This window comes from Portibacter lacus, from assembly GCF_021533215.1.
GTDB classification, from domain to species: Bacteria; Bacteroidota; Bacteroidia; order Chitinophagales; family Saprospiraceae; genus Portibacter; species Portibacter lacus.
Genome location: NZ_JAJNKA010000013.1, coordinates 173014 through 216962 on the forward strand (window position 1 = coordinate 173014; position 43949 = coordinate 216962).

The following is a 43949-nucleotide window of genomic DNA, read 5'->3' on the forward strand; positions in this document are numbered from 1 at the left end:
GCGAGTGAAACATAAAAGAAAGGAAGATCAGGTTGATTCCATTTTTCTCTCCAGTCACTAATCAATGTTCGGAGCAAAAATCTATAATCATAAGCGGTTTGAATTGAACCAGCATTTGATTCTCCTTGATACCAGATCACACCTTTTACAGGAAAATCAATAATAGGACTGATCATCGCATTATAAATTAAAGTAGGTGTACTATTTGATAATTGAGTAACTTTTATAGCTGCAAATCGTATCTTCCAATCAAAATCACTCAATGGTTTATTGCCAATCCTTGTGTCAAATTCAGTAGTGTAAAAACCTCCACCTCCTGTGTTATCTTCTACTCGTACCATCAAAATATTCTTTCCCTTTTTGATAACATCAGCAGGAACAGTGTATACTCGTTCTACATTATATCCTTTAGTCTCCCCAACCAATACACCATTAACCCAAGTTTTATCATTGTCATCCAATGCTCCAAGTTTCAACACTGTTTCTCCACTTGCTTCGAATTCAGTTCTATACCAAGCAACTCCATCCACATTTTCAAAGCCTTGGTCTTCCCACCTTATATTCGTTTTGATCGTTTTCCATTTAGATAAATCTATGTTTTCTCCTCCCCAGATTGGTTTCCCATTGACAACAGAATTATCCTTATCCGTTAGGTCTGGAAACATTTTTTTAATTTTATCTTTGGTGGACTCATTCATGTTATTTTTCTTGCGGTAAGTGCTATAACTTTCTTGAGTATGATGCTCTATAAGCATCTCTTCGCTGATCCAAGGTTGGATTCTGCTTCCACCCCAAGAAGAATTCAATAAACCGATCGGAATATTTTGCGAAGCTCTTAACTCTTTAGCGAAATAGTATCCTACTGCAGTAAAATCACCTGCTGTTTCAGGACTATTCACCACCCATTCACCACCGGGAATCATTTCTTCAGGTGTTTCAGAATTAGCATGAGGTATTTTAAAATGTCTAATTAACCCATCATTTGCGTCATTTATCTCAGCTTCTGCATTGTCCGTATTTTTTAAGACCCATTCCATATTAGACTGACCAGAACATAACCATACATCTCCGAAATAAATGTCATTATATGTTAATCCGTTATTCGCTGTTTTTATTTCTATGACATAAGGTCCCCCTGCAGGAGTTGGAGGTAAATTAACAACCCAGCGACCATCCAGATCTGCTTTGCCTTGTATTTCTTTTTTGTTAAATATTACTTTAACAGATTCGCCTGGAGCGCCCCATCCTTTAATCGGAATTTCTACATTTCTTTGTAAAATCGCATGATCCCCAATGGTTTTTTTAGTTCTAAACTGACCATTTAAAGATGACGAAATAACGAAGAATAAAAGAATGATGAATAGTGTGTTTTTCATGTTTTGTTTGTTTCAGTGAATTAAGATAGTAAAAAAAATCAAACGAAGGTTTTTGACTTTAATTCAAAATTTGTTTCTTACGGATCACTAAAGTAATGGACTCTTGATAAAAAAATATTCATTTGATATTTTTAAGCCGAAATGGCCAAAATGGAAGATAAGTTTGGCGGATACACTGCTTAAAATTCTACCGCTTGGTGTTGCGAAGGCCAATAAAATGATTAAGAAGCATGGTAACTTAAAAGATCATGAATTTATTAATGAAGTTATCAATGATCTAGGTCACGAACTTGATGTTGTTGGTGTGGATAATATTCCAGCTTCGGGTCCTGTAACACTAGTTGCTAATCATCCAGGAGGAGCCGATGTCGTTGCAACCATTAGCGCAATCGCTAAGAAGCGATCCGATTTTGTCATTCTTGCTAATGAATTGATATGTGTAGAACCAGTGGTAGGCATAGTACTTCCAGTGAATACAATGTCCAAGTCGAATAAGTTGGACATGAGTGCTGTTCATCAAGCGTATAAAGATGGGAAAGTGGTCGTGTTTTATGCTGCAGGAAAGAATTCAAGGTATAATGAAGATGGAGAATTAAAAGATAGAAAGTGGCGACCAACCTTCATTGATTTTGCTGTTCAATACCATACGCCGATCTCGGTTCTTAAAATTGGTGGATCGAATGCAGACATTTTTTACAAGGTTTCTCGTTTTAGAGAGAATAACAAAAGATTTAAGAAAATTCCATTGGAGAATATTTTCCAATTAAGAGAATTGGTTAGGCCAAAACCTTACCCGATTAAACTTCAGTTTTCGGAAGCATTGTCACCCGAATTGATTAAGGAGAAACTAAAAGGAGGTGAGTTAAAAGACAAAAGGGCATTAGCCGATGAGTTGTATGAATTTTTATATCAAATGGACGATGACCATTTTAAATTTCAAGGATGAAGAAGGTATTAGAAGCTAAACCATTGGAAGTAGATCCGATGGATTATTTTGATGAAAAGAAAAAGGTATTTAGCAATATTCCTGTTTTTCCTTTAATCACAGAAGAGGAAATCGAGAAAGCGATTCTTGAATCCATTGACAAAGAAAAATTTGCTCAAGAAATAGAAGGAATTCTAGCTTATTCCAAGAAGAAAAAAAGTTTTGTCAAAGATACCGCCTACATTATTTGCCTGATCAATTGGGATCGATGTCCAGAATTGAGTCAGCTGCTTACCATCATGAGAGAATGGGCCTTTAGAAATGAAGGTGGTGGAGTAGGAGAGAATGACTATGATAATTTTGACGAGTTGGATAAAATGGAACAATTGATCATTTTAGACACAGAAGCAGAATCAGTCATCGGAACCATCATCGGTGGATATAGGTATATGGTTCATGATAAAGACTCTTATCATACTGGACCTATGGGAGATCACTTCGTATTTTCAGAGACTTGGAAAAACGAGAAATGGATAGAACTTGGCAGATCATTTATTAATCCATGGTACCAAAAAAGACACCAGAGATTATCTTTTGATTTAGTGCTACATGGATTAGGCTACATCTATGCGAAAAACATGGATGCGCTTGGCTACTTTGGGAAAATAACATTATATAACGTGTATGAACGCCAAGGAGCGGATAAGTTCTTCCTTGCAGTAGGAAAAGAATATTTTAGACAAAGTGATGATGTGACTGTCGTGCCATCAGAAAGAATTGCAGAAGGCGAACTATCAGCAGATCAGAGAGAAATGCTGGAGCGCGACATCTTTAAAGGCTTGTTTTACATGTTACGAAAAGATTACCAGATTAATATGGTGCCGATTATGGCAGTCTATAATCGAATGACAGATCTAGAAAAGATGTACTACTTCGGAGCGTTTAAGCACTACTCGTTTGGTGATTCTATCGAAATGGGAATTGCCATTGCATTTAATGATATCTATGAGACCATTATTGAGAAATTCGCCCGCCCTTACATGACTTAGATGAAAAGGGGAATTGCGGTACTGCTTATTATTTTTTGGTCCACTTTTATATATGGCCAAAACGTTATTTTAGGCACTAACGGATTCATTACTAAGAACCCTTTCGCTGAGGAATCAGGATTTGGGATATACAATCGAATGGGTATAGAAGTCTTCGAATTAGAACTGGGCATCAAATCATTTTACGGAAAGTTATCGAGCCTTGAGGCCTATGGAATATCATTTTATACCTTTATTCCTATTTATCAATATAAGAAATGGATCGTTTTAGGGCATGTGGAAGGTGGATTATCTCTTGTCTATAATGATTTCTTTGGTTCAGAACGTGCACTCCAGATGGGGCTCGGACCTGGTATTAAGTATGCATTAAATGATTATTTTAGTTTTGAATTCATTCTAGAATATGCAATCTTTGCTAATGTGACCACATCAAGTCCACTTTATACTCACGTATTTATTCCAACTTTAGGTTGGTCCGTAAGAATTTAATTTCTAATTACATTTCCATGAAAGCAACATTTCTTTTTTTATCTTTTTTTCTTTTAGGTCAATGTCAAAGTCAACAGACGCTGGAAGAGCTGCCCACTAATGATTCAGAAGTGGTGATTGCTTTCGGATCTTGTAACAAGCAATATGAAACCCAGATTTTATGGGACGATATTATGAAGAACAATCCTGATGCATGGATCTGGTTAGGAGATAATATATACGGAGATTCACCTGATTCGACAGTTATGAAAGAGAAGTATGATGCTCAGAAAAACAATGTTGAATATAAAAAGCTAAGAACGAATACTGCAATCTATGGTATATGGGATGATCATGACTACGGCTTAAATGATGGTGGTAAAAACTTCGAACCGAAAAAAACAATGCGTAATCTGATGTTTGATTTTTTAGATGTTTCGGAGACAAATGAAGCTTGGTCAAGAGATGGAGGTTATCAATCGTATGACCTTAATTTGAAAAATATAGCTGTAAAATTAATCCTTCTAGATAGTCGATATTTTCGAGATGATCCCATCAGAAATGGCAATGGATATGATCCTAATATGACTGGAACTATTTTAGGCGAAGCCCAGTGGGAATGGTTAGAAAAGGAGATCGTGAATACAACGGCTGATGTACTTCTTATCGGAAATGGCATCCAAGTGATTCCTGAAGAGCATCGTTTCGAAAAATGGGCTAATTTTCCGAATGAACGGAAAAGATTGATTGACCTGATCGCAAGTAGAAGTGAGGTCCAGACCATTTTGCTAAGTGGCGACAGGCACATAACGGAAGTTTCTAAATTGGATATCGGTCGCCAGCAACTCTATGAAATTACTTGTTCAGGGATGACTCATACTTACACAGGTATTAGCGGAGAAGCAAATAAGCATAGGGTCTCAGACGTAATTAAAAAGAAAAATTATGGCGTACTAAGGTTGAAAGAAGTCGGTAGTGAAATAGAAGCAGTTTTTGAATCAAGAGGCAATGATAGTGAGATTTATCAACGCATAACTTTAGATTAAATTCTAATTTCTATTGGTATCCTGCAGCCTGGAGTTCGAATAATTCTGAATAAAGCCCATCCATATCCATTAATTCTTCATGGGTTCCCATGCTCGATATTTTACCATCTTCCAGAACGATAATTCTGTCCGCCATCCGAACAGTACTGAATCGGTGAGAAATGATAATGCTGGTCTTTCCCTTTGTAAGGTTTATAAAACGTTCGAAAACATCAAACTCCGCCCTCGCGTCTAGTGCACTTGTCGGTTCATCTAAAATTAAAACATTGGCATCCTTCATATACGCTCTAGCCAATGCTACTTTCTGCCATTGACCGCCAGACAATTCTTGTCCTTTGACGAATCTTCGACCTAACTGTTGGTCATATCCATCGGGCATTTCGCTGATTACTTGGTCAGCAAGACTTAATGCAGCAGCTCTTTCTATCCGATCCTGGTCATCTAACTCATCAATATTTCCAACCGCAATGTTCTCTTTGATCGTGAATTCGTATCTGAAGAAATCTTGGAAAATAACTCCAAACATTGCTTGATATTTTATCGGATCGAATTGATTGATATTGATACCATCTAGATATATCGCACCTTCAGTAGGCTCATAAAAACCGAGAATCAATTTAATAAGTGTTGTTTTTCCCGCACCATTTTGGCCTACAAATGCCATCTTCTCTCCCGCCTTTATTTTAAAATTGACACCTTTTAAAACTTCGTCTTCACTTCCTGGATATCTGAAATGTAAATTGTCAATGACGAATCCTTCCTTAATATCTGCTGGAATGTCAGCATACTTCTTACTTGGTTTGTCAATTTTTAGGTCTATAAAATCAAAGTAATCTTTTAAATACAAGGCACTTTCAGAAATCCTTGTGAAAAGAGAGAAGAATTGTTGTAGGTTGTTTCTAAGTCTATTAAACGAACCTGAAAGGAATGTCAATTCACCTATCGTTAATACTCCAGAAAGAACACGGAAAATGATGAAAACATAGGCACCATAATAGGAGAGTACTCCTAATATATTAAATAGTGTACCATAGGCGGTTCTCTTAACAACGATGTTTTTATTCAGCTCGTAATACTTGTCTGATAAATTTCGAAACCGGTCAGCAACGAATTTAGTCAAGCCGAAAAGCTTTATTTCTTTAGCAGTATTAGAGTTTGCTCCTATATACCTTAGGTAATCTAGTTCTCTTCGCTCAGATGTCCATGACCTTGCTAGTGAATAACGCTGATTGCTAAACTTGATTTCATTAAAGAATGATGGAATGATACTTAGGACTAAAAGAATAATAAGCAAGGGTTCGAAGTAGATTAAACCAGCTATTAAACTCAGAATCGAAATGATGCTTTGCAACTGATTTAGGGTGTTAGACATGAGATTAACCCTGCTACTTGTCTGTGTTCGCGCTCGTTCTAATTTGTCGTAGAAATCGGGATCTTCTAGCTGAGCAATAGATAACTCCTTTGTTTTATTTATGATTGTTACGGATGAACTATTAGAATATAGATCACCCATTAATCCGTCCGTGAGATTAATCAGCCGATTGATCACATCCGAAATAATCACGACTGTAAGCTCTAGTGCTACAAACTTCCATAGTGTTGAAAAATCTTGCTCAGCTCCACTAAGGCTAGTCTGTTTTATGATCTCATCAATGATGATTTTCCCTATCCATAGAATGATAATGGGAGAAAATGCATTGAATAATCTAAGCAAAGCATTTGTCAAAAACATCTTAGGATTAATTTGCCAAATTTCTTTGAAAAACCTTGGGATATATCTTAATGCCTTAAAGGATTGTTTGAGGTCAGTTTTGTTCTGAGATTTTTTTATTGATGTAAATTGTCTAGCCACTTATTAATTTATTGGAATATAAACCGCTAGATAGTAGATTTTGTTCCATTATTTGAAAATGAGTTTATTAATCTTAGTCCACATATCATCTTGGAAGGTTGTAGGAACTAAGGAATTATCTGGATCTGATCCCATTCGAATGACGATTAAATTCTCAGACGGCACGATGTTGATGAGTTGACTATTTTTTCCCATGGCTGCATACATGTCATCAGGTGCAGTCTGTGATAATGGCATATTTAAGGTTAATGGAATAGATGGGAGAACGAGTTGATCCTTCCCATTTAACCACCAAAGATATCCATATGCAGGATTTAATTCTTGTGAGGTAGAGACACTTGCTTCTATATATTCCATATCATCGAGAATAACTTGATCCTTCCAGATTCCTTTATTCAGCATTAATAATCCAAATCTAGCCATGGATCTCGGCGTACTAGAGTAGACATGGTTATAATCTTGGTCAAACCAAAATCCATCCATGCCAATTGGGTCTCGTAATTTTGATTCGAAGTAATCGTCGAAAGACTGATTCGTTGCATTTTCTATGACTTGATCCAATATTGTGTATGGGGCATTGTGGTAATACCACCGTTCTCCTGGTGGTACCATATAATTTAGACACTCTTTATCTGTGCAGAAAATATCACCTTCCGTATCTAATCCTGTGGTCATGGTCAGGTGATGTCTTACTGTAATAGCTTTTTCTTGTTCTTCAGTCAATGTAGACCATCCACTTCCTAAATATTCTGATGAAGATTTAGTAATATCTAAATAACCATCTTCTTGAGCTTGACCGATTAAAAACGAAGTAAGTGTTTTACCAGCTGACGCCCAGTACCAATTTGAACTTTGTGTGAATTCTTGATTGAGTATTCCTTTGTTCCAGTACTTTTCTATTACAATTTTGCCATCCTTTAAAATGAGGAAGCCTCTGGTTCCATTTGATTCTAGGAAGTCATATAAATCTGCTGTAGCCTCCTCATTCCAGTCTAACTCAGCAATGGAATAAGTGTCCCATTCATCTGAATTATTAGGTGGGAAGTATAGTTCGGTATCATTTTCTTCCTCTTCTTCTATGATAGGGTCAGTGGTTTTATCGCATTGAACGAAAATGAATAGTAGTAATAAATTGATGATGAAGATTCTCAAAATTCTTGATTTTCTTTTTGGACAATGAATTAAAGCAAAGGTTTAAATATTTGCATCGCTCCATATGACATTTAAAGATCAAATTTACAAGATCAGATCCAATTAGCAGGATTAAAATCAATTTATGTAAGCATTTGATTAATGCTATTTCGTCTTATGTTCCAAACAATTTCGTCTCAATTAGAGGACAAATTCCACAAGCTTTTATGCCATCTTGAAAGAACCATCTACAACTTTTCCTTAACGGACAATTTTCAAATTGACTTTCATCTTCAATAGGAGTTAAGAAAAAATTCATTTGATCTGGAACAGTACATTTATCCCCACTCCAGTTTCCACATCCTTTAGAAACACAAGGCATTGTAGTACGGACGTTCTCTCTTTTTACAGTATCAAGCATTTCAGAATCAATAGTGATGATCTCATCATAATATTCCAATTTGCCATCGATAAATTTCCCAAAAACTGAGTACCCCTTTTTTAAAGGGGCACTCGGACACATTTTCTTGTTATCCATATCTTTGCTTTACATCTACAAGATTTCTTTCAAATGCCTTTCTGTTGATTGGAAAAAATCCTGGGAATGGTGGAAAAGGAAATGGAACTCTTGGGCCGAATATCGGGCCCCATGGACCAGGCCAAGGAATAGGCCAAGGGTATGGATCATCTGGATTAGGTTTATAAAAAACAGCATCTGAAAGATATTCTTTACCTGCTTTAAATGAACCTAGAAACTCGGATGTGGTTTTTGCCAACATTTGTTCGAGTTCTCTAGTCTGATCTTGGCTTAGATCTAATCCTTGAAGATTAACTTGAAACATTGCACTAGTTTTCATACAGTTATGGTTTAGTGGTTAAGAGAATGTATAAAAAAGAAGGGCGTTAGGCAGTCTATAATTAAGAGTAATTTGCGTTGAAAATTGTTACCTTAAATCAAATAAAATTATAATCACTTAAGAATTTAGTTGTATAACTAAAAAATTAGTTATACATTTGGAGTATGGACAAACTAACAAAAGCAGAAGAAGAGGTAATGCAATTGTTCTGGGAACATGGCCCTAGTACAGTTAGCCAATTAATAGAGCAGATGCCGGATCCGAAGCCACCGCATTCTACCGTTTCTACCTTTGTACGAATTCTTGAGAAGAAGAAGTTTTTAGATCATAAAGCTTATGGTCGTACTTATGAATATTTTCCTTTGATCGCAAAATCGGATTATTCTAAATTTTCACTGAAGAAGTTGGTTGGGAATTATTTCGATGGTTCTATGAATTCATTAGTATCTTTTCTTGTGAAAGAAGAGAATTTGAGCCTGAAAGACTTAAGCAATATTATCAATGACCTAAAAGACGAAGAACAATGATTGCATTCATACTTAAAGTTTCCCTGTGCTGGCTCTTTTTTTATGGAGTCTATGAATTGTTCTTAAAGAATAAGACCTTTTTTAATGCGAACAGGACTTATTTACTAGTTACACTAGCGGCTGGGATTATATTGCCTTTGTTGGAATTTGTTCCGTGGAAAAATGAGTCTAATGTAGCTCATGTTATCTATCCGATGTTGATGGAAATCGACGACTTGCAGGCAGTTGTGGCCAGAAAAGAAGTTGATACATTTAACTGGATGAATATTTTATACTTCATCTACGCGGTCGGATTTATCGTAAGTTTTGTTCGATTTTCCATGGGTATTAAGAGAGTGCTGGAATTGTTCTGGGCATCTGAAAAAACAGTTAAAAATGGTTACACATTAGTGATGACTGAAGAGAAACATCTTCCATTTTCATTTTTCAATTGGGTATTCTTTAGTAAGAAAATGTCGATGGGGAATGAAATTGATGGAATTCTTCACCATGAAATAGAGCATATCAAAGGCAGGCATAGTATAGATGTCTTGGTTACAGAATTATTGAAGGTTATCTTTTGGTGTAGTCCGATGATCTACTTGTATAAAAATGCTCTAAAAGAAATTCATGAATACTTGGCAGATCAAGTAGTCATCAAAAACACAGATAAAAAGACTTATAAACAGTTATTGCTGACGCAAACGAATAATAGTTTGCAAATGGCACTAACGCATCAATTTTTCAATTCACATTTAAAAAACAGATTAAAAATGATCAATCAAAAACGCTCAGGACGTCCGACCTTAGTTATGTATGCGCTAGGCATCCCAGTGTTATTGTTGTTATTATTTGCATTTACATTTGCTATTCAAGGTCCCAATGCTACCAATGAAAATGTTCCAGAACTTATACAAAATATAGGTAAGTACTATATGGAGGAGGACCCTCAAAAGGCTCCGTATTTTCAGATCGATGGAAAAGATATAGAATTGCCACTTTTTAACCACATTTCTTTGTATGGAAATATAGGAAACGCTGTTGTTTTGTTGCCAGAAGATGCGATAAGGAAATTCGGAGAACGAGCTAAGTTGGGATATATAAATTTTGAAAGACCAATTTTAAAGCAAAAGGAACTATTAGTAGACGGTTATAATCCAAGAAAATATAGATATGATGCCGAGTTGATTGTTTCTGGAATGGAAGTAAGGAAGAAATATTTTCCTAATAATGCAGTTAAGCTTGAAAAAACTATACCTAGTGCTGGAAAAAAGATGATGACTATTTTGATGGCTGGAATTTCAACTGATGTGACGGAGAAGAATATTGGGCCTAGAACATTTAATGAAGAACTAGAAACCGATTATGAGAGTATTGCTAGGTTTCCTGCTTGTGAAGATAAAGGAATGAAAGACAGGGATTTGTTACGTTGTTCTTATAAAGAAATGCTAGACTATGTTTATTCAAATTTAGAATACCCTGAGAAGGCTAGGAAGAATGGTGTTCATGGAAGTGCTAGTATAGATTTTGTAGTTACAAGTAAAGGGGAACTGGAAGATTTTAATATTTATAGAAATCTTGGAGGAGGTTGCGCATATGCTGCTTTAGATGCGGTTAAGAAGCTAAAAGATCTTGACCAAAAGTGGATTCCTGCAATGAAAGATGGAAAAGCGGTTAATATGAGATATGTTCTTCCAATTAGATTTGAACTAGATGAAGAAGGAAGAGATGCTTACGAAAGTCTAGAACTTAAGGTCGATACCATTCCTGCCCAAAGTACTAGAAATATTGAAACTACAAATGAAATCTTCAAGGTGGTAGAGCAAATGCCTAGATTCCCAGGATGTGAGAGCATAAGCGGCACGAATGCGGAGAAAGAAGATTGCGCGAAGCAAAAAATGCTTGAATATATCTATACAAATTTGAAATATCCTAAAGTAGCACGTGATGCAGGAATAGAAGGAATGGCTGTAGTTCAATTTGTAATTACAAGTGAAGGAAGAATTAAAGATGCTAAAGTGGTTAGGAGTTTAAGTCCAGAAACCGATGAAGAAACACTGAAGGTTGTAGAAAGTATGGATTTTATGGATTCGAACTGGACTCCAGGTTATCAGCGCGGAAATGCTGTTAACGTTCAGTATACTCTTCCTATACGATTTAAGTTAGAAGGTGACAAAGCAAAGGAAGGAGTATTGCCTTTGCAAGAAGTCGAAATTAAGAAAAATATTTCAGCCGATAATGCATCAAAACCTTCACCACTCATCTATGTAGATGGAGCATTATACGAAGGAGAAGTAAATGACATTGACAAAGAAAAAATCGCAAGTGTCAATGTAATTAAAGGAGAACCTGCAATTGCTCAGTATGGAGAGCAAGCGAAAGATGGAGTGATAAACATTACGACAAAAGAAAGTGTGGTTAAACCAACGACCAAAAATATCGTAGGTAAAGCTAAGCCGATCATTTATGTAGATGGAGCATTATACGAAGAAGAAGTAGATGACATTGACAATGAAGAAATCGCAACAATCAACATATATAAAGGTGAAAGTGCAATTGTTAAGTATGGAGAACAAGCGAAAGATGGAGTGATAAACATCACAACAAAAGCTGGTCAAGATAAAGGAGAAGTTGATAGTGAGAATGATGCAAATTTCAAAATTTATGAAAATAGACTTGCATCCACAAAATTTGGTAATGAAAGAAAAATTTATGCTTTTGGTAAGGTAATAAAAAATGGTCCTGTTTCTTTCATGAAACCAAGTTTAAATTTGTCTGATTATAGAAAAGAAAGAATGACTGAAATTAGAGCCATAGGTACAATTGAAGGTGCAGATTCAGAAAATGTAGAAGAGCCTTTTATTGTCGTTGATGGAGAAGAAAAGGATAATTCAGAATTTTCAATGGATGAAATTAAGCCAGATGATATTGCAAGCATCAATGTATTAAAAGGCGAAACTGCAATAGAAAAGTATGGTTATAAAGGTGTTAATGGCGTCATCGAAATTACGACCAAAAATGCTCAAGGGAAAGTAGAAAATTACAAGCCAGGACCTAATAATACTCCTGCTTATTTTCCTGGATGTGATGATGAAACCGATGCAGCAGCTAAGGACAAATGCTCAAAAACAAATTTAATCAACTACCTCTATAAAAACATTAAGTATCCTGCTGAAGCTAGGAAACAAGGTGTGGAAGGAATGGTAGTAACTTCATTCGTCATTGATCAGAATGGAAAGATGAAGAATTTTAACTTAAAGCGTAAAGTGGCAGGTTTAGATGATAGTGCATTGGCTATTATTGATAAAATGGCGAAAGAAATTGTTTGGACTCCTGCAATGAAGGATGGGAAAGCTGTGGCGATGGAATTCAATCTTCCGATAAGCTATAAGTTGCCGGCAGAAAAACAGGCTGATAAGGAGATCTTAGAGATTAGAGAAGGTGGTGAGTTATCGTTACAGCAAGTAGCAATCTTCCCTAATCCAGCGAAAGAAATGGTTAATATCAAATTCGAAGCGGAAGCAAAACCAGTAATTCTTGATTTGTTTAACATTGAAGGAAAGCAATTATATCAGAAAGTGTATTCTGATTTTAATGGAAGTTTTGATCAATCGATTAATCTGACACAATTCTCAGAAAAAGTCATTCTAATTAGAGTTAGTCAAGAAGGAAAAACCTTTACAAGGAAGCTTGTTGTGGAGTAAAATACATAACTAAGTCGGAAGACTTTGGGGTAGGGTGTGTTATGCAGCTTACCCCTTTTTTATTTAGTGGACAGATGATAATGGATAGAGGAAAGCTGACAGTTGATAGTTGTGATAGATGACAATAAAAACATTTTCCCGCAGATACCGCAAATTCCGCAGATTAAATTTCATTTAGACCTCGTATGCCAGTGTGAGGAATAACTGGGAAGGCGAGGATTGTGACCTGTCTTGCTATAGCGAGAAGCTGAATGATCTGAATAATGAATATAGGAAAATGGATAGGGGATAGGTGACAGCGAAAAAAAGATTTCCCGCAGATGCCACAGATGACGCAGATTAAATTTCATTTAGACCTCGTATGCCAGTGTGAAGAAAAACTGGAAAGGCTAGGATTGTGACCTGTCTTGCTTTAGCGAGAAGCTGAATGATCTGAATAATGGATAGAGGAAAATGGATAGGGGATAGGTGACAGCGAAAAAGATTTCCCGCAGATACCGCAGAGGACGCAGATTAAAAAAAAATAGTCTCGGAACAATGTAATACTTCTAGATAAGCCAAGAGGGAAGCTGAGAAGAGTAGTATTTATTGTAATCGTAGATTTCTACGCAAGATCTATCACTCTTGTCCGATTACCAGCGGATGCATCTCCTTGCATTTATCTTCCGAAAATTACACATCAAAGTGCTAACTCAGCAATTGGCTCCAACTTCAATTTCTCATCCAAAAAATCAATAACATCATCCTGGACACGCTCCCAATTCTCATTAAATAAAGGAGAAATGAAAACATGTTTCTTGCCATCTGGGTAAGCGATAAATTCTTTGAGGTCTTCAGGTGTTCCCAGAAGATGCTCCACTTCCTGAATCTTTTCAGTCGAAACAGTAAAATCCCGAGTCTGCTCATCTTTATAAAAATAACCAACAAAAATCGGCTGCTTGATTTCCCGAAAAACTTCAGCTTCCATGGTATCATCTATTAAAGACTGAAGTGCAATAACACCTTCTAACCTATACTTATGATTCCAAAAAGGCCGAGCCCTTGCAGGCGCATTCCACTGATGATAGTTTCCTCCCTTTATTCTTCTTGCTAAATTCAATCCCCATGGCTTCGTTAGTAATTTCGTCGTCTTGTCATGCAGTTCGAAGTTAGGCGAAAACATAATCTGAGCATAGATATCGGGGTCGTTCGCGGCTAGAAAGGCGCTCAAAGTACTGCCTGTAGAACATGAAATCACGATGACTTTTTCACCTATAGACTTGCCAATTTTAATCGCCTCCTTTGCATAATCTACAAGCAATTTCGGAGTTAAGTCCAAGAATGCCAAGCTATCATTCAAACCATGTCTTGGTAACCTACTTAAGTACAGATTAGCCCCATATCGGTCAGCGATGTTAGCATGAATAGGTGCACCTTCTTCATGACTTGCTGAAAATCCATGCAGATAGATGAATGCATATTCTGTTTTCTGAATACCATCAGCCCAGATAATCTTTTCTTCATTATCAGCCTTGATCCTCGGATTATTATTTCGATCTGTGATTATTTTTTCAACTTCTGAAATGGAATACTTACCATCGAGTGGTGTGTTATCAATTTTCTCATACTTCATAGTAGGACCTAACAGAAATGCAATTGCGATTAAGCCTAATATAAAGAGCAAGAACCAACCTATTTTTTTCAATATTTTCATTTACTGTCTGTTTGCTTGAAGAATAACAATTTAAAACATAAATTTAGAGCATGAGATATTTTAAGTTAGTTATTTCATTATTTCTGTTAATTGCCACTATCTATTTGCTGAGTAATCCTTTGAATGTTGGGGAGCGCTCGCTTCCTGCTATTGGGGATTTGATTAATCCGTTCAGTGGATTTTGGGCTAACGCAGAAAAAATTGAAAATGAAAGTGATGAATTTAAGGCTGAAGGTCTTAAAGGCAATACAAGCATTAAATACGATGATCGGCATGTGCCACACATTTTTGCTGAAAACTTGTCAGACTTAATGTTTGCGCAAGGATACGCTATTGCGAAAGAAAGACTGTGGCAGATGGATATTACAACCAGATCTATCGAAGGAAAAACAGCGGAGATTCTAGGAGAATCAGCTCTTAGTCAAGATATGACGTTACGCCAGAAAGGAATGGCGCGGTCAGCTCTTCTGGCTGTGGAAAGTTGGAAGAAAAATGAAAGAGGATATGCATTAGTAGAACGATTTAGCGATGGTATTAATTACTTCATTGATCAGCTAGATCCAGCAGATTATCCATTAGAATTTAAATTACTAGGCTATGAGCCTCAACAATGGGAACCCTACCGTACTGCTTTATTTATTAAAGCGATGGCAATAACTTTAAATTCTGCTAATAACGATATGGCAACTACGAATGCCTTAGAAGTCTTGGGGGAGGAAAAATTTTACGACTTATACCCAGATAGGAATAAAAAACAAAGCCCAATTATTGAAAAGGGGAACTGGCCTAGTCCAGCCGTTTCCATGAATGAAGTCATTACTAATCAAATTAATGAGCTATTCGAAAGTATTCAGAGAGATGATCACCACATTTTTGTGGGAAGTAATAATTTTGCTGTTGGTGGCGGAAAATCAGCGAGTGGGCACCCTGTTTTAGCGAATGATCCACACTTGAAATTGACCCTTCCTTCCATATGGATAGAAATGCATCTGGTATGCCCAGAACTAAATGCTTACGGTGTTTCTCTTCCAGGTGTACCGGGAATTGTTATTGGGTTCAATGAAGATATTAGTTGGGGCCAAACCAATGTAGGGCAGGACGTTTTGGATTTTTATAAAATGAAATGGGTCGATGATGAAAAGCGACAATATTACATCGATGGTGAAATCAAAGATGCTGAGATCGTGATTGAGAAATTTGATGTGAAAGGCGTCGGGGAAGTACTAGATACAGTCATCTACACAGAATGGGGTCCAGTTATGAAGGAAGAAGGAAGGCAAACGGACCTAGCACAGCGATGGGTTTCTCTGGATGCACCAGAGCCTGGTGAAGTGGATGTTTTTGTCAATATAAATCAGTCAAAAGATTTTGCTTCATTTAGAAATGCTTTACGGTCATTTACAGCACCTGCACAAAATTTTATATTTAGTTCTAAATCAGGAGATATAGCGCTTTCTGTAGTAGGGAAATTACCCATAAAATCTGATCAGCAAGGTCGATTTATTCAAGATGGAAGTTTATCCAGCAGTGCATGGAAAGGTTTTATCCCTTTTGATGAGTTGCCTATGGAACTGAACCCAGAACGTGACTTTGTTGCATCTGCTAACCAACATTCTACCGATAATGGATATCCTTATTATTATAATGGCGGATTCGAGGACTATAGGGGACGATATATCAATTCTAAATTAGAGGGAATGACGAAGGTGAGCAGTGCGGATCTTATGAATTTGCAATTAGACGCATATAATCTTAAGGCCGAAGAAGCGTTACCCATTTTACTTGAAGAATTAGAGCAAACAAAATTGAGTGCAAAGGAAAAAGAGGTAGTGGATCGGTTAGATGACTGGAATTATACTTATACTTCTAATTCGATAGGAGCATCTTATTTCGAGGAATGGTGGGATGTTTTTTACGATATGGTATTTGATGAAATCGTGGAATTGAGAAAAGAAATAAATGTTCCGTATCCTGAAGCTTTTAGACTGATTGAATTAATGGAAGAAGAACCAGACCATTGGGTTTTTGATGTGGAAGACACAGATGAAGTTGAAACCCTGCATTCCATTGTTAATCAATCCTTAAAGAAAGTAGGTTTTGATACATTAGAAGTGAAGGCGTGGAGTGAAAGTCGTAATACTGAAATCAATCATTTAGCAAATATTCCTGCATTTGCCAGCCAGAAAATTAGTTCTCCAGGCCATAGAAATACACCGAATGCAATAAGCAAGTATAATGGCCCAAGTTGGAGAATGGTTGTAGAGATGACCGATCCGGTGAAAGGTTACGGTATTTATCCAGGTGGAAATAGCGGGAATCCAGGAAGCCAATACTACGATAACTTTGTATTAGATTGGGCAGATGGTCAATATTATGAGCTGAATAGTTCGAGTGATCCTGACAAGATAAAATTAGCTTATGAATTAACTTTTAAACCTAAGAAATGAAGTATTGGACACATTTAATCATCATTATTGCGCTTGGATATTTTTTAGGTCAATGGTTACCTTGGTGGATGATCTCTATTGTTGCCATTATGAGTGCTTTTCTCTTGAAGCATAAGTTTGGACTTTCAGTGATGTTTGGATTTCTAGCAGGCTTTGTTCTCTGGGCAGGATTTTCATTGTACTTGGATGTAGAAAATCAAAGTATCTTAAGTCCAAAAATAGGCCTGCTTTTCGGAGGATTAAGTTCTACAGCAGTGATTGCGGTGACAGGATTAATCGGTGGACTCATTGTGGCAATGGGTTCAGCAGTAGGTGCTGCAATAAGAGAAGTCGTTCCGAATTATATTACCGAATAAATAGCCAGTTATCTTTCGTCGAATGATCTTCGCTGAGGTAGTAACCATCTATATCGAAACCTTTTAGATCATTTGGGTTATCGATGGAGTTGTTTACGATAAATTTCGACATCATACCTCTAGCTTTTTTGGCATTGAACGAAATGAATTTTATTTCACCATCGCGTTCTTCTTTGAAATTAATGGTAAGTAGATCTCCATCTAGTTTCTTGAGATTGATGGCTTTGAAATATTCATTCGAAGCAAGATTAACGATGGTTTTATGTTCGTGATTACTTAGGTCCTCATTTAATAAATCAGTAATCCTGTTCTTCCAAAATTGATAAAGATTCTTTCCTCGCGTTGTTTTTAGCGATGTGCCCATTTCTAATCGATAAGGTTGCATGAGGTCTAAAGGACGAAGCAATCCATATAATCCAGAAAGAATTCTCAGGTGGTCTTGAGCAAAGTCCATTTCCTCTTGGGTAAATTGATCAGCTTCGAGACCCAAGTAAACATCGCCTTTGAACGCTAATATCGCTGGCTTACTATTTTCACTATTAAATTCTGGGCTGAATTCCTGAAATCGTTCCACATTCAGGTCTGCAATATTTTTACTAATGCCCATCATTTTCTGAAGCTTTCCAGAGCTTTTCTTCTTTAATGTATCCACTAATTTCATCGAATGCTCTAGAAGTCGAGCTTCTGTGTGGCCGAATTTTCCATCTTCAGAATAGTCAAGTGTTTTAGCAGGAGAAATTAAAGTGATCATAATGGGTAAAAATATCTTTAGTAATAAATCAATGTGTGCAAAAATAATAATGATCTGAAATTGCATATAGATCAGATCGTCTAATTTATGTCACAATGATATAAATTAAAAAAGCCTTGAATTGTTTAATTCAAGGCTTTAATATTTTTTATTTGAGTAAGAATTATAATCCTCCGCTCAATGTACCTTTAGAAGCTGGTACGCTTTCTTCTTTCTCTTGTTCGAAAACTTCACCTTTTACATTAATAACATGTGGTTCAGTTCCTTCATTGGTAGTAATAGTAACTTTTTTACTAAACTTACCTAGTCTGTTTGTCGCATATCTGATTTCGATAATGCTTTCTTCTCCTGGCATAATTGGCTCCTTAGCGTAAGAAGGAACAGTACAACCACAAGAACCTCTTGCGTTAGTTATAACTAAAGGCTCAGTACCTTTATTTACAAATTTTAATTTCCTTAATGGTTCAGAATGCTGCTCGATTACTCCGTAATCTACTACCATTTCTTCGAAAACCATTTGCGGGCCTTCACCATTCTTTACTTTTTCAATTTTTTGTTCTATCGCTTGGGTTGTTGGCACTGTTTGAGCATTACCTACTGCAATAGCGCAAAACATGACTAAAACAAAAAGAATTGTATTTTTCATTTGTCTATTATTTTAATTATTTATATTACAAATCTACACTAATAACTGCAAAAAGGAAACCAAAGTTTCTAAATATACTGTTAATGTAGGGTTAAGGTATGGTATTTTGCAATTGAAAATTGATAATTACTTTATCCTTGTTTCCATTTTATAACCTTTTTTACATCAAAATTGTTAATTTTGCCTTGCTTTTTTATAGTGCTATGTCTCGATAAGCACTTAATTGTTTAAACACAAAACCTGACCTTGAATTTTATGCTTGACTTTCCTACAGAAGTAATAAGAACAGAATCAGAGCCACAGCCTCGGCAACATTTTATAGATGAAGTTCTCAAAGATTTCTGGACCTGTTTAGTCAGTAGGGAAGTTTCGCTGTTAGGTAGGAAGGAAGTCCTTTCAGGAAAAGGAAAGTTCGGAGTATTCGGTGATGGGAAAGAAGTTCCGCAAGTTGCCCTCTCCAGAGTTTTTAGAAAAGGTGATCATAGAGCGGGTTATTATAGAGACCAGACCATCATGTTCGCACTTGGAATTGCAAAGATCGAAGATTTCTTCGCTCAGATGTATACAGATGCTAGAAATGATCCTTTTTCAGCTGGGCGACAGATGAATGCTCACTTCGCCACTCCATACATCGATGAAGAAGGAGAGTTTACCAATCATATGGAGCTCTTTAACCAAACTTCAGATATTTCATGTACTGCAGGCCAGATGGCAAGGGCCGTCGGATTAGCATTAGCCTCTAATAAATATAAGGAGCTGAAATCCTTGTTTGGAAAGAAACACAAATTTTCACGAAAAGGTAAAGAAGTTTGTTTCTGTACAATCGGAGATGCAAGTTGTGCTGAAGGCCCGTTTTGGGAAGCTGTAAATGCAGCAGCAACCATTCAGATTCCTTTAGTCATTTCAGTATGGGATGATGGATATGGAATATCAGTACCAGTAGATAAACAAATAGCGAAGGCTAGCATTTCTGATGCTTTGCAAGGAATGCAAACTGAAAAATCTAAAAAAGGATTAGAAATTTATAAAGTCGAGGCTTGGAATTATCCTAAGCTGGTAGCAACTTATGAGAAAGCTATTAAAAAGGCTAGAAAGAATCAAAGTCCAGCTTTAATTCATGTAATTGAGTGTACACAACCTCAAGGGCATTCAACATCTGGTTCACACGAAAGATATAAATCCAAACAAAGGCTGAGTTGGGAAAGAGATTGGGATTGTATCGATCGCATGGAATCTTGGATGATAAGTAGTGGTATATGTGATAAAGAGACCACTAAGAAAATGAAGGCGAGGGCAAAGGAGTTCGTAAGAGAGAGAAAGACTTTTGCTTGGAAAAGATACATCACACCTATTAATGAGGAGCGTGAACTGGTAATTAATCTGATTTCTCGAATAGGTCAGCAGGCACATTTGAAAAAAGAAATCCTAGAAATCAAGAAAGAATTAGACAACTTAGTCGATCCGACCTATTCTGAAGTTGTTCAACTAGCAAAACGTGCGCTTTACTTAAGCATGTTTGAGAAGGTGGATGAAGTAGCGAAGTTAAAAGCATACATTGACGGAAAGGATGAGGCTGCAAATTTAACTTACCATACTAAATTATATTCTGATACACCTAAGGCTGCAGTAAAGGTTCCTGTAGTTGAGATGGAATTTGAGGGAGAAGAAGTGATGGCGCCAGGTTACAAGGTGATTAATACTTTCTTCGATAAAGCATTTGCTAAGCATAAAGAATTATTAGCTTTTGGTGAAGATGTAGGTAAGATCGGTGATGTGAATCAAGGAATGGCTGGCCTTCAAGAAAAATATGGAGAGGAGCGAGTTTTTGATGTTGGAATCCGTGAATGGACGATCGTAGGGCAGGCTATAGGTCTAGCAATGCGTGGGTTTAAGCCGATTATGGAAATTCAGTATTTAGATTATCTATATTATGGACTTGCTCCATTAGCAGATGATGTTGCCTCTTTAAGATATAGAAGTAATGGATTACAATCTGTACCATTAATTGTTAGGACAAGAGGGCATAGACTTGAGGGAATATGGCATTCAGGTTCACCTATTGGGATGATTATTAATTCTCTAAGAGGAATGTACTTGGCAGTTCCAAGAAACTTGACCCAAGCTGCTGGATTTTATAATACATTGATACAAGGAGATGATCCGGCGATAGTGATAGAAACATTGAACGGATATAGAAAAAGAGAAGTTGTACCGTCTAACATCGGAGAATATACAATTCCGTTGGGCGTGCCTGAAATATTATTAGAGGGGACAGATGTCACCGTTGTGAGTTATGGTGCTTGTATAGCAGAGATAGAAGAAGCGATTCCGTTATTGAATCAATATGACATCTCTATTGAATTAATAGATGTAAGAACTTTGCTGCCGTTTGACTTAGAAGGAGTTATTGTGAATTCCCTAAAGAAGACGTCTCGACTAATTGTAATTGATGAAGATGTTCCAGGAGGAGCTTCCGCATATATAGTAAATCAAGTTTTAGAAGAACAAGACGGGTATTATTCTTTGGATTCGAAACCGATCACTCTGACAGCACAGGCACATAGACCGCCTTATGGATCGGATGGAGACTATTACACAAAGCCTAATCCGGAACAAATTTTTGAAACCATTTACACCCTAATGACGGAGGTTGATCCAGACGCATATCCAATAGCCTTTTAAAATGTTATGAGAAATAATATCTTTGACGTTGTAACTAAAAAAAATTGGGGAAAAAACTCGTAATTATACCGACTTATAACGAAAAGGAAAACATTTCGAAAATGATTTCAGCTGTCTTGGAAGTTGGTCAGGATTATGATGTTTTAATTGTTGATGATGGTTCACCAGATGGAACCGCTGCAATTGTTAAAGAGCGTCAACAAGCTTTTCCGGATAGGATTCATTTAATAGAAAGGACAGGGAAGTTAGGTCTAGGAACGGCGTACATTGCAGGATTTAAGTATGGTATAAAGCATGGCTATGACTTTCTTTTTGAAATGGATGCTGACTTCAGTCATAATCCGAAAGATTTGCCTAGACTTCTAGCGCCGTTAGAAAATGGATTTGATTTTAGTATTGGTTCTCGATATGTGAAAGGAGGAGCAACTAAGAATTGGCCATTAGATCGAGAAATTTTATCAAGAGGAGCTTCTCTTTATGTTAGAATGATTACTTGGATGCCTATAAAAGACCCAACAGCAGGCTTTATTTGTTATAAAAGGGAAGTTCTAGAGACAATTGATTTAGATAAAATAAAATTTGTCGGTTACGCATTCCAGATAGAAATGAAGTTTTCGGCGAGATCATTAGGTTTTAAAAGCATAGAAGTGCCTATAACATTTGCTGATCGTATAGAAGGAACGTCGAAAATGAGCAATGGTATTATCTCTGAAGCGATCTGGGGTGTTCTGAAAATGAAAATTAAAAGTTTCACTAATTCATATAGAAGTACAGATTCGTAACATTTTAATTTTTAAGTCGTCTAGTTTTCGAAATCCAACTTGAAAATTATGCGTTCTATTCTTATCCTTTTTCTTTGCTCTTTTCAGCTTTTACACAGCCAGTCGACCTTTAACGATTCCTTAAATTTAGAATTGCAAGAAATTGCTGATCAGAAAATGCTTCCTGGTTTTAGTGTTGCGGTCATTAAAGATGGCGCCATTAAATATGAGGATGGATTTGGTTTTGCTGATATTGAAAGCAAGAAATCTTATACAAAATCAACTATCCAAAACATTGGATCTGTAAGTAAGACGTTCATTGGCGTTGCTCTAATGAAGGCGGAAGAACTCGGATTGTTAGACTTAGATGATCCTATTAATGACTACTTGCCTTATCATTTAATTAATCCGAGATTCCCTACCGAAAAGATTACCATTCGTCACATTGCAAGTCATACTTCTGGGTTGAATGATCCAGATGCTTATGAAAGGGCATATGTCTTCGAAGGCAAATTAGCAGTAGATCCATCCACCATTCCAAGGGGCTGGAAAAAATACATCAAACTTTATAATGAGAATGAGGGCCTCCCTATCGATTCATTTATTATAAGTGTTTATGCCAAAGGTGGTGAATACTACAGGAAGAAGAACTTCCTTCGAAAAAAGCCAGGTGTTCAATATAAATACAGCAATATAGGTGCAGGGATTGCATCGAGGATCTTGGAAGAAGCCAGTGGTATGAGCTTTAGCAACTTTACTAAGCAGTACATATTCGATGAAATAGGAATGACTTCTACTACCTGGAATCTAGATGAAGTAAAACTAGATGATAAGGCAACGCCATATCTTACCTATGGACAAGCTCTTCCTCATTATAGTCTTATCACTTTTGCAGATGGTGGACTGATAACTAGTATTCATGATCTATCACTTTATTTGATAGAAATGATGAAGTGTTATGAGGGAAAGGGTAGGGTGTTGTCTGAAGAAAAATGTAAGGAGATGATGGAGCCATATCTCAAGGATTCTAAGTCACCTTACGGCGTGTTCTGGTCTAGATCTCATTCTGGATTAAGTATTGGGCATAATGGAGGAGATCCGGGAGTGTTAACTAATATGTATTTTATGCCCTCTAAAGGTATAGGTAAGATTATGATGGTCAATATAATGCCTACCGACAAAAGCACGGAGGAAGCCATCAGGAATGTGTGGGGCGTTTTAAAGAAATATGAAGAAAAGATTTAGCAAAATAATCACTCCATACATCTGAAAAGTCATCTAGAAAAAAGGAAGTCTTACTTTCTTACCTATTAAGTATGTCAATTTTTGATGCGTAGCTAGATAGACTTCCCTCTTGCAATATCTTAAAATTTCACATTTTAGGAGAAATCAAATAAAAAGAACCTGGAATCATTTCATATTCATTCACTTTGAATTGTCCATAGAATGGAAGCGGTTTTTCTATGCTGCTAACCTCAATTTATAACTGGAATATCATGTTTTAATTCGCTGATAAAGAAGAGTTGATGTGAGTATCCTTTGATTTATATATTATAAATAATTATTATGTTAATTAAAGATGCTAAAATTCTATTTTATCTCAGCGATTTACATATATTTGTTTTAAGTAATATGTTATTTGAAATAATATAACTGTATTTGTGGAGAAAGAAAATGTGAACGGATATTGTGAATTGCACACTTTATCACCAAATATCATGCAGGGTGTAATCAAATAAGTTACACGAATAAACAGATGATGATTTTTTTTATATGTTTTGTGTGATTTTGTGGGAAAAAGTGGGAAAAAGTGGGAAAATGATCTTAAATTTGAATTATCAACCACGGAGATTCAATGTACACGTTCACTGGAGAGTACGAAGTTAAAGTAGATGCCAAGGGGAGAGTTCGTCTTCCATCGGCGCTATTGAAGCAAATTGGGGAAGGAGCTTTAAACTTTGTAGTGAATCGAGGATTTGAGAAACATCTTATGATGTATCCGTCCGATGTTTGGGAAAAAAAGACGACAGAAATAAACCAACTCAACATCTATAATACAAAACAGCGTCAAGCAATCAGATACTTCTACAGAGGAGCTACGAAAATTGCAACAGACGGTGCCGAAAGAATTTTGCTACCTAAAAGTTTGGTAGAGTATGCAGGTATCGAAAAAGAAGCTGTCTTGTTTGCTTATCACGAGCAAATTGAAATATGGTCGAAGGACGCATATGATGAGATGTTGAATTCAGAACCAGATAATTTTGCTGAAATAGCAGATGATATATTTGGCGAAGGCAACAGTGTAAGTGATAATGCTTAAATATGGAATATCATAATCCAGTTTTACTAAAGGAAAGTGTTGACGAGTTGGTGACAGATCCCGATGGTGTTTACGTAGATGTAACATTCGGTGGGGGAGGTCATAGCCGTGAAATTTTAGATAGGCTAAGCGACAAAGGTCGCTTGATAGCTTTTGATCAGGATGTTGATGCACATAAGAATAGTATTGATGATGATCGGATTGAGATGGTGCACGCTAACTTTTGCTTTTTGGAAAGGTTTCTGAAGTTGTTGAAAGTGGATGGAGTGGATGGAGTGCTCGGGGATCTCGGGGTTTCGTCTTTTCACTTGAATGCTCCGGAGCGAGGGTTTTCGTTTAGGTATCCAGAAGTTAAGTTGGATATGAGGATGAATCCATTGATGGAGGAAACAGCAGTTGATTTGATTAGGGATTATAGCGAGGAGCAATTAGTGGCCATATTTAGTGCATATGGGGAGATAAGGAACTCTAAGACTCTGGCTCAGGAAATTGTTACGCAAAGAGAGCAAAGGGGGATTGAAACGGTTGGTGATTTGCTTCAGGTTTTAGAGCCAGTAATAAGAGGGAGTCGGAATAGATATTTGGCTCAGGTTTTTCAGGCGATAAGAATTGAGTTGAATGATGAAATGGGAACGCTAGAAGAGATGCTTTCGCAGAGTTTGAAGGTTTTGAAAAAGGGAGGTCGAATGGTAATTATCTCTTATCACTCACTTGAGGATCGAATGGTGAAGAATTTTATAAAGAGCGGAAATGCTGAAGGGGAGATTGTGAAAGATGATTACGGGAGGCATGAGAAGCCATTTAAGAGTGTGATTAAAAAAGTAATGGTGCCGAGTGGTGTTGAAATAAGAAAAAACAATAGAGCCCGTAGCGCAAAGTTGCGGGCTGCGGTAAAAAATTAAGTAATGACGAAAAAGAAACCTGTTTCTGGGCAAGCAAAGAAAATGAAGTTGGGATTTGGGTTGGCGTCCTTGATGAAGAATGTGACGTTTGTGTTCTTGATTGCTTTTTTAGGTGTGGTGTATATTTTCAACTCTCATTATGCGGAGAGTAACCTAAGGAAGACTAAGAAGTTAGAGAATCAGATTCGGGAAGCGAAGTGGGAGTATATGTCATTAAAGTCAGACATAATGCAGAAGAGTACGCGGTCTGAAATTGGAAAGAAGTTAGATGGGTATAAAGATTTAGAAAATCAAAATCTGCCGAGAAAAATAGAGGCTTCTAAAAGCTAGAGCGGATATGGATAAAAAGAATGAATTGCTGCTGAGGGTTTATGTGGTGCTGTTGATGTTTATTCTTTTTGCACTGGTTATCGCATTTAAGATTATTAAGATAAATGTAATAGAGGGAGAGAAGTGGAGAGCGAAAGCGGAACAAAACCTAAGATGGGTGGAAGTGGATGCGACGAGAGGAGATATTTATACAGAAGATGGCAAGTTGTTGTCAACTTCTACAACGTTCTTTGATATTTATATGGATTTGACTCAAGCGAGCAATGAAAATTTTAATAAAGAAATTGATTCGTTATCGTATTATTTGGCAAAATATACGAATTCGGATAGGTCTCGAGCTCAGTGGAAACAGTTATTAGTTAAAAAAAGGGAAGGTGGGATTTCTTGGAACGAACCAGGAAGTAAATATTATTCGATTGCGAAGAATCTCGATTTCTTTCAGTTGCAAAAATTTAAACAATTTCCTTTGTTTAGGAGAGGTCAATATGGAGGTGGTTTTATTGTAAAGGATAAAACTAAACGCACGAAACCTTTTGGTTCTTTAGCAGAGAGGACGATTGGTGAGGATCGCGAAAACGCTTCTAAAATTGGCATTGAAGGATATTTTGACAAGCAACTTGCAGGTGTTAAGGATCAGAAATTAATGAAAAGGATAGGGCCTGGAATAGAGGTTCCTGTTTATGATCCGATGGAATATGAACCTAAGAAAGGTGCTAATCTCATCACTACACTTGACATGGGAATTCAAGATATTGTTCACTCTGAATTGCTAAAAGCTGTAAAGAAGCATGAAGCACGAGCCGGAACTGCCATCGTAATGGAGGTAGCAACGGGCAAAATAAGAGCTATATCTAACTTTAAACTCAATCAACGTGGTAACTACGCCGAACTATACAATTATGGTATAGGGGAGCGTAGTGAACCCGGTTCAACTTTTAAATTGGCCAGTCTAATGGCTCTGGTAGAAGCAGGTTATGCTAATCCAGATACGAAAGTTGATCTAGAAGGTGGGGTGAAAAAGTTTTCAGATCTATGGATGAGGGATTCGCATCGACACGGACTCCGAGAAGTAGATTTAAAAACCGCATTTGCAAAGTCATCAAATGTAGGGATTGCAAGCCTAGCTGATAGGTATTTCAATCAAAGTAATGAGACTAGAATGCAGTTTGTGGGGATGTTAAACCAATTTGGTCTAAGTGAAGTGAGTGGCGTGGAGATAGTTGGCGAGAAAACACCTTACATTAAAAATCCGAATGACAAGAATTGGTATGGGACGACTATACCGTGGATGTCACACGGTTATGAATTAGAATTGACTCCGCTTCAGATATTGAATCTATATAATACAGTTGCGAATGACGGAAAGATGATGAAGCCATATTTGGTTTCAGAAGTCTACGATGAAAATGGTAAGCAAATTAGTTTTTATCCAAAAGTGATGAAAGAACGAATTGCTAGTGATTATACGATTGCTGTTGCGCAGGAGTTGTTGGAAGAAGTGGTGAAGAGTGGAACTGCAAAGAGTTTGCAATCAACATTTTTTGATTTCGCGGGGAAGACAGGGACAGCGCGATTCGGATATGCGGATAAAGATGAAGAGGTGAAGCGATATAATGGGTCTTTCGCAGGATATTTTCCTGCAGAGAATCCTCGGTATTCATGTATCGTCGTGATTTATGAGCCAAAAGTAGATGGTTTCTATGGCGGAACTGTGGCAGGTCCAGTATTTAAATCAATTGCAGAGCAATGCTTTGCAAGTAAGAAGAACTTAATTGCTTCGATAACGGACGAAGAAAAACCAAAGTTGGCAAGTTTTCAGAAGCCAAACTATAGTGTTGGGTTTTCGAAGGACTTAGAAGAAGTATTGAAATATGTAGGCTTGGATTATTCGGAATCAGACTATCCTTGGTCGGTAGTTGCTCCGGGAGAACATAGTCTCCAGTTGAAACCGAAAAAAGTGAAGAAAGCAATTGTGCCTAGCGTGGAAGGAATGGGATTGCGAGATGCAACTTTTATCCTTGAAAATCTAGGATTGAAAGTAGAGAGTGAAGGTTATGGGAAGGTTATAGCACAATCTTTAAAGCCTGGTTCGAAAATAGAAGACCAGACGATTGAAATAAAATTAAACTGACATTTGTCTAAAAAGATAGATGAATATATTGAAAACACTGAATGAAATATTAACTGTTGGATTGCCTTTTGAAATAAAAGGTAGTGATGAAATTGAAATTTCAGGCATCACGCTGGATTCAAGAAAAGCTGTAGATGGATTTTTATTCGCAGCAATTCAAGGATTTACTTTAGATGGCCATCAGTTTATAGAGAAAGCTATAGAAAGTGGTGCTGTCGCTGTGCTTTGCGAAAAGTGGCCAGATAGAATAGATGAAAAGGTTACTTATATAAAAGTAGAGGATTCATCGGAAATGACAGGGAGATTGGCTTCTGCTTATTATGATTATCCATCTAATGGATTTGAGTTAGTAGGGATTACAGGGACAAATGGTAAAACGACTGTAGCAACAATTTTGTACAGACTTTTTACGAAACTAGGCTATAAAGTAGGCTTGGTTTCTACAGTAGAAAATATAATTGCAGGGAAAACGATTCCTGCACAGCTTACAACACCGGATTCGGTAGCCTTGAACGAGCTAATGTGGAAGATGAATGAGGAAGGTTGTGAGTATGTTTTTATGGAAGTAAGTAGTCATGCAGTTGATCAAAATAGAATAGCGGGATTGAATTTCCGTGGTGGAGTGTTTACAAATATTTCACATGATCATCTGGATTACCATAAAACGTTCAAAGCGTATATAAGCGCTAAGAAGAAGTTCTTTGATGAGTTGAAACCTGAGGCATTTGCTTTAACAAACAGTGATGATCGTAATGGAGAAGTTATGATACAAAACACTAAAGCAAATAAAAGACGCTATAGTCTTCGAAAGATTGCGGATTATAAATCTAAGATCATGGAGAGTTCTGTAGAAGGCCTACAATTAGAAATGAACAATATAGATGTTCACTTGAAATTAGTAGGGCAGTTTAATGCTTATAATGCAACAGCTGTATTTGGTGTAGCAATGGAGCTTGATCAAGACCGATTCAAAGTCTTGCAAATTCTGAGCTCACTTCAAAGTGCAGAAGGTCGATTTGATCTTATAAAAGGTGAAAAGGCAGATGTATTTGCCATTGTGGATTATGCACATACACCAGATGCGTTAGAAAAAGTGTTGGATACGATACAGAAATTGAAAGGAGCTACTACCCAGATTATTACAGTAGTCGGGTGTGGGGGAAATAGAGATAAGTCGAAGCGTCCGAAAATGGCAAAAATTGCAAGTGAGAAAAGCGATAGATTGATATTAACATCTGATAATCCTAGAAATGAGGATCCAGAAGATATTATCGATGACATGGTGCCAGGAATACCTCAGCATAAAACTCAAAAAATGATCAGAATCAGTGAGCGAAGATCGGCAATTATTGCTGGACTAAGCATGGCACAAGCTGGAGACATTGTGCTAATCGCTGGAAAAGGACACGAGAAATATCAAGAAATTAAAGGTGAGCGGTTCCCCTTTGATGACAAAGAAATAGTCCGAGAATTTCTCGGGCAGAAGAGATAGAATTTAGGTTCTATTATCATTCTCAGGTTGGTTTTAACAGTTACAGCAGGTTATTCGAAAAAAGTTTTGAATCCTGCTGTTTTTTAGAATTAAACTAAGAATAAAAAAACTTAGCAATAGCTGAGAGAAGTTAAACTATAAATTAGAAGCTAGATTTTAAGAGTCGCGAGTGAAGGTAAGGCCTAAGGCTATGAACTCTAAACTTAAAACTCTAAACTCATATGAGACTATGTTTTATTACTTATTTGAATTTTTAGAAAGCAAATTTCACCTGCCTGGTGCAGGTTTGTTTACATATATATCTTTCCGCTCTGGATTAGCTATTCTGCTCTCTTTATTGATCAGTTTGCTTTTCGGTAACCGGATCATAAGTTCTTTGAGAAGATTGCAATTAGGAGAAACGGTTAGGGATCTCGGTTTGCAAGGCCAAATGGAGAAGGCTGGAACTCCTACCATGGGCGGTATAATTATTATAATGGCAACTCTCGTGCCAGTTTTACTTTTATGTAGGCTGGGGAGTATTTATATCATTCTAATGATTACGGTCACCATCTGGTTAGCCATCATAGGATTTATAGATGACTACATTAAGGTTATTAAGAAAGATAAGTCTGGATTAGCTGGAAAGTTTAAGGTTGTAGGTCAGGTGGGAATTGGATTAATCGTAGGGTTAACCATGCTATTTCATCCAGATATTACAGTTCGAGTGACTAAGGCGGAAGCCATAGCAAAGAACTACGAAATAAAGGAAACATTTACGACGAAGTATACTCAAGTAGGAAAAGCGGATAAGGAAGTGGAAATGGCTTATGTTAAAACGACTTTAACAAATGTTCCCTTCTTTAAAGACAATAACTTTGATTACAATGTGCTGCTAAGCTGGTTAGGAGATAACGCCTCTAAGTTCATATTCATACTTTTCGTGCCCATAATCATCTTTATTGTGACTGCGGTATCGAATGGAGCCAACCTAACGGATGGACTAGATGGATTAGCCACTGGGGTTTCAGCAATAATAGGTGCGACCTTAGGAATTTTAGCGTACGTTTCGGGTAATACCATTATGGCCGATTACCTGAATATACTATATATACCAGGATCGGAAGAGCTGGTGATTTTTGCAGCTAGTTTTCTAGGGGCTTGTGTTGGATTTTTATGGTTTAATTCCTACCCAGCGAAAGTTTTTATGGGAGATACCGGGTCGTTAACCATAGGAGGGATTATAGCAGTGTTTGCCATTTTGATTAGGAAGGAATTATTGATTCCGATTTTATGTGGAATATTCCTAGCAGAGACCATCAGTGTGATATTACAGGTGTCTTATTTTAAGTACACTAAGAAGAAATACGGTGAAGGACGGAGAATTTTTAAAATGTCGCCACTTCATCATCATTACCAGAAATTAGGCATGCACGAAGCTCGAATCGTAACCAGATTTTGGATCGTTGGGATCATGCTTGCCATATTGACCATTATCACATTGAAAATGAGATAAGATGACATTTGAGTCAGTCGCTATAATAGGAGGTGGAGAGAGTGGAGTAGGAGCTGCAATCTTAGCGAAGTCGAAGGGAAAAGAAGTTTTCCTTTCAGAATACGGAAAATTGACCGATAGATATAAAGCAGAGTTAGAAGCGCACAATGTGCCATATGAGGAAGGAGGTCATAGTATTGAAAAGTTGAAAGAATTTGAATTAGTTGTTAAGAGTCCGGGCGTGGCTGATCAAACCAAAGTAATAAAAGGATTGAACGATTACAAGGTGCCCATTATCTCTGAAATAGAATTTGGATTTTATTACACAGAGGTAGGAATTATAGGAATAACAGGAAGTAATGGCAAGACCACTACGACCGGACTAATTTACCACTTGCTGAAAGAAGCTGGTGTTCATGCTCAAGTTGGTGGAAACATTGGGAAAAGCTTTGCGAGGTTAGTTTATGAAGATGAACCGTGTGAAGTGTATGTTTTAGAATTAAGCAGTTTTCAACTGGATGGAATTAAAGATTTTAGACCAGATATTGCTGTTTTGCTAAATATTACACCAGACCATCTAGACCGATATGATTATGATTTTGAAAATTATGTGAAGTCTAAATGGAGAATCGCAATGAATCAAACGAGTGAAGACTTGTTGGTTTACAATGCTGACTTAGCCTTAAGAAACAATGAGCCTAGATCTATTGCGATAGGTGAAGAAGAAATTAAAAATAATCAGCTTTCAACGGAAAGCGGGAAAATATTTGACACTACGAATACGACATTGAAAGGGAAGCACAACAGATTTAATGCCTTGTGCGCCATTCAGGTTGTAGAGCGATTCGGATTATCAGATGCTGATATACAGAAAGGCTTAGAGACTTTTGTAAATGAAGCACATCGATTACAAGTTGTGGCCATTAAAAATGGAGTGACGTATATCAATGATAGCAAAGCAACGAATGTGGATGCGGTCTTTTATGCGCTAGATGCGATGGAAGGAAATGTGGTATGGATCGTAGGAGGTACAGATAAAGGCAATGATTATGAGCCGATTTTAAAATTGGTCAATGATAAGGTTGTAAAGAAAATATATCTAGGAATAGATAATACGAAGCTTAAAGAAGTGTTCGGTGAAGGAAGTGAGGTGGAATCGATGAAGGAGGCAGTTAAAGCTGCATCGAAGAGTGCGAAAAAAGGAGATGTGGTGTTGCTAAGTCCTGCATGTGCGAGTTTCGATTTATTTAAGAATTATATAGATCGAGGAGAGCAATTTATAGCGGCAGTGAAAAGCTTAGGAGAAGAATAAGAGAACAGAATATAAAAGAAAATACATTAAGGTACAAAATAAGAAAACTACAAAAATTTGTCTGGAATAGCTTTAGTATATAATAGGTTGAAGGGTGATAAGCTGATATGGCTTATCGTTACGATCCTTGCTATATTTTCGGTACTGGCAGTTTATAGTGCTGTAGGTTCTATGGCCTATAAGGTGCATGGTGGAAATACTGAGCTGAAGTTGTTAAAGCAAATTTTCTTTTTGGGTGCTGGAATGGGTTGTATGTATGTAGCTTATAAGTTAGACTACATGCAATATTCTAAGTGGGCGCCGATCTTGTTGTTGATAGCTATTCCATTATTAGCTTATACTATAATGTTCGGTCCTGAGATTAATGATGCGAGAAGATGGTTGACTATTCCTTGGATAGATCAGCGTTTTCAGACATCGGACTTTGCGAAACTAGCGCTCATCATTTTTATGGCGAGATCTATTTCTAAGAAGCAAGAGATTATAAAAGACCTAAAGAGTGCCTTTTTGCCTTTGATTATACCAGTGATCATAGTGTGTGGACTGATTATGCCTTCAGATTTCTCTACAGCAGCATTGTTGTTTTTTACTTGTTTGCTAATGATGATTATAGGAAGGGTTCAGGTTAAGTTTCTATTTCTACTCATGTTTGTAGGGATAGCAGCCTTTTCATTAGTAGTGATTATAGGCTATGCTTTTCCAGAACATATCAGAATAGAGACTTGGATTTCTAGGGTTACAGAATTTCTAGGTGGAGGCGACGGTGGTTATCAGGTGCAGCAGTCGAAGATAGCAATTGCAGAAGGTGGTTGGTTCGGCGTGATGCCTGGAAATAGTATTCAAAGAAACTACCTACCTGTACCATATGCAGATTACATCTATGCGATTATCTGTGAAGAATATGGGTTGATAGGAGGTTTATTAATTCTGGCTTTATACCTAGGATTATTAATCAGGTGTACGAAAATGGTGACGCAGTGTCCGAAAACGTTCGGAGCCATATTGGCGATGGGACTTTGTCTGAATATCGTGGTGCAAGCATTTGCAAATATTGCGGTATCCGTTAATCTGCTCCCCGTGACTGGATTGACCTTGCCGCTTGTAAGTATGGGTGGTACGTCCTTGATTATGACGTGTATTTCATTGGGAATAATACTCAGTGTGAGTAGATATGTAGAAACAGCAAAATTACAACATGTAGAACTGACAGAAATAGAAGAAGATGAAAGTAATCATTAGTGGAGGTGGAACAGGAGGTCATATATATCCAGCAATTGCGATTGCAAATGCTTTAAAAGAAATAAAACCTGACGCAGATATATTGTTTGTAGGTGCGAAAGGAAAGTTAGAAATGGAAAAAGTCCCGAAAGCGGGATATCCCATAGAAGGTCTTTGGATCAGTGGGTTTCATAGAAAATTGACATTACGGAATTTAATGTTTCCGATTAAGTTGTTAAGCAGCTTGTTTCGAGCAGGAAAGATTGTGAAGCGATTCAAGCCAGATGTGGTTGTAGGAGTTGGAGGATACGCCTCTGGTCCACTTTTGCAGATGGCCGTTGCACAGAAAGTGCCTGCACTGATTCAAGAGCAGAATTCATACGCTGGAGTAACCAATAAAATATTGGCTTCGAAAGTGCAGAAAATTTGCGTGGCTTATCCTGATATGGAAAAATACTTTCCAAAGGAAAAGATAGTTTTTACGGGCAATCCTGTTCGAAAAGATATATCTGATCTTGCGGATTTAAAAATGGAGGCAGTAACTCATTATAGACTAGACCAAAATAAGAAAACTACACTTTTATTTGGTGGAAGTCTGGGTGCAAGAATGTTAAATGAAGCGATGGAACAGAACACAAAACTCATAGCAGATCAACCGGATGTGCAATGGATATGGCAGATGGGCTCGATCTACTATGAGGAATTTGTGAAATGTGAAACCGCTCAGTTACCGAATGTATTTCCGGTAGCATTCTTAGAGAGAATGGAGTTAGCTTATGCGGCAGCTGATGTTGTAATTTGTAGAGCTGGAGCATTAACAGTTTCCGAATTATGTATCGTTGGAAAGCCTGCGATACTCGTTCCCTCACCGAATGTGGCGGAAGATCATCAGACGAAGAATGCGATGGCACTTGTAAATGCTGAAGCAGCCGTTCTGGTGAAGGATGCTGAGGTAAAGGAAAAGCTCGTATCGCAAGTAATGGAGTTAATGGATGATGCAGAAAAGCAGAAAACATTGACCTATAATATTAAGGCCCTTGCTAAAGAAACTGCTGCGAAGGACATTGCGAATGAGATTATTGAATTGAGTAAAAAGTAATCTATGAAGTTAGATGCTTTAAAGAAGATATATTTTATCGGAATTGGTGGAATAGGGATGAGTGCCTTAGCGAGATTTTTTCATCAGCGAGGTGCAGAAATAGAAGGTTACGATAAAACAGAAACAGTGCTTACTAAAAAGTTAGTGAGTGAAGGTATGAAAATTCATTACGAAGATGATGTTTCGATGATTCCTGAGGATATTGATTTAGTGGTGTATACACCTGCAATACCAAAGGATCATAAAGAATTGAATCATTTGCGTGCTGGAGGATCTGAAATCATGAAGCGATCAGAAGTACTAGGATTGATTAGTAGATCTAAGAAATGTATAGCCATTTCCGGCACACATGGAAAGACAACGACCAGTTCTATGACTGCGCATTTGCTGAAGTCTTGCGGAATGGATATTTCGTGTTTCTTAGGTGGCATTGCTAATAATTTCGGTTCGAATTACTGTTACGGCGAAAGTGAGTGGACAGTAATAGAAGCAGATGAGTTCGATCGATCATTTCATACTTTGTCTCCTGAAATAGCGGTACTTATTTCGATGGATCCTGATCACTTGGACATTTATGGCGCGAAAGATAAAATGCAGGAAAGCTTTGAAATTTTTCTGAATAAAGTGAATGATGGAGGGAAGGTGATTATGCAGGAAGATCTTTTAGGTCAATTTGATAGCAAATTCATCGAGGAATTAAAGAAAAGGAAAATAGAGATATTCCAATATGGAAAGCATAACGATGACTTTCAAATTTCAAATCTGAGGTTTCTGAATGGGAAGCAAGTATTTGATTTTAATGAGATAAGAGATTTAGAGTTAGCATTGCCTGGAGATCACAATACAGAGAATATGGCAGCCGCGATTGCGATTGCCGAATTATTAGGAATCGAAGAAGAGAAGATAAGAGCTGGAGTAAAGACATTCAGTGGAATAAAGAGAAGATTTGACATAACAGCTGGTAGCAAGACGATCTACATAGATGACTATGCGCATCATCCGAGCGAATTAAGAGCAGCGATTAGTTCTGCAAGAAAGCTTTGGCCTGATGGAAGATTGACCATCTTATTTCAACCGCACTTATATAGTCGGACGAATGATTTCATGGATGATTTTGCAGAAGAGCTAGGGAAGGTAGACGAGCTGTTATTAATGGAGATATATCCAGCGAGGGAATTACCTATGGAAGGAGTTACTTCGAGTGTGTTGCTAGAAAAAATTGACATAAAAAATAAAAAACTGGTTCAAAGAGAATCCATAATGGAAGAGATCGAACAAAGATCTCCAGAAATATTGATGACTTTAGGAGCAGGAAATATTGATGTTTTTGCTCCCTTAATTAGGGATTGGATTAATAAATATGATTAACAAAATAAAAACATATATAGACGAAAATAGATTTCTGAAGATCAGTTTGATCCTCATCGGAATAGTGTCCCTAATTGTGGTCACTAGATTAGCGATTCAGGAGAAGAAGATGGCTGGCGTTAAAGCTTTTCATGTAAGCATTTCTTATAAGGACAAAACGAAGCGACTGATTAGTTCAGATTATATTAAAGATGAAGTGAGGAAGAGTTTGGGGTATAATGTCGAGCGAATAAAAATCAAAGATCTAGATATTATGAAGATCGAAGATGTGCTGGATAATAATGATTTTATAGAGCGTGCGGAGGTGTATCTGGATGGGAAGAATGTGTTAAGAGTGGAATTGGTTCAGAAAAATCCTATTGTGAGAATTAATAATGGAGCTCAAAAATTCTATCTGGATGATAAGGGAGAATATCTTTCTTTAAGTCCAGTAGCGACCGTGAGAGTTCCAGTTGTGACGGGTGATATTAAGCCTTATACAGCTGAGTACAATAAGATCGAAGGGCATCAATTTCAAGATATTTTTGAATTGGCTACGAAGATCTATAAGGATGACTTTTTAACCTCTCTAATAGAGCAGGTGCATATAGAAAAAAATGGAGATTATTTATTGATACCGAAGATCGGGAAAGAGAAGATCATGTTAGGATCGGTGTATGATCTGGAAGAGAAAATGTATAAACTTAAAGTATTTTATAAAGAAGGATTAACAAGGTTAGGCTGGGGAAAATATGCCTACCTCGATTTGAAATATGAGGAACAAGTGGTAGTGAAAAGTAATTAAAAAAGACAAAAAACAGGTTCATTATGAATGAATTTAAAACAAGTACATCCGAAATAGTTGTAGCCGTTGATATCGGAACTACGAAGATTTGTGCGATTGCGGGGAGAAGAAACCAATACGGGAAGATAGAAATTCTCGGAATGGGTAAAGTTAAATCTGAGGGAGTGAATCGGGGGGTCGTTTCCAATATTGATAAAACGGTAAAGGCGATCAGCGAGGCTGTTAGTATTGCGGAGAAGAGTGCCAACGTGAAATTTAAGAAAGTTCATGTCGGTATTGCAGGTCAGCATATTAAGAGTATTCATCATCATGGAATATTGATGAGAGAAGAAGGTCTGGAAGAGATAAGCAACGAGGATGTCGAAAAATTAATAAATGATATGTATCGCTTGGTGTTGCCACCAGGTGACAAGATACTTCATGTTATTCCACAAGAATTTACGGTGGATGATGAGCAGGATATTCAAGATCCAGTAGGGATGTCAGGTGTTCGGTTAGAAGCTAATTTTCACATCATCACAGGACAGGTCACTGCATCTAGAAATATACTAAGATGTGTGGAGAAAGTTGGTCTAGAAGTAGCAGATATCACTTTAGAACCTATAGCTTCTGCAGCAGCAGTTCTAAGTAAAGAAGAGAAGGAAGCGGGAGTTGCCCTTGTAGATATAGGAGGTGGAACAACAGATATTACCATATTCAAAGATGGCATTATTCGCCATACCGCAGTTATCCCATTCGGAGGAGGTGTGATCACGAATGACATTAAGGAAGGATGTACGGTAATGCAAGAATATGCTGAAAAATTAAAAGTAAGATTTGGTTCTGCATTAGCAGAAGAGATCGTAGATAATCGAATCATAACGATTGCGGGATTCCGAGGAAGAGAACCTAAAGAAATAAGTGAAAAGAATTTGTCTAGAATTATTCAGGCAAGGGTAGAGGAGATCTTTGATTACGTGCTTTGGGAAGTTCGTAGGTCAGGTTTCGAAGGAAAGCTTCTAGGAGGAATCGTGATAACAGGTGGTGGATCTTTATTGAGAAACATCAACTTGCTTTCAGAATACCATACGGGTATGAGTACACGAATAGGTATACCGACTGAGCATTTAGCTCACAAGTACGATGGAATGGTCGATAGTCCGATTTATTCAACAGGTGTCGGTTTATTGATTACAGCAATAGAACAAGGAAAAGTAACGGGACATACAGAAGATCTCTCTTCACCTAAGAAAGAGGAGCCGAAGCAAGCAGAAATGGCAATGGCTGACGAAGAAGACTTCACTTTAGACGAAAAGCAATCCGGAAAATGGTATGAAAACCTCTTTACATATGCTAAAGAATTTTTCGAAGCAAGTCCAGATTCAGAATTTTAATAGATAACAATAGAAACTCATAATTATGTTATTTGACTTAGTAAAAGACAATAGATCCATAATCAAAGTTATCGGTGTCGGGGGCGGCGGTAGCAATGCAGTAAATCACATGTTCGAGAATGGAATAAAAGGTGTAGATTTCGCCATTTGTAATACAGATAATCAGGCCATGGAAGAAAGTCCGATTCCTGTTAAAATTTGCCTTGGGCCTACCTTAACGGAAGGGCGAGGAGCAGGTTCTAAACCGGAAGTAGGAAAGCAAGCTTGTATCGAGTCTGTAGAAGAAGTGCGTAAGTTTCTAGATGATGGCACGAAAATGCTATTTATCACTGCCGGAATGGGTGGAGGAACAGGAACTGGTGCAGCGCCGATTATCGCTAAAGTCTCAAGGGACTTAAACATTCTTACCGTAGGTATCGTAACATTACCATTCAAGTTCGAAGGATTGACAAGATCAAGACAAGCGCTAGAAGGGATGGAGGAACTGAAAGCTCATGTAGATGCGATTCTAGTAATTTCTAACGATAGACTAGGGGAGATATATGGAGATCTTAAATTAACAACAGCCTTTGCCAATGCGGATAATATATTATCGACAGCAGCGAAAGGAATAGCAGAGATTATTACCGTTCCAGGTAAGATCAATGTGGATTTCGAAGATGTGAATACGGTAATGAGAACATCAGGTGTTGCCATTATGGGGAACGCATTAGTGGGTGGAGAAAATAGAGCAAAAGTTGCCATAGAGCATGCACTTAGTTCGCCACTATTAAAAGATAACGATATTCGAGGTGCTCAGCATATCTTATTGAATATTACGACTTCATTAGAACATGAAGTAACGATGTCAGAGTTAGGCGAGATTACGGAATATATGCAGGAAGAAGCTGGTTACGGAACGAACCTTATCTGGGGACACTGTAACGATCCTGAATTAGGTGATAAATTGAGCATTACCCTAATTGCAACGGGTTTCGAAGAAAAAGGAAGAGGTCCTTCTAAGCGAGAAGTGGAAAGAATTGTTGTGCCTTTGGAGCCAGAAATGGGAATTCAAGAGCAAGATGACGATGATATTTTTTCTACTCATTTAGAAACGAATATGGGAGAAACAGTTGAATTTGATTCACCTGAAATTAAAGTTAATGTTACTCAGGTTCATGCTGAAAAAGCATTCGATCTTTATGACATGAAGAAGCATGATGAGCGTTCTCAGAAGGAGATCGAGTTCGATAGAAGAATGAGAGAGTTAGAGGAGTCGAGAAGAGAAACATTAAGGTCTAATAATCACAAGAATCTAGATGATCCTAAGACTGTAAATGAATACACAAAAGTTCCTGCGTATGCACGAAGAAATGTCAAGTTGGAAGACGTAGAACATTCTTCAGTTCATCCAGGAGGTAGATATACCGTAAGTATTGATGACGATGGCTTACGAGCAGGAAACAGCTACATACATGACAATGTAGATTAAGAATTTTCGTCTTTTTTATAAGTCTTATCTTTTTATGAGATTGGTTTATTGTGTGCCTGGGTCCCCGCCTAGGCACTTTTTTTTTGTGTTCTTGATGTTATCGCTTTCAGCCGACGACATCAATGTCCGAAGAACTGTTTTCTTGATGTTTTCGCTTTCTTGCGATAACATCAATGGATAAAATGAGAGTCGTGATTCTAGATTCCCCAAATAAATCATCGGTTATGAATGTTGTCCTGATTTTCAGGTGGAAGGCTGATAAAAGACTGGAAAATCACTTAGTAAACTAGTTTGATGAACTCAATGCTCGTCCCTTTTCTTGGTTTTGTTTCAATGACATCGACTGATTTATTTATTTCTAATGGTGCAATAAAGGTTATCTGTTTCAGTTATATGATTGATCAATTAACTAAATAAAAATCTCTATGAAACGTCTAATCTTTTCACTTGTTTTAAGTTTCGTTACCATCAGTTTTTGCACAGGTCAAATATCATTTTTAGTTGAAGGTGGTGCCAATTATGGAAAAGCCACATTAAGCAAAAATGATTTAATCAAGAATGATAATATAATAGGTTATTACCTAAGTGGAACGCCTAAGTTTAACTTAACCAATAGGTTAGCACTACAATCTGAATTTCAATATTCTTTAGAAGGATATGGATTTAACGGTATTTCAGGTCAAACAAAAAATAATTTTCATTATATTAGGGTGATTCCTGGAGTTGAATTGAAAATTGTAGGGCCATTAAGAATTATTGCCGGGCTGAACTATGGCTACCTGGCATTGGCTAAAACCCAAGATGGAGATCCTATTTCAAAAGGAGCATTTGAAAAAAATGATGTTGGCTTATTAGCCGGTATCAATTTAACATTTTCAAATGTTAACATTGCTATTAAATATAACTATGGAATGAATAGCATTTCTGAAACTCAACTGACTGATTTTGAAGGAAAAAATTTAGATTTAAAGACAAAAAATAGATTTTTACAAGTTGGTGTTGGCTATCTGTTAGAGTAGAATTTGTAATCAATCATTCATGATAGAAATTATTATGCAATTTAAAATTTAAGGCTTATGAAAAATTTACTTCTTACTATTATTGTTTCATTGATTTCTATTAGTGTTGGCTTTTCTCAGTATGCTCTTCAAATAGAAGGAGGAGTGAATCATGGAAAGGTGGCAGTTACCCAAACTGACATTTACCAACACGAAAATATCACTGGTGGTTACCTTAGTTTAATGCCTCAGTATAGCCTTAACAATAGGATGAATCTGAGATCAGAATTCCAGTTTTCCATAGAAGGGTTAGGCTTCGAGAATGGCTATAAGCATAATTTGTATTATGTGAGAGTAATTCCAGGTGTTGAATTGAAGGTTCTTGGCCCATTAAGTGTGTTAGGTGGTTTGAATATCGGATATATTGCAACAACGGGAGGATGTACTGGAGGATCTAGTTTTAAAATTCCGAAAGGCACTTATAAGTCCAGTGACCTTGGCTTATTAACAGGAATCAATTATACAATGAATAAATTCAACTTAGCTGTAAAGTACAATTTTGGATTAACGAGTATAATTGATATTAACGTTACAGATGTTGAAGGAATAGTAGTTGATCAAGGTTTAGGTAAGAACAGATTTCTTCAGGTAGGTTTGGGTTATCGAATAGATTTTAAGGATTAAGAGTTTTTACCCTTTTAGTCATTTATAAGTTTGGGAAACAAACTTTTTCCAAGTTAAGACAAACATCATTTTGTTTAATAATTGCTGCAATAAAGATTAAATTTTATAGTTATTATATCATCAATTAACCCATTAATGATCACTATGAAACAGCTCATCTTTTCACTTGTACTTTGTATTTTATCCATCAGTTTTGGCTTTTCTCAGATTTCAATATTGATAGAAGGTGGAGCGAATTATGGTAAGGCTAAGCTTACGAAGAATGATATCCTAAATAATGAAAATATCTTAGGTTATTATATAAGTGGTATTCCTAAATACAAGCTCACGAATCGATTCACTTTGCAATCCGAATTCCAATATTCGGTGGAAGGTTTTGGTTTAGGTGATGGTTATAGTCCTCACCCAATTGATCAAAAACATAACCTACATTATATTCGAATTAAACCTGAACTTGAACTAGGAATAATGGGACCGTTTAGTGTGATTGGCGGATTAAATTATGGATATCTAGCATTTGCCACAATCCAAAACGGAAATTCAAGTTCTAAAGTATCGAAAGGAACTTATGATAACGATGATTTAGGTATTCTTGCTGGATTTAATATCGCGCTGTATAAATTCAATATTGCATTCAAATATAATTACGGTGTTGCTAGTATATTTGATTTAAATTTAACGGATATTCAAGGGAGCGATTTAGGTCAAGTAAAAGCTAAAAACAGATTTCTACAAGTCGGAGTAGGCTATAGAATTGATTTTAAGATTTGAAATTGATTTAACATTTTCTGCCCTAAGGCAGTTACGTAATCAATCCATTCACTAAGTAATAACCTCTATGAAGCGTCTACTTTTTGCTGTAGTTTTTACCGTTATCACAATTAGTTTTGGATTTTCTCAAATTTCAATGCTTATGGAAGGCGGGATAAATTATGGGAAGACAACTTTGTTGAAAACAGAAGAATTGACGACTGAAAGTATTCTAAAGTATTACATGAGCGCAACTCCGAAGTTTAAGATTTCAAAGTGGTTAACGGCTCAAGGAGAGTTTCAGTATTCTCTGGAAGGTTATGAGTCTGATGGTATTTTAGGTCATCTTGAACACAATATGCATTATATAAGATTTATACCAGGGCTAGCAGTTCATATTATAGGGCCATTAAATCTTATCGGAGGAATGAATTTTGGATATTTAGCCTTAGTTGATGGTGGTAAAGATAGGAATAGGTTCACATTTTCCCGTGAATTTTATAGACAAACTGATCTTGGAATTCTTGCGGGTTTTAATATTGAAGTAGCTAAGATTAATCTTGTAATCAAGTACAATTTTGGTTTGGTAAGTATTTCAAATAATGCTAACACTGTTCAGTATTTTATGGGCCCTTTGAAAATATATGCTAAAAACAGATTTCTCCAAGTAGGTTTGGGGTATCGATTTGATTTTAATATTTAGATCATCATCTTTTCTAAAAGGAATAGATCATTTATATTGAAGTTTTAATAAAGAAAATCGTAATGAATAATTATATACGTCTTTATACAACCATATTTATATGGGCTTTCATTATTGCAAATGGTAAAGCTCAGGTTAGTGCTCAGAAATTTACCTACAAGAATTATGAAAATGAGATACTAGCATATCAACCTTTGCAAAGCAATGTTTCTGATAAAGATTATAATCATGCTATGATGATTCTTTCAGAAACTAAAGCAGCCGTAGAAAACAACCCAAGTAATTTTAATCGAGCTGACTATTATAATGTGTTATCGGTCTTTTTATCAATGCAGGAAAGCGAGGAGCATATTAGACTAGCGTATGCAAAATTTAAAGAAGCTGAAGGCAGTTGTGAGTACTTTCTAGCTGCGGGGTTATTTGACTCGAAATCTTATGATTTGTTGCGCGAAGACATTAATAAGCAAGTCAAGACTTGTAAGAATTCAGGAGATAATGAAGTTCCACTTGATCTAAAAGCTTATGCTAAAGAGAATAATCTGGACTTTAATACCCTTTTAACAATGGAAAGGATTAACAGTGCAGACGCAAAATATAGGAAGGGTGATAAAACAGATTGGACTAAACAAAATCTCCTCGACCGTCAAAACCAAAAAAGTATCGATTCTATGTTCCAGATTTACAATGCTTATGTAGGAAGGTCCTTGGTGGGTGAAGAATATGAATCCGTGATGTGGTCAGTTGTTCAACATTCGAGCCTTGAAACGATGGAAAAATACCTTCTAGTGGTACATCAGGCGGTGAAGGCAAATGAATTAGGTAAAACACCGTTTAAAATGCTGATCGATCGGTATTACGGGCTGAAGTTTGGGTATCAAATATTTGGAAGCCAAAGTGGTTTCGGCTTCCAAATGGCAGATGAAAAAACACGTAAAGAAATTATTGCCTTATATGGAATCGAATAATTCTATTTCATTACTCACCTTGTAGTAATTCTAGCGCTTTATTCAATTTTTCGACTTCTTGTTTTAATGATTTATAATTATGCATCAATAAAACATCTAAATCAAATTTGTTTTGAGAATTCAACGACCGGAAATATTATTTATGTTTTTTAGGACAAGCAGGATTATTTATATTTAAATAAAATGGGTGATTTAGAGTGTAGCCTTACCAAAAAATAATACAAATCTAAAATTAACTAAATTTGAATTATTATGAAAAGAAGTAAGTTTACAGAAACACAAATTATTAAGGCTCTGAAAGAGAATGAGTCAGGCAAGAGTGCTG

Annotated in this window: 37 protein-coding genes (1 of these 37 running past the window's edge); 29 read left to right on the forward strand and 8 right to left on the reverse strand. The window is 36.8% G+C overall.

The genetic code is table 11. The features are described 5' to 3' along the window. A protein-coding gene (locus L2586_RS19510) for a sialate O-acetylesterase (protein WP_235294628.1) crosses the window boundary here: on the reverse strand, positions 1-1376 show its 5' portion. It extends 529 nt beyond the left edge of the window; only the first 1376 of its 1905 coding nucleotides appear in the window; it begins with the start codon at positions 1374-1376; the stop codon falls past the left edge of the window. Positions 1377-1479: 103 nt separating this feature from the next. On the opposite strand from L2586_RS19510, the gene L2586_RS19515 reads away from it, so the two are divergent. Genes L2586_RS19515 through L2586_RS19530 form a run of 4 tightly spaced genes read left to right on the forward strand, consistent with a single transcriptional unit; the run spans position 1480 to position 4864 of the window. Continuing rightward, positions 1480-2322, forward strand: a complete 843-nt coding sequence (locus L2586_RS19515) for a 1-acyl-sn-glycerol-3-phosphate acyltransferase (RefSeq protein WP_235294629.1) — start codon at positions 1480-1482, stop codon at positions 2320-2322. Continuing rightward, positions 2319-3350 (forward strand): GNAT family N-acyltransferase, encoded by a 1032-nt coding sequence (locus L2586_RS19520; RefSeq protein WP_235294630.1) that lies wholly within the window; start codon positions 2319-2321, stop codon positions 3348-3350. Before L2586_RS19515 ends, L2586_RS19520 begins: the two co-directional genes overlap by 4 nt. Beyond that, a complete protein-coding gene (locus tag L2586_RS19525; RefSeq protein ID WP_235294631.1) occupies positions 3351-3839 on the forward strand; it encodes a hypothetical protein in 489 nt (162 codons plus the stop codon). A gap of 17 nt (positions 3840-3856) precedes the next feature. Then, the gene (locus L2586_RS19530; protein WP_235294632.1) at positions 3857-4864 is read left to right on the forward strand and encodes an alkaline phosphatase D family protein; all 1008 of its coding nucleotides are present in this window, start codon (positions 3857-3859) and stop codon (positions 4862-4864) included. 10 nt (positions 4865-4874) lie between these two features. On the opposite strand, the gene L2586_RS19535 is transcribed toward L2586_RS19530, so the two are convergent. The 4 genes from L2586_RS19535 to L2586_RS19550 form a co-directional block, all read right to left on the reverse strand. Then, positions 4875-6716, reverse strand: coding sequence for an ABC transporter ATP-binding protein (locus L2586_RS19535; protein WP_235294633.1), 1842 nt, complete (start codon positions 6714-6716; stop codon positions 4875-4877). A 48-nt stretch (positions 6717-6764) separates the two neighbouring features. Then, the gene (locus tag L2586_RS19540; RefSeq protein ID WP_235294634.1) at positions 6765-7868 is read right to left on the reverse strand and encodes a serine hydrolase domain-containing protein; all 1104 of its coding nucleotides are present in this window, start codon (positions 7866-7868) and stop codon (positions 6765-6767) included. Positions 7869-8022: 154 nt separating this feature from the next. Continuing rightward, on the reverse strand, positions 8023-8385 hold the full coding sequence (locus L2586_RS19545) for a hypothetical protein (protein ID WP_235294635.1): 363 nt from the start codon (positions 8383-8385) through the stop codon (positions 8023-8025). Next, positions 8378-8704, reverse strand: coding sequence for a hypothetical protein (locus tag L2586_RS19550; RefSeq protein WP_235294636.1), 327 nt, complete (start codon positions 8702-8704; stop codon positions 8378-8380). The genes L2586_RS19545 and L2586_RS19550 overlap by 8 nt, the downstream gene beginning before the upstream one ends. 164 nt (positions 8705-8868) lie before the next feature. On the opposite strand from L2586_RS19550, the gene L2586_RS19555 reads away from it, so the two are divergent. Together L2586_RS19555 and L2586_RS19560 are read left to right on the forward strand one after the other, a co-directional pair. Next, the gene (locus L2586_RS19555; protein ID WP_235294637.1) at positions 8869-9231 is read left to right on the forward strand and encodes a BlaI/MecI/CopY family transcriptional regulator; all 363 of its coding nucleotides are present in this window, start codon (positions 8869-8871) and stop codon (positions 9229-9231) included. Then, a complete protein-coding gene (locus L2586_RS19560) occupies positions 9228-12914 on the forward strand; it encodes a TonB family protein (protein WP_235294638.1) in 3687 nt (1228 codons plus the stop codon). Before L2586_RS19555 ends, L2586_RS19560 begins: the two co-directional genes overlap by 4 nt. Before the next feature lie 679 nt (positions 12915-13593). Here L2586_RS19560 and L2586_RS19565 read toward each other — a convergent pair. Further along, a complete protein-coding gene (locus L2586_RS19565) occupies positions 13594-14607 on the reverse strand; it encodes an alpha/beta hydrolase (RefSeq protein ID WP_235294639.1) in 1014 nt (337 codons plus the stop codon). Between the two features lie 50 nt (positions 14608-14657). Here L2586_RS19565 and L2586_RS19570 point away from each other — a divergent pair, with 50 nt between their 5' ends. Continuing rightward, a complete protein-coding gene (locus L2586_RS19570) occupies positions 14658-17054 on the forward strand; it encodes a penicillin acylase family protein (RefSeq protein ID WP_235294640.1) in 2397 nt (798 codons plus the stop codon). Then, positions 17051-17410: a hypothetical protein gene (locus L2586_RS19575; RefSeq protein WP_235294641.1), complete on the forward strand. Its 360-nt coding sequence runs from the start codon at positions 17051-17053 to the stop codon at positions 17408-17410. The genes L2586_RS19570 and L2586_RS19575 overlap by 4 nt, the downstream gene beginning before the upstream one ends. On the opposite strand, the gene yaaA is transcribed toward L2586_RS19575, so the two are convergent. Both yaaA and L2586_RS19585 read right to left on the reverse strand, forming a co-directional pair. Further along, positions 17400-18161: a peroxide stress protein YaaA gene (gene yaaA / locus L2586_RS19580; RefSeq protein ID WP_235294642.1), complete on the reverse strand. Its 762-nt coding sequence runs from the start codon at positions 18159-18161 to the stop codon at positions 17400-17402. The genes L2586_RS19575 and yaaA overlap by 11 nt on opposite strands. Before the next feature lie 163 nt (positions 18162-18324). After that, complete coding sequence (locus tag L2586_RS19585; protein ID WP_235294643.1) at positions 18325-18807, reverse strand: DUF1573 domain-containing protein; 483 nt, start codon at positions 18805-18807, stop codon at positions 18325-18327. Positions 18808-19062: 255 nt separating this feature from the next. On the opposite strand from L2586_RS19585, the gene L2586_RS19590 reads away from it, so the two are divergent. The 21 genes from L2586_RS19590 to L2586_RS19690 all read left to right on the forward strand — a co-directional run bounded on the left by L2586_RS19590 (position 19063) and on the right by L2586_RS19690 (position 43624). After that, on the forward strand, positions 19063-21489 hold the full coding sequence (locus L2586_RS19590; RefSeq protein WP_235294665.1) for an alpha-ketoacid dehydrogenase subunit alpha/beta: 2427 nt from the start codon (positions 19063-19065) through the stop codon (positions 21487-21489). A 44-nt stretch (positions 21490-21533) separates the two neighbouring features. After that, positions 21534-22271 (forward strand): polyprenol monophosphomannose synthase, encoded by a 738-nt coding sequence (locus L2586_RS19595; RefSeq protein WP_235294644.1) that lies wholly within the window; start codon positions 21534-21536, stop codon positions 22269-22271. A 48-nt stretch (positions 22272-22319) separates the two neighbouring features. Then, a complete protein-coding gene (locus tag L2586_RS19600) occupies positions 22320-23495 on the forward strand; it encodes a serine hydrolase domain-containing protein (RefSeq protein ID WP_235294645.1) in 1176 nt (391 codons plus the stop codon). Between the two features lie 610 nt (positions 23496-24105). Next, a complete protein-coding gene (mraZ, locus tag L2586_RS19605) occupies positions 24106-24570 on the forward strand; it encodes a division/cell wall cluster transcriptional repressor MraZ (protein WP_235294646.1) in 465 nt (154 codons plus the stop codon). Positions 24571-24572: 2 nt separating this feature from the next. Further along, positions 24573-25472, forward strand: coding sequence for a 16S rRNA (cytosine(1402)-N(4))-methyltransferase RsmH (gene rsmH / locus L2586_RS19610; protein ID WP_235294647.1), 900 nt, complete (start codon positions 24573-24575; stop codon positions 25470-25472). A 3-nt stretch (positions 25473-25475) separates the two neighbouring features. Then, the gene (locus tag L2586_RS19615) at positions 25476-25802 is read left to right on the forward strand and encodes an FtsL-like putative cell division protein (protein WP_235294648.1); all 327 of its coding nucleotides are present in this window, start codon (positions 25476-25478) and stop codon (positions 25800-25802) included. A gap of 7 nt (positions 25803-25809) precedes the next feature. Beyond that, the gene (locus tag L2586_RS19620; RefSeq protein WP_235294649.1) at positions 25810-27933 is read left to right on the forward strand and encodes a penicillin-binding protein; all 2124 of its coding nucleotides are present in this window, start codon (positions 25810-25812) and stop codon (positions 27931-27933) included. Between the two features lie 19 nt (positions 27934-27952). Beyond that, positions 27953-29425 carry a UDP-N-acetylmuramoyl-L-alanyl-D-glutamate--2,6-diaminopimelate ligase gene (locus L2586_RS19625; protein WP_235294650.1) on the forward strand — a complete coding sequence of 491 codons (1473 nt, stop codon included), beginning with the start codon at positions 27953-27955 and terminating at the stop codon, positions 29423-29425. Positions 29426-29654: 229 nt separating this feature from the next. Beyond that, the gene (mraY, locus tag L2586_RS19630; RefSeq protein ID WP_235294651.1) at positions 29655-30920 is read left to right on the forward strand and encodes a phospho-N-acetylmuramoyl-pentapeptide-transferase; all 1266 of its coding nucleotides are present in this window, start codon (positions 29655-29657) and stop codon (positions 30918-30920) included. A gap of 1 nt (position 30921) precedes the next feature. Continuing rightward, entirely contained in the window at positions 30922-32211 is a 1290-nt protein-coding gene (gene murD, locus L2586_RS19635; RefSeq protein WP_235294652.1) for a UDP-N-acetylmuramoyl-L-alanine--D-glutamate ligase, read from the forward strand. Between the two features lie 57 nt (positions 32212-32268). Further along, a complete protein-coding gene (locus tag L2586_RS19640) occupies positions 32269-33450 on the forward strand; it encodes an FtsW/RodA/SpoVE family cell cycle protein (RefSeq protein WP_235294653.1) in 1182 nt (393 codons plus the stop codon). Continuing rightward, a complete protein-coding gene (murG, locus tag L2586_RS19645; RefSeq protein ID WP_235294654.1) occupies positions 33434-34528 on the forward strand; it encodes an undecaprenyldiphospho-muramoylpentapeptide beta-N-acetylglucosaminyltransferase in 1095 nt (364 codons plus the stop codon). The genes L2586_RS19640 and murG overlap by 17 nt, the downstream gene beginning before the upstream one ends. A 3-nt stretch (positions 34529-34531) precedes the next feature. Next, positions 34532-35896: a UDP-N-acetylmuramate--L-alanine ligase gene (murC, locus tag L2586_RS19650; RefSeq protein ID WP_235294655.1), complete on the forward strand. Its 1365-nt coding sequence runs from the start codon at positions 34532-34534 to the stop codon at positions 35894-35896. Continuing rightward, entirely contained in the window at positions 35889-36680 is a 792-nt protein-coding gene (locus tag L2586_RS19655; protein WP_235294656.1) for a cell division protein FtsQ/DivIB, read from the forward strand. The genes murC and L2586_RS19655 overlap by 8 nt, the downstream gene beginning before the upstream one ends. Positions 36681-36703: 23 nt before the next feature. After that, complete coding sequence (gene ftsA, locus L2586_RS19660; protein ID WP_235294657.1) at positions 36704-38053, forward strand: cell division protein FtsA; 1350 nt, start codon at positions 36704-36706, stop codon at positions 38051-38053. 25 nt (positions 38054-38078) lie between these two features. Further along, positions 38079-39524, forward strand: coding sequence for a cell division protein FtsZ (ftsZ, locus tag L2586_RS19665; RefSeq protein WP_235294658.1), 1446 nt, complete (start codon positions 38079-38081; stop codon positions 39522-39524). 425 nt (positions 39525-39949) lie between these two features. Then, the gene (locus tag L2586_RS19670) at positions 39950-40543 is read left to right on the forward strand and encodes an outer membrane beta-barrel protein (RefSeq protein WP_235294659.1); all 594 of its coding nucleotides are present in this window, start codon (positions 39950-39952) and stop codon (positions 40541-40543) included. A gap of 57 nt (positions 40544-40600) precedes the next feature. Next, positions 40601-41206, forward strand: coding sequence for an outer membrane beta-barrel protein (locus L2586_RS19675; protein ID WP_235294660.1), 606 nt, complete (start codon positions 40601-40603; stop codon positions 41204-41206). A gap of 144 nt (positions 41207-41350) precedes the next feature. Further along, a complete protein-coding gene (locus L2586_RS19680; protein ID WP_235294661.1) occupies positions 41351-41977 on the forward strand; it encodes an outer membrane beta-barrel protein in 627 nt (208 codons plus the stop codon). Positions 41978-42044: 67 nt separating this feature from the next. Continuing rightward, the gene (locus L2586_RS19685) at positions 42045-42659 is read left to right on the forward strand and encodes a hypothetical protein (RefSeq protein WP_235294662.1); all 615 of its coding nucleotides are present in this window, start codon (positions 42045-42047) and stop codon (positions 42657-42659) included. A gap of 62 nt (positions 42660-42721) precedes the next feature. Beyond that, positions 42722-43624, forward strand: a complete 903-nt coding sequence (locus L2586_RS19690) for a hypothetical protein (RefSeq protein ID WP_235294663.1) — start codon at positions 42722-42724, stop codon at positions 43622-43624. Positions 43625-43949 lie beyond the last annotated feature (325 nt).

Excerpts from the sequence above, each read along its gene's own strand:
- L2586_RS19520 (WP_235294630.1), top strand. The coding sequence starts at position 2,319 with ATGAAGAAGGTATTAGAAGCTAAACCATTGGAAGTAGATCCGATGGAT.
- L2586_RS19525 (WP_235294631.1), top strand. The coding sequence starts at position 3,351 with ATGAAAAGGGGAATTGCGGTACTGCTTATTATTTTTTGGTCCACTTTT.
- L2586_RS19530 (WP_235294632.1), top strand. The coding sequence starts at position 3,857 with ATGAAAGCAACATTTCTTTTTTTATCTTTTTTTCTTTTAGGTCAATGT.
- L2586_RS19545 (WP_235294635.1), bottom strand. The coding sequence starts at position 8,385 with ATGGATAACAAGAAAATGTGTCCGAGTGCCCCTTTAAAAAAGGGGTAC.
- L2586_RS19550 (WP_235294636.1), bottom strand. The coding sequence starts at position 8,704 with ATGAAAACTAGTGCAATGTTTCAAGTTAATCTTCAAGGATTAGATCTA.
- L2586_RS19555 (WP_235294637.1), top strand. The coding sequence starts at position 8,869 with ATGGACAAACTAACAAAAGCAGAAGAAGAGGTAATGCAATTGTTCTGG.
- L2586_RS19560 (WP_235294638.1), top strand. The coding sequence starts at position 9,228 with ATGATTGCATTCATACTTAAAGTTTCCCTGTGCTGGCTCTTTTTTTAT.
- L2586_RS19565 (WP_235294639.1), bottom strand. The coding sequence starts at position 14,607 with ATGAAAATATTGAAAAAAATAGGTTGGTTCTTGCTCTTTATATTAGGC.
- L2586_RS19570 (WP_235294640.1), top strand. The coding sequence starts at position 14,658 with ATGAGATATTTTAAGTTAGTTATTTCATTATTTCTGTTAATTGCCACT.
- L2586_RS19575 (WP_235294641.1), top strand. The coding sequence starts at position 17,051 with ATGAAGTATTGGACACATTTAATCATCATTATTGCGCTTGGATATTTT.
- yaaA (WP_235294642.1), bottom strand. The coding sequence starts at position 18,161 with ATGATCACTTTAATTTCTCCTGCTAAAACACTTGACTATTCTGAAGAT.
- L2586_RS19585 (WP_235294643.1), bottom strand. The coding sequence starts at position 18,807 with ATGAAAAATACAATTCTTTTTGTTTTAGTCATGTTTTGCGCTATTGCA.
- L2586_RS19590 (WP_235294665.1), top strand. The coding sequence starts at position 19,063 with ATGCTTGACTTTCCTACAGAAGTAATAAGAACAGAATCAGAGCCACAG.
- L2586_RS19600 (WP_235294645.1), top strand. The coding sequence starts at position 22,320 with ATGCGTTCTATTCTTATCCTTTTTCTTTGCTCTTTTCAGCTTTTACAC.
- mraZ (WP_235294646.1), top strand. The coding sequence starts at position 24,106 with ATGTACACGTTCACTGGAGAGTACGAAGTTAAAGTAGATGCCAAGGGG.
- rsmH (WP_235294647.1), top strand. The coding sequence starts at position 24,573 with ATGGAATATCATAATCCAGTTTTACTAAAGGAAAGTGTTGACGAGTTG.
- L2586_RS19615 (WP_235294648.1), top strand. The coding sequence starts at position 25,476 with ATGACGAAAAAGAAACCTGTTTCTGGGCAAGCAAAGAAAATGAAGTTG.
- L2586_RS19620 (WP_235294649.1), top strand. The coding sequence starts at position 25,810 with ATGGATAAAAAGAATGAATTGCTGCTGAGGGTTTATGTGGTGCTGTTG.
- L2586_RS19625 (WP_235294650.1), top strand. The coding sequence starts at position 27,953 with ATGAATATATTGAAAACACTGAATGAAATATTAACTGTTGGATTGCCT.
- mraY (WP_235294651.1), top strand. The coding sequence starts at position 29,655 with ATGTTTTATTACTTATTTGAATTTTTAGAAAGCAAATTTCACCTGCCT.
- murD (WP_235294652.1), top strand. The coding sequence starts at position 30,922 with ATGACATTTGAGTCAGTCGCTATAATAGGAGGTGGAGAGAGTGGAGTA.
- murG (WP_235294654.1), top strand. The coding sequence starts at position 33,434 with ATGAAAGTAATCATTAGTGGAGGTGGAACAGGAGGTCATATATATCCA.
- murC (WP_235294655.1), top strand. The coding sequence starts at position 34,532 with ATGAAGTTAGATGCTTTAAAGAAGATATATTTTATCGGAATTGGTGGA.
- L2586_RS19655 (WP_235294656.1), top strand. The coding sequence starts at position 35,889 with ATGATTAACAAAATAAAAACATATATAGACGAAAATAGATTTCTGAAG.
- ftsA (WP_235294657.1), top strand. The coding sequence starts at position 36,704 with ATGAATGAATTTAAAACAAGTACATCCGAAATAGTTGTAGCCGTTGAT.
- ftsZ (WP_235294658.1), top strand. The coding sequence starts at position 38,079 with ATGTTATTTGACTTAGTAAAAGACAATAGATCCATAATCAAAGTTATC.
- L2586_RS19670 (WP_235294659.1), top strand. The coding sequence starts at position 39,950 with ATGAAACGTCTAATCTTTTCACTTGTTTTAAGTTTCGTTACCATCAGT.
- L2586_RS19675 (WP_235294660.1), top strand. The coding sequence starts at position 40,601 with ATGAAAAATTTACTTCTTACTATTATTGTTTCATTGATTTCTATTAGT.
- L2586_RS19680 (WP_235294661.1), top strand. The coding sequence starts at position 41,351 with ATGAAACAGCTCATCTTTTCACTTGTACTTTGTATTTTATCCATCAGT.
- L2586_RS19685 (WP_235294662.1), top strand. The coding sequence starts at position 42,045 with ATGAAGCGTCTACTTTTTGCTGTAGTTTTTACCGTTATCACAATTAGT.
- L2586_RS19690 (WP_235294663.1), top strand. The coding sequence starts at position 42,722 with ATGAATAATTATATACGTCTTTATACAACCATATTTATATGGGCTTTC.